41 protein-coding genes, 8 tRNA genes, 1 rRNA gene, 3 pseudogenes and 1 other annotated feature are annotated in these 49,536 nt (G+C 37.0%); of the genes and pseudogenes, 44 read left to right on the forward strand and 9 right to left on the reverse strand.

Annotated elements, in window-relative coordinates; translation table 11 throughout:
• The 9 genes from rrf to QGM71_RS20115 all read left to right on the forward strand — a co-directional run bounded on the left by rrf (position 1) and on the right by QGM71_RS20115 (position 5,978).
• A 5S ribosomal RNA gene (rrf, locus tag QGM71_RS20075) occupies positions 1–116 on the forward strand.
• Positions 117–467: 351 nt separating this feature from the next.
• Positions 468–542, forward strand: a tRNA-Asn gene (locus QGM71_RS20080).
• 17 nt (positions 543–559) lie between these two features.
• A tRNA-Thr gene (locus QGM71_RS20085) sits at positions 560–632 on the forward strand.
• A gap of 911 nt (positions 633–1,543) precedes the next feature.
• Positions 1,544–2,314, forward strand: coding sequence for an N-acetylmuramoyl-L-alanine amidase (locus QGM71_RS20090; protein WP_327609342.1), 771 nt, complete (start codon positions 1,544–1,546; stop codon positions 2,312–2,314).
• 331 nt (positions 2,315–2,645) lie between these two features.
• The gene (locus tag QGM71_RS20095; RefSeq protein ID WP_327609343.1) at positions 2,646–3,128 is read left to right on the forward strand and encodes an RrF2 family transcriptional regulator; all 483 of its coding nucleotides are present in this window, start codon (positions 2,646–2,648) and stop codon (positions 3,126–3,128) included.
• 30 nt (positions 3,129–3,158) lie between these two features.
• Positions 3,159–4,106 (forward strand): LLM class oxidoreductase, encoded by a 948-nt coding sequence (locus QGM71_RS20100; RefSeq protein ID WP_327609344.1) that lies wholly within the window; start codon positions 3,159–3,161, stop codon positions 4,104–4,106.
• 54 nt (positions 4,107–4,160) lie between these two features.
• Complete coding sequence (locus QGM71_RS20105) at positions 4,161–4,385, forward strand: DUF896 domain-containing protein (RefSeq protein WP_327609345.1); 225 nt, start codon at positions 4,161–4,163, stop codon at positions 4,383–4,385.
• A gap of 35 nt (positions 4,386–4,420) precedes the next feature.
• Entirely contained in the window at positions 4,421–5,410 is a 990-nt protein-coding gene (locus QGM71_RS20110; protein ID WP_327609346.1) for an LLM class flavin-dependent oxidoreductase, read from the forward strand.
• A 277-nt stretch (positions 5,411–5,687) separates the two neighbouring features.
• Entirely contained in the window at positions 5,688–5,978 is a 291-nt protein-coding gene (locus tag QGM71_RS20115) for a YolD-like family protein (protein ID WP_327609347.1), read from the forward strand.
• A 133-nt stretch (positions 5,979–6,111) separates the two neighbouring features.
• On the opposite strand, the gene QGM71_RS20120 is transcribed toward QGM71_RS20115, so the two are convergent.
• Entirely contained in the window at positions 6,112–6,834 is a 723-nt protein-coding gene (locus QGM71_RS20120; RefSeq protein WP_327609348.1) for a YwaF family protein, read from the reverse strand.
• Positions 6,835–6,926: 92 nt separating this feature from the next.
• On the reverse strand, positions 6,927–7,703 hold the full coding sequence (gene fabI, locus QGM71_RS20125; RefSeq protein WP_327609349.1) for an enoyl-ACP reductase FabI: 777 nt from the start codon (positions 7,701–7,703) through the stop codon (positions 6,927–6,929).
• Positions 7,704–7,960: 257 nt separating this feature from the next.
• Here fabI and QGM71_RS20130 point away from each other — a divergent pair.
• The 11 genes from QGM71_RS20130 (at position 7,961) to rocF (ending at position 14,621) form a co-directional block, all read left to right on the forward strand.
• A tRNA-Glu gene (locus tag QGM71_RS20130) sits at positions 7,961–8,035 on the forward strand.
• A 4-nt stretch (positions 8,036–8,039) separates the two neighbouring features.
• Positions 8,040–8,115, forward strand: a tRNA-Val gene (locus QGM71_RS20135).
• A gap of 9 nt (positions 8,116–8,124) precedes the next feature.
• Positions 8,125–8,200 (forward strand) — tRNA-Thr (locus QGM71_RS20140).
• A 51-nt stretch (positions 8,201–8,251) separates the two neighbouring features.
• A tRNA-Tyr gene (locus QGM71_RS20145) sits at positions 8,252–8,336 on the forward strand.
• Positions 8,337–8,345: 9 nt separating this feature from the next.
• Positions 8,346–8,420: transfer RNA gene (locus QGM71_RS20150), tRNA-Gln, on the forward strand.
• Between the two features lie 242 nt (positions 8,421–8,662).
• Positions 8,663–8,738, forward strand: a tRNA-Lys gene (locus tag QGM71_RS20155).
• Between the two features lie 377 nt (positions 8,739–9,115).
• On the forward strand, positions 9,116–10,405 hold the full coding sequence (locus QGM71_RS20160) for a hydroxymethylglutaryl-CoA reductase, degradative (RefSeq protein WP_327609350.1): 1,290 nt from the start codon (positions 9,116–9,118) through the stop codon (positions 10,403–10,405).
• Positions 10,402–11,364, forward strand: coding sequence for a mevalonate kinase (gene mvk / locus QGM71_RS20165; protein ID WP_327609351.1), 963 nt, complete (start codon positions 10,402–10,404; stop codon positions 11,362–11,364). The genes QGM71_RS20160 and mvk overlap by 4 nt, the downstream gene beginning before the upstream one ends.
• A 44-nt stretch (positions 11,365–11,408) precedes the next feature.
• Positions 11,409–12,383, forward strand: a complete 975-nt coding sequence (gene mvaD / locus QGM71_RS20170) for a diphosphomevalonate decarboxylase (RefSeq protein ID WP_327609352.1) — start codon at positions 11,409–11,411, stop codon at positions 12,381–12,383.
• 12 nt (positions 12,384–12,395) lie between these two features.
• Positions 12,396–13,493 carry a phosphomevalonate kinase gene (locus QGM71_RS20175; protein WP_327609353.1) on the forward strand — a complete coding sequence of 366 codons (1,098 nt, stop codon included), beginning with the start codon at positions 12,396–12,398 and terminating at the stop codon, positions 13,491–13,493.
• 225 nt (positions 13,494–13,718) lie between these two features.
• On the forward strand, positions 13,719–14,621 hold the full coding sequence (gene rocF / locus QGM71_RS20180; RefSeq protein WP_327609354.1) for an arginase: 903 nt from the start codon (positions 13,719–13,721) through the stop codon (positions 14,619–14,621).
• A 103-nt stretch (positions 14,622–14,724) separates the two neighbouring features.
• Here the strand turns inward: rocF and QGM71_RS20185 are convergent, their stop codons facing one another.
• A complete protein-coding gene (locus QGM71_RS20185; RefSeq protein ID WP_327609355.1) occupies positions 14,725–14,877 on the reverse strand; it encodes an aspartyl-phosphate phosphatase Spo0E family protein in 153 nt (50 codons plus the stop codon).
• 133 nt (positions 14,878–15,010) lie between these two features.
• Between QGM71_RS20185 and sigW the strand changes: the two genes are divergently transcribed.
• The 6 genes from sigW (at position 15,011) to QGM71_RS20215 (ending at position 20,718) form a co-directional block, all read left to right on the forward strand.
• Positions 15,011–15,574, forward strand: a complete 564-nt coding sequence (sigW, locus tag QGM71_RS20190; protein ID WP_327609356.1) for an RNA polymerase sigma factor SigW — start codon at positions 15,011–15,013, stop codon at positions 15,572–15,574.
• A gap of 15 nt (positions 15,575–15,589) precedes the next feature.
• Positions 15,590–16,222, forward strand: a complete 633-nt coding sequence (gene rsiW / locus QGM71_RS20195) for an anti-sigma-W factor RsiW (RefSeq protein WP_407703063.1) — start codon at positions 15,590–15,592, stop codon at positions 16,220–16,222.
• Positions 16,223–16,404: 182 nt separating this feature from the next.
• On the forward strand, positions 16,405–17,226 hold the full coding sequence (gene cdaA, locus QGM71_RS20200) for a diadenylate cyclase CdaA (protein ID WP_327609358.1): 822 nt from the start codon (positions 16,405–16,407) through the stop codon (positions 17,224–17,226).
• Positions 17,219–18,445 carry a CdaR family protein gene (locus QGM71_RS20205; RefSeq protein ID WP_327609359.1) on the forward strand — a complete coding sequence of 409 codons (1,227 nt, stop codon included), beginning with the start codon at positions 17,219–17,221 and terminating at the stop codon, positions 18,443–18,445. Before cdaA ends, QGM71_RS20205 begins: the two co-directional genes overlap by 8 nt.
• A gap of 98 nt (positions 18,446–18,543) precedes the next feature.
• Positions 18,544–19,890, forward strand: coding sequence for a phosphoglucosamine mutase (gene glmM / locus QGM71_RS20210; RefSeq protein WP_327609360.1), 1,347 nt, complete (start codon positions 18,544–18,546; stop codon positions 19,888–19,890).
• 123 nt (positions 19,891–20,013) lie between these two features.
• A complete protein-coding gene (locus QGM71_RS20215; protein ID WP_327609361.1) occupies positions 20,014–20,718 on the forward strand; it encodes a response regulator transcription factor in 705 nt (234 codons plus the stop codon).
• Positions 20,719–21,372: 654 nt separating this feature from the next.
• Here the strand turns inward: QGM71_RS20215 and QGM71_RS20220 are convergent.
• Positions 21,373–22,755 carry a sigma-54 interaction domain-containing protein gene (locus QGM71_RS20220; RefSeq protein WP_327609362.1) on the reverse strand — a complete coding sequence of 461 codons (1,383 nt, stop codon included), beginning with the start codon at positions 22,753–22,755 and terminating at the stop codon, positions 21,373–21,375.
• Between the two features lie 253 nt (positions 22,756–23,008).
• Here QGM71_RS20220 and QGM71_RS20225 point away from each other — a divergent pair, with 253 nt between their 5' ends.
• From QGM71_RS20225 to metG, 8 genes and pseudogenes are all read left to right on the forward strand, one after another.
• Positions 23,009–24,658, forward strand: coding sequence for an amidohydrolase (locus tag QGM71_RS20225; protein ID WP_327609363.1), 1,650 nt, complete (start codon positions 23,009–23,011; stop codon positions 24,656–24,658).
• Positions 24,659–24,799: 141 nt separating this feature from the next.
• A complete protein-coding gene (locus QGM71_RS20230; protein WP_327609364.1) occupies positions 24,800–26,386 on the forward strand; it encodes a zinc-binding metallopeptidase family protein in 1,587 nt (528 codons plus the stop codon).
• A 259-nt stretch (positions 26,387–26,645) separates the two neighbouring features.
• Positions 26,646–28,187 carry a BCCT family transporter gene (locus QGM71_RS20235; protein ID WP_327609365.1) on the forward strand — a complete coding sequence of 514 codons (1,542 nt, stop codon included), beginning with the start codon at positions 26,646–26,648 and terminating at the stop codon, positions 28,185–28,187.
• A 43-nt stretch (positions 28,188–28,230) separates the two neighbouring features.
• Positions 28,231–28,758 carry an ABC transporter ATP-binding protein gene (locus QGM71_RS20240; RefSeq protein ID WP_407703064.1) on the forward strand — a complete coding sequence of 176 codons (528 nt, stop codon included), beginning with the start codon at positions 28,231–28,233 and terminating at the stop codon, positions 28,756–28,758.
• Between the two features lie 319 nt (positions 28,759–29,077).
• Positions 29,078–30,868 (forward strand): S9 family peptidase, encoded by a 1,791-nt coding sequence (locus QGM71_RS20245; RefSeq protein ID WP_327609366.1) that lies wholly within the window; start codon positions 29,078–29,080, stop codon positions 30,866–30,868.
• Positions 30,869–31,047: 179 nt separating this feature from the next.
• Positions 31,048–31,596, forward strand: a complete 549-nt coding sequence (locus QGM71_RS20250; RefSeq protein WP_327609367.1) for a DUF2812 domain-containing protein — start codon at positions 31,048–31,050, stop codon at positions 31,594–31,596.
• 552 nt (positions 31,597–32,148) lie between these two features.
• Positions 32,149–33,951 carry a glutamine--fructose-6-phosphate transaminase (isomerizing) gene (gene glmS / locus QGM71_RS20255; protein ID WP_327609368.1) on the forward strand — a complete coding sequence of 601 codons (1,803 nt, stop codon included), beginning with the start codon at positions 32,149–32,151 and terminating at the stop codon, positions 33,949–33,951.
• A 1,406-nt stretch (positions 33,952–35,357) separates the two neighbouring features.
• Positions 35,358–35,622 (forward strand) — a binding site (T-box leader).
• Between the two features lie 55 nt (positions 35,623–35,677).
• Positions 35,678–37,313, forward strand: a pseudogene (gene metG, locus QGM71_RS20260) (methionine--tRNA ligase).
• Positions 37,314–37,855: 542 nt separating this feature from the next.
• Here the strand turns inward: metG and QGM71_RS20265 are convergent.
• Both QGM71_RS20265 and QGM71_RS20270 read right to left on the reverse strand, forming a co-directional pair.
• A complete protein-coding gene (locus tag QGM71_RS20265) occupies positions 37,856–38,377 on the reverse strand; it encodes a hypothetical protein (protein WP_327609369.1) in 522 nt (173 codons plus the stop codon).
• A 32-nt stretch (positions 38,378–38,409) separates the two neighbouring features.
• Entirely contained in the window at positions 38,410–38,838 is a 429-nt protein-coding gene (locus QGM71_RS20270; RefSeq protein WP_327609370.1) for a hypothetical protein, read from the reverse strand.
• Between the two features lie 431 nt (positions 38,839–39,269).
• On the opposite strand from QGM71_RS20270, the gene QGM71_RS20275 reads away from it, so the two are divergent.
• The 9 genes from QGM71_RS20275 to QGM71_RS20315 all read left to right on the forward strand — a co-directional run bounded on the left by QGM71_RS20275 (position 39,270) and on the right by QGM71_RS20315 (position 47,141).
• A complete protein-coding gene (locus QGM71_RS20275) occupies positions 39,270–39,584 on the forward strand; it encodes an ArsR/SmtB family transcription factor (RefSeq protein ID WP_327609371.1) in 315 nt (104 codons plus the stop codon).
• A 33-nt stretch (positions 39,585–39,617) separates the two neighbouring features.
• On the forward strand, positions 39,618–40,919 hold the full coding sequence (locus tag QGM71_RS20280) for an NAD(P)-binding domain-containing protein (protein WP_327609372.1): 1,302 nt from the start codon (positions 39,618–39,620) through the stop codon (positions 40,917–40,919).
• A gap of 185 nt (positions 40,920–41,104) precedes the next feature.
• Positions 41,105–41,506, forward strand: coding sequence for a hypothetical protein (locus QGM71_RS20285; RefSeq protein WP_327609373.1), 402 nt, complete (start codon positions 41,105–41,107; stop codon positions 41,504–41,506).
• 754 nt (positions 41,507–42,260) lie between these two features.
• The gene (locus tag QGM71_RS20290; RefSeq protein ID WP_327609374.1) at positions 42,261–43,241 is read left to right on the forward strand and encodes a phosphotransferase enzyme family protein; all 981 of its coding nucleotides are present in this window, start codon (positions 42,261–42,263) and stop codon (positions 43,239–43,241) included.
• 44 nt (positions 43,242–43,285) lie between these two features.
• Positions 43,286–43,816, forward strand: coding sequence for a GNAT family N-acetyltransferase (locus QGM71_RS20295; protein ID WP_327609375.1), 531 nt, complete (start codon positions 43,286–43,288; stop codon positions 43,814–43,816).
• 51 nt (positions 43,817–43,867) lie between these two features.
• Positions 43,868–44,329 (forward strand): GNAT family N-acetyltransferase, encoded by a 462-nt coding sequence (locus tag QGM71_RS20300; RefSeq protein WP_327609376.1) that lies wholly within the window; start codon positions 43,868–43,870, stop codon positions 44,327–44,329.
• A 129-nt stretch (positions 44,330–44,458) separates the two neighbouring features.
• Positions 44,459–45,001, forward strand: coding sequence for a DUF1572 family protein (locus QGM71_RS20305; RefSeq protein WP_327609377.1), 543 nt, complete (start codon positions 44,459–44,461; stop codon positions 44,999–45,001).
• 125 nt (positions 45,002–45,126) lie between these two features.
• Positions 45,127–45,957 carry a GNAT family N-acetyltransferase gene (locus QGM71_RS20310; protein ID WP_327609378.1) on the forward strand — a complete coding sequence of 277 codons (831 nt, stop codon included), beginning with the start codon at positions 45,127–45,129 and terminating at the stop codon, positions 45,955–45,957.
• Between the two features lie 308 nt (positions 45,958–46,265).
• Positions 46,266–47,141 (forward strand): aminoglycoside 6-adenylyltransferase, encoded by an 876-nt coding sequence (locus QGM71_RS20315; protein WP_327609379.1) that lies wholly within the window; start codon positions 46,266–46,268, stop codon positions 47,139–47,141.
• Positions 47,142–47,205: 64 nt separating this feature from the next.
• Here the strand turns inward: QGM71_RS20315 and QGM71_RS20320 are convergent, their stop codons facing one another.
• From QGM71_RS20320 to QGM71_RS20330, 3 genes and pseudogenes are all read right to left on the reverse strand, one after another.
• Positions 47,206–47,670 carry a DUF2306 domain-containing protein gene (locus QGM71_RS20320; protein ID WP_327609380.1) on the reverse strand — a complete coding sequence of 155 codons (465 nt, stop codon included), beginning with the start codon at positions 47,668–47,670 and terminating at the stop codon, positions 47,206–47,208.
• Positions 47,671–47,951: 281 nt separating this feature from the next.
• Positions 47,952–48,038: pseudogene (locus tag QGM71_RS20325) on the reverse strand (SDR family oxidoreductase); the annotation flags it as partial.
• A 498-nt stretch (positions 48,039–48,536) separates the two neighbouring features.
• Positions 48,537–49,082, reverse strand: a complete 546-nt coding sequence (locus QGM71_RS20330) for a hypothetical protein (RefSeq protein WP_327609381.1) — start codon at positions 49,080–49,082, stop codon at positions 48,537–48,539.
• Between the two features lie 266 nt (positions 49,083–49,348).
• Between QGM71_RS20330 and QGM71_RS20335 the strand changes: the two are divergent.
• Positions 49,349–49,536, forward strand: a pseudogene (locus QGM71_RS20335) (IS5/IS1182 family transposase); the annotation flags it as partial.

Below are 49,536 nucleotides of genomic sequence, written 5' to 3' on the forward strand. Positions count from 1 at the left end.
TCTGGTAGTTATAGCGAAGAGGTCACACCTGTTCCCATCCCGAACACAGAAGTTAAGCTCTCCAGCGCCGATGGTAGTTGGGACTTTGTCCCTGCAAGAGTAGGACGCCGCCAGGCTCTTTTTTTTATACTTTTATTGTATAAAAAAACATAACTAAACACATATTAATTAATGTTCTTTATTTAACCTACACATTTAGATTATTCTATAAGAAAGTTTCTATAAAGCCTCTTATTTGAATAATAATTCTACTTGAGATACGATAGTATCGATGTGACTAAACTTAAGAACCTGTTTACTGCAATGAAAAAACACATTTAGATTATCCCACAGTAGCTTGACCGTCCTCATCTTTGAAAAACATCGATGCAGGTCATGTGAGGAGTGGGACATCACCGAGTGATCTTGCAACACGACGAACACAACCAAATTAGATTGTACTGCAATGAAAAGCACATTATGATTATTCCACAGTAGCTCAGTGGTAGAGCAATCGGCTGTTAACCGATCGGTCGTAGGTTCGAGTCCTACCTGTGGAGCCATTTTTATGCACATTTATGCTTCCATAGCTCAGCAGGTAGAGTACTTCCATGGTAAGGAAGGGGTCAGCGGTTCGAATCCGCTTGGAAGCTTACCTTTTAAACGTTGATATGAAGCGATTCCTGATGAATTTGGGAGTCGCTTCTTTTGTTGTTTGAGCTATTCTGCCGACATTTTTCCGTCAAAGTCCTGTTTTTCGTTGGTTTTTGGTGGTTCATCCTGTTTTATAATTTACTGTATAATACCTCTGCCGATTTTGCAGTTACAAGTTCGTCCACTGTTTGAGCGCGATGGCTGACTGGAAGTATTAGCAAAAGAGCATTTGGTACACGAGATAAACGCCGAGTAGGGCGTATTTTTTATGTCGGATTTAAGGGTGTCGAGATTGCCAAATTACAAAGGATGTGGAAAACATGAAAGAGTTCATGAATATCATGACAGACGTTAAGTTATCGTTTGACGACAGAAAGACTCCTTAAAATAGCGTAGTAATTAGTAGGATGTTCAAAAATAGAAAATTTCGTTCTTTACACGGTCAAGACAATATTTGAATACGTAGGACTTATGGATTGTTGACTTTAACAAATGTCAACAATTTTTATGATTAAATAACCAGAAAATATTACAAAAAGAAATACCAAAGTCCTTGTTTTTCCTATTTCCAGAAATTGTAGTACTAAATATTCGTTTTAAAACAGGAGTAAAAAATCATTTTTTTGTTATTTTAAAATTTAAATTAATCCAAAAGCATTGTATTATCAACATTTTACTACATATCAGGCCTTTAACCTATGTAATAATCAAGGAAAAATTATTACTATTCTACCAATTGTGAAAATTCAGTTTTAAATCGACCATAATTGACATATTTCCTGCCTGCCTTCTATTACACTTACATTAACAACTCGGATTTTACAAATAGTACCACTGACCACTGAGAACCTAAATTTATAGAAAGGAGACAGAGGAGTTTTTTGTACAAAAAACAAGGAGGAGATTTATTATGGTAAAAGTAGCAATTGGAGCAGGTCATGGTTATTATACACCGGGGAAAAGATCGCCAGCAGATGAAAGGGAATGGTCATTTAATAACAAGGTGGTAGTAGCTGCAATGATGTATTTGAATGGGTACGAAAATGTATCTATTATTCGTCTTGATGATCCAACAGGAAATACAGATGTGCCTTTAAGTGATCGTACTAATAATGCGAATAATGCTAATGCGGATATTTTGGTATCATACCACCATAACGCATATACTGGAGAATGGGGATCTTGGACTGGAACAGAAACGTATCATTATCCTGGTTCTTCTTCAGGGTACTCTTTAGCACAAAAAGTTCACCCTGGAATAGTTGGATCAATGGGACTTCGTGATCGTGGCATTAAGAATGAAAATTTCTACATGCTACGAGAATCAAACATGCCAGCAATTCTTATCGAAGGTGGGTTTATGGATTCTACGATTGATATTCAAAAGATGCGTGATGATACTGTGCTAGATAATACTGGTAAAGCATTAGCAGATGCTATCGCATCACACTTCGGGCTAGAAAAGAAAAGCAGTGGAGATGCATTTATAGAGATCATCACAGACTCCCTATGGACATACAACACACCTGATTGGGATGATAAGGCTGTCATCGTAAGTAGAGGGGAAGTGTTTACCGTAATTCGGGACAAGTTCCCAGTTGGCGGCGGTCATATGTATCAAATCAAGAGTGGCTTGTATATCACTGCGAACACTAATTATGTAAGGTATTATACTAAGTAAAATACTGCCCTGCCTACAACGTATGCAGGGCTTTTTCTATTCATAATGATTAATAAAACCTGTTTTGTTCCCTGTTGTTACTCAATTGAAAAGGGGGGATATACGTTCATATCTAGTCCAATGAAAACACACCATATATAATGAAGTTTACATATAATCCTCATCCAGCATATCTGCTAATTTTGATCTGCTTCTTCGAGCGCAAATAAAAGGTTGAATACTGGTAAGCATTCCATTTGCATTAATAAAATTTAAAGGAGATAATGCCTAAAGTGGATAATGTTTATCGGTTTTAATGAAGATGCTTCTTAATAGTAAAAGAGGTGATAGAATGCAGATGAAAATGGGGGTTGAGCAGGCAGTGTATGCTGTTCTTTTACTCGATATGCTGCCGGATAAGGCTGTTTTACCTGGAGAAGTAATTAGCCAACAATTGGGGACTTCACCAACATATTTTCAAAAACTGCTAAGGAAGTTAGTCAGTGCGGACTTGATTACTTCTGTACCAGGCGTAAAAGGCGGATTTAAACTAAAGAAAAATCCTGAAGAGATTCGGATATACGATATATACCTTGCCATAGAAGGTCAACAGTCACTTTATTCTACAAGCGGTATTCTTGATGACATGCTTGATTTGGATAAAGAAGATAGATGTTGCTTGTTAGCGGATTTAATGGATGAAGCGGAACAGGCTTGGAAATCTGTACTAAAGCGTGAAACAATTGCGTCTTTATCTAATAAGATACATTCAGATCGCTTTCAAGTACAGGTAGAAGGATTACAAACATGGTTAAAGGAAAAAATGGTTATATAAGAAAATAAGATGTATTGAGAGGGAAAATACTTGGAGAATTTTCAGTCACATCATGGCTTTTCTCGAACATTTAAAGAAAATAAATTAACACTTGGATTAATATTTCCTTTGGAAGCTTATTTAGGAAGTTTTCCTACTATGGATTTAGATGCACAAATGAAACTTGCTAAGAAAGTAGAAGAACTGGGGTTTGCTGCCCTATTTGTCAGGGATTCTCCGCTTTATGATCCAAACTTTGGTGATGTTGGAGGACTTTACGATCCTTGGATGTTTCTAACGTACGTAGCAGCCCATACTGATAAAATAGCGCTAGGAACATCAAGTATTGTCACAACGCTAAGACATCCGCTCCATACAGCAAAATCAGCTGCTTCGCTTGACATCATGTCTTTCCAACGTTTTTTATTTGGCGCTGCAACAGGGGACCGTCCTATTGAATTTCCAGCATTTAAAGTGAATCATAATGAAAAGGCTGCATTATTTAGGGAATCGATAAAAGTAATGAAAAAGGTATGGAAAGAATCATTTCCGCAAATTCAGACTGAAAGTGTTGACCTAACTCAGGGTGATATTGTTCCAAAACCTGGTTTGTCTGACATTCCTGTTTTTGGAACAGGCTATTCTGGTCAGTCGATTGAATGGTTAGCACAACATACAGATGGTTGGCTATTTTATGCGCAGGAAGTTAAAGGTCAGCGTGAGCTTATTAAAAAATGGCAAGAGGCAGCTGGCGGATTCAAGCCATTTGCCCAAGCAGTCTCCATCGATTTATCAGAGCGCCCAAACGAAGCGCCAAAACCGATGAGCACGGGATTTAGATCTGGGCATAAGTTTTTGATTGATTATCTTTATGCCTATCAGGGTGCAGGGGTTAATCATATGATGTTTTCACTGAAATATGGGAGGCGACCAGCGGAAGAAGTGATACAGGAATTGGGTGAGTATGTACTGCCACATTTTCCAACAATAACGATGTAAAGATTACGCCTATGAATAATTGGTGAAATAAATAATAAGTAAAGGAGAAAAAAGATGATTCAAGGTTTAGACCGTATTAATGAGTTAGCAAAGAAACAACGTGAAGCGGGTTTAACAAATGCCGAAAAAGTGGAGCAGCAAGTATTGCGTGAAGACTATTTACGTCAAATCCGCGGTCAGGTTCTACACACTTTTTCAGGACTGACAGTGATTGATCCACTTGGGACTGATGTGACACCGGAAAAACTTCGGAAAGAGCAGGAAGCAAATAAAGAGTAAATAATTAATTAAGATATAAGAAAGGGTGTTTATACATGAAATTAAGCGTACTGGATCAAGCGCCTGTTACTAGTGGAAATACCGCTGTAGATGCATTGAAAAAAGCGGAAGAATTGGCTGTATTGGCAGATGAATTAGGCTACCACCGAATGTGGATGGCAGAGCACCACGGAACAAAAGCTTTTGTCAGTTCAGCACCGGAAGTGACGTTAGCTCGGCTGGCAGCTAAAACAAACAATATTCGAATTGGTACGGGTGGCGTGATGATGATGCATTATTCGCCTTTAAAACTAGCCGAAGTTTTCAAAACACTTAGTGCCTTTTCACCTGGCCGGATTGATTTTGGTGTGGGTCGTGCTCCAGGAGGGGATAGAAACGCTATGTATGCTTTATCAGAAGGACGCCAACCAATGTTAAACAATATGTATGAAAAGTTTGGAACAGCATTAAAAATGATCAATGATGAAGTACCGGAAGATAGCTTGTACTCGATGGTTGCAGCTCCAACTCAAATAACTCTGCCAGAAGCTTGGATGCTGGGATCAAGTGGAAACAGTGCAATAAAAACTGCACAATTGGGCGTTGGCTATTCCTTTGCGCAATTTTTCAATGGGGAGATGTCCAAAGAGATATTAGATGCATACAAACATCACTTTCAGCCTTCCGCATTTATGGAGAATCCGGAAATTAATGTCGCCTACATGGTAACAACCGCTGAAACAAAGGAAGAAGCTGAGTTTGAAGCGGGACCACAGGATATTGCCCGTTTGTGGCTGATGAAAGGGAAAATCAGTCAATCGTTAACACCTGAAGAAGCTCAAGATTATCCATTAACTGAATTGGATCGTATGACCATTCAAGAAAATCGTAAGTTGCATATAGTTGGATCAGCAAAGGAAGTCGCAACCCAATTACAAGCTGAACAAGCACAATATGGATTTGATGAAGCAATGATCTGCAGTATCCCTCATTCACAGGGGAAACGTTTGGAGGTTTATCGCTTGTTGGCGCGGGAACTATTTTAAAGTAGAAAACGGAAAGCACTTTGAACGTGCTTTTCTGTTTTTAATTGCCAAAAAAAAGATTTCCAATAAAAAAAGGTGTGAGTACCAAATGGCACCTATTTATTCTGGAAAACGCCTGCCCGCGTTGCAGGTAATACGGAACTTAGAAGCAGATTTATATATAATTTAATTAAAACTAAAACTCTTATTGAAGATGTTTATTTTTTTGTGTTACAATACGAACATAAGTTCCTTTTGATATATAATTATGAAGTTTTACAAATGAGGAGAGAGTAAAATGAGCGTAAATAACACAGGTATAACGCGGGTGAAAGAAAAGGTTAAAGTGCTTAGACATTTGTGGAAAGATAAGGATGTTAGGGATCAGAGCCATCATAAGGTGCCAGATATCAATAGTAGGCTGTTATTAGCGATACATAATGAGTTGACAGTAGAAATAAAACACTATAATGGCCGTGATTTCCTAACCAGTAAAGGGAAGTTAGCAAAAGTAGATCAGAGGGATATTAGGCTGAATAACAATAAAGAAATTAAAATGGATAACATTCTGAGTGTCTATATAGAATAATTCCTCTATATCGAGGGATATAGTTTTTATGGGAAACAGTTAAACTGTGTTTCTTCCTATATACAAATCAGTTAAATTCAAATCCTATAGAATTAATGGGATAAGAATGAAGGTTAGAACTTATTTTGATTGCTTATTTTTCTTTATAGATAAAAAGTTTAAGAACCCCAAACTGCCCTATAAAAACAACCAAACCCAATAAACATAAATTAATATAATACCAAATCCCATCTCCGAGTACGTCAAAAAGTGTATCAGCTGTTGGGGTGTTAGATAGAAATAAGTAATTCGAGTTCAAGGTAGGATTAATTAGAAAGCCTATTATAGCAGCATATATAAGCAAATAACCGTAAGCTTCTAAAGTATATTTAACTGTGATCTTAACAGAGCTGCTCAACAAGAGAAAGATACTCGCAAATGATAGTACAATATGGTGTATAAAAAAGTGCCAGAAACGAAAGTGCGTGTAGTTATAAGTTAATTCAGGAGTAACAATTGCTAATAAAGCAGGTAAGAATCCAATGAAAAAAGAAATAGTGATTATTTTTTTGTTGTAAGTGGCAAGCCCTATAATTACGATTATGCCTGCTATGCTGCAAAGATGCAGGGGTAAGCTTTCTCCTGCACTCCATGACCCATTGACTACGCTCCATGTTTGATAGGATAGTTCTGATAAAGTTAATGTAACTATTATAGACCATCTAAAAACATTTAGTAAAAGATCACTCTCAGCGTACTTTTTATAAGTTATTAGTAATATAACGAGAGCGACTATATAGATTAAGATCATAGCAATGTGACTGAAGCTAAAAGGGATAAAGTGCTCGTTGCTTATCTTACCAAACCACTCTTCCATATATCTTCCCTCCCCAACATTATAAAAAAAGACGCTTTAACACAATTTCGTGTAATATAGCGTCTGTGTCTTTGTATGAAACTGGAAGAATATTAGCCGCCGATAATATGGTAGCCGGAATCAACGTGTAATACTTCCCCCGTTATTCCCCTGGATAACTCACTCATGAAGAATAAAGTTGCATCCCCAACTTGATCCTGATCCACATTTCGACGTAATGGGGCTTTTTCTTCAATTACTCCAGCTTTTTCATTAAACCCTGAAACACCTTTAGCTGATAACGTACGTATAGGGCCTGCTGAAACCGCATTTACTCGGATCCCGTGTTTGCCTACATCTTCTGCTAAATACATCACACTGGCTTCTAAAGAAGCTTTTGCAACACCCATAACATTATAACCAGGAATTACGCGCTCAGATCCCAGATACGTTTGTGTAACGATGCTGCCACCTTCTGTCATTAGTTCTTTGGCAGCTTTCGTAACAGCTACTAGTGAATATGCGCTAATTTCCTGTGCTAATAAAAAGCCATCACGCGAAGTATCTAAAAATTCCCCTTTTAGATCATCCCGGTTTGCGAAAGCAACAGAGTGAACAACCCCGTGAATAACGCCCACATTCTTTTTGATTTCAGAAAACGCATCATTAATACTCTCGTCACTTGCCACATCACACGATACAATTAACTTTGCACTTACTTCATTTTTTTCAAGTAGCTTTGTTAATTTCTGGTATGACCTTTCTTGTCTGTTTGTGAAAATTAAATTAGCTCCTGCATTATGTAATGATTTAGTTATGCCCCAAGCTATACTTCTTTCATTTGCTACTCCCATGATTACTATATTTTTACCTTGTAGTAAATTTGACATGTGTGCACCTCCAAAAAGTCTTTTGTATATTATAACCTAATTGTTTCTTATAAAGAAACTAAAGCATTGAATGTATATTTACTAAAGGAGTGGCAGTGTTTCAATAAGATATGACAGCTTAAAAAAACAAATGTAGCCAGGTTATAAAAAATTAAATAAAAATATTCTTTTTTCCCCTTTACAAAGCTTGCATAACTGGTTATAATAAAATTCGTTGCTTTGCGACAAGAACATTCATTTAAAGTTTATTATTTGATGGCCCGTTGGTCAAGTGGTTAAGACACCGCCCTTTCACGGCGGTATCACGGGTTCGAATCCCGTACGGGTCACCAACATGGAGGATTAGCTCAGCTGGGAGAGCACCTGCCTTACAAGCAGGGGGTCGCAGGTTCGAGCCCTGCATCCTCCACCATTTATTTTTGCCGGCCTAGCTCAACTGGTAGAGCAACTGACTTGTAATCAGTAGGTTGGGGGTTCAAGTCCTCTGGCCGGCACCATTTTAATTAAAATATTTTATTGTATAATAAAATAATTATAGTTAACAATACGGAGGGGTAGCGAAGTGGCTAAACGCGGCGGACTGTAAATCCGCTCCCTCAGGGTTCGGCAGTTCGAATCTGCCCCCCTCCACCATTATATTGTTGGGCTATAGCCAAGCGGTAAGGCATCGGGTTTTGATCCCGTGTATCCCAGGTTCGAATCCTGGTAGCCCAGCCATTTTTTTATTTTAGGGACCTTTTTATAGTCCAAAATTTTGATTAAAAGTAAGACTATTGTAATGAACGTTCTTTCCAAAAAATAAACAACTATAATAGAATGAGCCATTAGCTGGCCGCTAACATCATAGTATAGCTACTATGTGCAGGCCTGCGAGGAGTGCAGCATCACCGAAATAACGTGCAACACGACGAGCACTCAGATGAACATTCTTTCCAAAAAATAAGCAACTATAATAGAATGAGCCATTAGCTCAGCTGGCAGAGCATCTGACTTTTAATCAGAGGGTCGATGGTTCGAATCCATCATGGCTCACCATTTTTACAGAAATGAAAATTACGGTTAATACATCATACATATAATTTTTTCAAATAAACAAGGTCGTTATGATTGTAGACAACCTTGTTTATTTGCATTTTAGGCCGTTTTTTTACATAATAGATACAGTTATTTTTTTATTATAGGCAGATAAGAAGTGAAACCTGCTAAATGAAGTTTCATTTTATGATTATACATAGGGAAAACATGTTATAATTTGATCATAAAGTACATGTTCTAAAAAAGAGGATAGAAGGCTCGAGAACTTTGATATTTTGTGCCGAGCCTTGTGAATAACCTCATAAATTGAAAGACCTAAATAGTTTGATGCACACGAAGCTTATATACTAATTATATATATAAAAGGGTGATACAGTATGGAAACTTCTAGAATTCCTGGTTTTTATAATATGACTGTTGAAGAACGAAGAGATTTAATTAAGAATATGCATACATTTTCAGAAGAACAAACTGCAGATTTGTATTCGCAGGCACCCTTATCACCTGATACAGCTGATAAAATGATTGAAAATGTCATAGGCACATTTCCTCTTCCACTAGGATTAGGGTTGAATTTCTTAATAAATGGGAAAGAATATGTAATACCAATGGCAATTGAAGAACCATCTGTAGTTGCTTCAGCAAGTTATATTGCTAAGATTGTAAGGAAAGCTGGAGGTTTTACTACTGAGGCTACTGAACGAGTAATGATAGGTCAAATACAAGTAGTAGGATGCCCGGATATTCATGCAGCAAAGGATACACTGTTAAAAGAAAAACAATTATTAATAGAAGATGCTAATGCAGCCTATCCCAGCTTAGTAGCCAGAGGTGGCGGGGCAGAGGATCTGGAAGTAAGAATATTAAATGAAGAGACTGACTCGAAATATGGTCAGATGCTTGTATTGCATTTGTATGTTAATACATGTGACGCAATGGGAGCGAATATCATTAATACAATGGTTGAGTCACTGGCTCCGACCGTTGAGGAATTAACTAAGGGGAAAGTTTATTTGCGAATATTATCAAATTATGCAGATAAATGCCTGGCGCGTGCACGATGTGTAATCCCTCCCGAACTATTGATAACTGGTGAATACTCAGGGGAAGAAGTACGTGATGGTGTAATCCATGCTTATGAGTTTGCTGCGTCAGACCCTTATCGGGCAGTTACGCATAACAAAGGGATAATGAATGGAATTGACCCGATTGTCATTGCAACAGGAAACGACTGGAGAGCAGTTGAAGCAGGAGCCCACGCATATGCAGCACGCCACGGGAAATACAGTTCGATGACAACTTGGTCTGTAGATGAAGCGGGTAATCTTGTTGGGGAACTGGAGCTGCCAATGTCTGTAGGTACGGTGGGTGGTTCAATTCAGGTTCATCCAATAGCAAAGATTTCCCACAGTATATTAGGGGTAGAGTCTGCGCGAGAATTGGCGCAGGTTATTGTGACAGTAGGTTTAGCCCAGAATCTTGGCGCATTAAAAGCATTGGTAACTGATGGAATACAAAAAGGCCATATGGCATTACATTCTCGCTCTGTTGCCATTGCAGCAGGGGCTACTGGGGAGATGATTGATATTATTGCTAGGAAATTAGTTGAAGTAAAAGAAATCCGTGTCGGAAAAGCTAAAGAATTGGTGGAAAATTATACAAAATGAGTGCAGAAAAAGCGACAACTACAGAACAAACAGCTATAGGTATAGCTCATAGTAAACTAATACTGATAGGAGAGCATGCAGTTGTACACGGACAACCTGCCATTGCTATTCCTTTCCCATTAGTTGGGGTTGAGTCAGTTATTGAATATGTTCCAGGATCGGTGAAAATTGACAGTACCTTTTATCATGGCCCACTTGAACATGCTCCTGCTGCTTTAGAAGGGATTGTAAGTTGCATTAAAGGAACGTTAGAGCATCTTCAATTACCATGCAGTGATTTATTAATTCGTATTAAATCGTCAATACCACCAGGCAAGGGACTCGGTTCCAGTGCGTCGGTGGCAATCTCTATTATACGATCTCTATTTGCTTATTCTAATGATCATTATTCAGAAGAAGAGCTATTGAAATTGGCGAATATTGCTGAAACGTTTGCCCACGGTGCACCGAGTGGTATTGACACGATGACCATTACTTCTGAATCACCTGTGTGGTATGAAAAAGAGCATCTCATTGATTTTATAAACTTAAGTGATGACTTTCACTTTGTAGTAGCAGACTCTGGAAGAATCGGCGATACTCGATTAGCAGTCGAATCAGTTGCGGGCTTATTAAAGTCTGCACCGAGGAGAATTCAAAAAAAACTTGACCGGATTGGTGAACTAACTTATCTGGCTAAACATGCACTTGAGAAAAAAGGGAAGCATATTCTAGGTCAGATGTTAAACGAAGCTCAAAAGGAATTGGAAGCTCTAGGAGTAAGTGATGCTGGGCTAGATAGATTAATTCATTTTGCTCGTAAGGAAGGTGCACTAGGTGCCAAACTTACAGGTGGTGGTAATGGCGGCTGCATTATTGCATTAGCCCAAAATGAAGTTCACTCCAGGCAGCTCGCGGAAAAGTTAAGAAAATTTGGAGCGCATGCTGTGTGGCCATTTGTCTTAAAAAAACAAGAATAGAATGTAAGTACTGAGATAGAGAGATGTGCAAAGGGGATAAACAATTGAAGTGTACAGCTAAAGCTCATACAAATATTGCCTTGATAAAATATTGGGGAAAACGTAATGAATCAATCATACTACCAACTAACAGCAGCTTATCTCTAACGTTGGACGGATTTTATACAACAACAACCGTAGACTTTCGAGAAGAATTATCAAAAGACGAATTCTTCCTGAACGATCAATTGGTTTCAGGCGAGCAGTATAATCGCGTTACGACTTTTCTTGATCTAATTCGCACTTATGCTGGGAAGAAGCTGTATGCCACTATTCATTCCATAAATGAAGTCCCTACTGCTGCTGGCTTTGCATCATCAGCATCTGGCTTTGCAGCCCTGGCTGCTGCTGGTGCAAATGCAATCGGGCTGCAGCTTACGGATCGAGAACTTTCTATGCTTACACGCCAAGGATCAGGTTCTGCATGCCGCTCTATATATGGTGGATTTGCTGAATGGGAAATGGGTATGAAGGATGATGGGTCTGATTCATTTGCCGTTCCTATTGCACCAGCCGATTATTGGGATGTACGAGTTGCTGCAGTTGTTTTATCTTCCACGATGAAAAAAGTTTCTAGTCGGGAAGGTATGAAACGAACAGTGGAAACATCTCCCTTCTATACAGGCTGGATTGACAGTATTCCAAATGACTTGAAACAAATTAAAGAAGGAATTGCTGCTCGTGATTTTGAAAAAGTTGGTCAGATAGCCGAGGCTAATTGCTTAAAGATGCATGCTACTACACTGGGAGCTAACCCTCCTTTTACATATTGGCATGATACTACTTTAGCTGTTATGCAAACCGTGCAATCATTGCGAGACAACGGTATTCCTGCCTATTTTACAATTGATGCCGGACCTAATGTTAAAGTACTATATTTGCCGGAGAACGAAAACGATATTCAAAAGACACTCCGTGGAATACCTGGTGTAACAGATGTGATACTTAGTCGATCAGGTCAAGGAGTAACCTATCTATAGGGGTTGAACCTTATGCCAAATACAACACTAACTGTAAAAGTACCTGGAAAATTGATGGTAGCTGGAGAATTTGCAGTATTACAACCCCACCATAGCTTAGTGGTTATGGCAGTTAATCGTTTTGTATATGCATCGCTTAAACCGAGTGAAGAGAACCGCATAACTTTACAGGATTTCAAACTGAATAACCTTGTATGGGAATATAAAAATAATAGAGTTCAAATACATTCAGGAGACGAGCGAGTTCGTTTTGTAGAAGAGGCAATGACAATCGCACTTACCTACTTAAAAGAGAACACGATTTCTCCTGATCGTTTTATGTTAACGATAAAAAGCGAACTTGATGATATATCTGGGATTAAATACGGACTGGGCTCGAGTGCGGCAGTAGTAACTTCAGTCATTACCGTTATTTTGAAAAAATATCTTACCCATCCTCCAACTGCTCAGTTAATCTTTAAACTTGCGGCTATTTCACATGTGAACGTACAGGGTAATGGATCGGGGGCTGATGTAGCAGCCTCTTCCCACGGTGGATTTCTCAAGTATTCTTCGTTTCAGGCTGAATGGTTGCTAGAATCATATGAGAATAACACCACATTAACAGAACTACTGGAAAAAGAATGGGTTTATTTCTCTCTTAAGCAGATTAAATTACCTGAGAATATCCATGTATGTATTGGTTGGACCGGTAAACCAGCATCGACTGCAAAACTTGTCAACGAAATACTTAAACTGAAAATAGATAATCCTGTTCAATTCAGTCAATTTCTTGAGGATAGTGAAGAGGCCGTTGGAAGCTTTCTGAGAGGTATGGAAGAAGCTGACACACAAACTCTATTAGGTGGAGTTAAGCAAAATAGAAATGCCCTTCGGACGGTAGGAAATAATGCAAATGTTGAAATTGAGACTCCTCTATTAGGTAGGTTATGTGATTTAGCTGAGCAATATGGAGGAGCCGGCAAGCCTTCGGGTGCAGGGGGAGGCGATTGTGGAATTGCCTTTATGCCTTCGCGGGAAAAGGCTGATGCGCTGATGCTAGCATGGGAACAGGCTGGAATCAAACCCTTGATGATCGGTCCCAATGTAAACGGTCCGATAGAAATTTAAAACGATTTAAAAACAGGTATTGACTACCTGTTTTTTTTGAGAGATAAGAAAGAAATTTCCTCTATAAAATCCTCTGACAGCAAGAACCCATCCCCAAGTCCAGTTCCTTCCTGCCTCTTCTAAATCCGCGCCTCCTTTGTTCAAATTGTATATATATGCAAATTAATGTCGGGTTGAGTCATATACCCTTTTTTGGCTAGAATAAAGAGAAAAGGAGGCGCTTAAATGAAAACTAATATATCAATTATAGGTGTACCAATGGATTTAGGGCAAAGCCGCCGTGGAGTTGATATGGGACCAAGTGCATTACGCTATGCCGGTGCTATTGAGAAACTGGAGGAACTAGATTTTCAAATTATTGATTTGGGTGATATTCCTATCAACCGCCCTGCACAAAGTGATCTGAATGATGGAAGTAATTTAAAAAACCTGAAACAAGTAATTGAAGCCAATCAGCAGCTTGGTGATATGGTGGATCAGGAAGTGAAGAAGGGTAATTTCCCATTAATATTTGGGGGAGATCATAGTATTGCAATAGGAAGTTTAGCTGGCGTCTCCAAGCATTATGAAAACTTAGGAGTGATTTGGTATGATGCTCATGGTGACTTGAACTCGGAGGAAACTTCTCCATCAGGCAATATTCATGGGATGCCATTAGCCGTCAGCTTGGGAATAGGCCATGATAACTTAATCAACATATCGAATTACACACCAAAAGTTAAACCTGAAAATATTGTTATTATTGGTGCTAGATCATTGGATCCAGGGGAAAGAGCAGTAATACGTGATAAAGGAATAAAAGTGTTTACTATGCACGAAATAGATCGAATGGGCATGTCACAGGTGATGGAAGAATCAATTGATTATTTGAAAGAGCGTACGGATGGGGTTCATTTAAGTCTTGATCTGGATGGAATCGATCCATCAGAAGCTCCTGGTGTTGGAACTCCCGTGCTTGGTGGAATCACTTATCGGGAAAGTCACTTGGCAATGGAAATGCTGGAAGAGTCGGGGATCATAACTTCAGCAGAGTTTGTCGAAATAAATCCAATATTAGATGAGAAAAATAAAACTGCGACAGTAGCTGTTGCTTTAATGGGTTCCTTATTTGGAGAAAAACTAAAGTAGCATCAGTTGAAATCGAGAGAAGACATTATATGTAAATAAATGTCTTCTTTTTTGTTGTATTAAGGTTTAAAGAAGGGAGTCAGTTGACCAATTAATTTAGTTTTTATTGAACTTGATTCTGGTATTCATTTATAAGTCTGTCCAGTTTTAAGCTAGAGGAGATGACAGCTTCAGAAGTTAATGCATGTGAATGACTTAATGTAATCATTTCTTTACGACATTCTTCAATTTTTTCTAATAATACAGATTTACCCACAAAAGTGCCCTCCTATCTAGTATACTAGTAAAGAAAATACCCAAATCTTAACAATTATAAACCTTTTTTAAAAATGAAACCTTTAGGTCGTCTTACACGTAATATAAATACCGCATGCAGCGGAGGTACCCGTATGGATCAATTAATTAAAGAGAAAATTATGCAGGTTAAAAAGGGAGATCAAACAGCCTTTGAGGATGTTGTCTCATTTTTTCAAAATAGGATTTATCAACATTGTTACCGAATGCTTGGTAATGCACACGAGGCCGAGGACATAGCTCAGGAAGCCTTTATTCGTGCGTATGTGAATATTCACTCGTTTGATGATCGAAGAAAGTTCTCGACATGGTTATACCGGATTGCAACGAATCTAACTATTGATCGAATACGTAAACGAAAACCGGATTATTATCTTGATGCTGAAGTTAAAGGTACAGAAGGTTTAGACATGTACTCACAATTGGCCGATGACAGCCGTTTGCCAGGCGAAGAAGTTGAAAGCTTGGAACTGCAGCGTTATATTCATAAAGAGATATCTGGGCTTCCACCTAAATATCGCAGTATTATTATTTTGCGGTATTTAGAAGAATTTTCCCTTCAGGAGATCAGCGACATCTTAGATATCCCCCTAGGAACAGTGAAAACTAGAATACATCGAGGAAGGGAAGCTTTACGTAAAAAGCTTCGTCACATGTAAAGGAGTGTGAACCAGTTGAAGTGTAATAAGGAATATGCAGAGCTTATGCACGCCTATTTAGATGGAGATCTATCAAGTCAGCAGGAGACCGTTCTGCGTTCACATTTGGAGAACTGTGAAGCTTGCCAGGAGCATTTTCACGAGTTAAGACGAACAATTACTTTAATTCAGAGTGCGGAGCACATCGCTGCTCCAACAAACTTCACAGCAAATGTCATGCGGAATTTGCCTGAAGAAAAGAAAAGAATTAAATATAAACGCTGGTTTAAAGCACACCCGATTGTAACTGCAGCAGCGATATTTTTCATTTTTATGATAAGCGGTGTATTTTCAGCATGGAATCAAGATAGTGAATTAGTAGTTTCTAAACAGGAGAATTTAATTATAAAGGGAGATACCGTCATTGTCCCGGAAGATGTAACAGTAGAGGGAGATCTGCTTGTTAAAAACGGAAATTTAATTATAAAGGGAACGATAAATGGAAATGTTACTTTAATTAACGGGAAGCTAGTTGACGAGACCATTGAGGGTGAAGGTCTCATGGCCTCTGTTGGTGGAGTTAATGGTGAACTTAAACATGTAGATCAACTATTTGAATGGGTTTGGTATAGGGCAAAGACTTTATTCAAAAGTATTTTTTCCTTTTAATGATAGATACAGATACATCTTGACCTGCCGGATAGTGGTATTGCCACATCCGGTTTTTCCATGAGGAGATGTCTGTTTTGAATTGTTATTTCACGTGTAAAATAGGATAATATGTTATAATAGATAGCATTACTATCAATAGAACGGCAGAGTAAATTTTATGTACAGAGGGAAGTGTGAACATGCTTGATGGGGCATTCGATCCGTTAAACCTGCTAAGAATAGGCGTAGATATAGCTCTCGTCTGGTATGTATTATATAAACTAATTATGCTCATCAGAGGAACCAAGGCAATACAGTTACTAAAGGGAATTGTTGTTGTGCTGGCTGTTTGGCTTTTAAGCATAGCATTTAACTTGCAGACGATACAATGGATTACCAATCAGGCTATTGTATGGGGGTTTCTTGTAATCATCATTCTATTCCAGCCAGAATTAAGAAGAGCGCTGGAACAGCTTGGAAGAGGTAATATTTTCTCCAGAAGCGGAAGATCAGAAGAGGAAATCATTGAACAGAACATTGAAGCTATTATACAATCATGCAACTATATGGCTAAGCGGCGAATTGGTGCTTTGATTTCAATTGAACGTGAGACTGGAATTGGTGATTATGCTGAAACAGGTATACCAGTAAATGGGAATTTAACACATCAGTTATTGACAAATATTTTTACACCAAATACGCCTTTGCATGATGGTGCTGTAATTATAAAAAGGGAAGAAATTGTGGCTGCAGCCTGTTATCTCCCTCTATCGGAAAGTCCATTTATTTCAAAGGAACTAGGAACAAGGCATAGAGCTGCAATGGGTATTAGTGAAGTGACCGATGCTCTGACTATTGTTGTTTCCGAGGAAACTGGAAATATCTCCTGTACAAAAAATGGCGAGCTACATAGAGAATTGGATCAAGAGAGTCTTCGCAGAATATTGACAGAAAATTTAGCAATGACTCCTAAGACCCCTGATAAGAAGTCAAGAAAACGGAGGGGGAGCGATAATGGATAGTTGGTTTGAGCGTAAGTGGTTTGTTCGTCTCATAGCCTTGTCTTTTGCGGTGATTTTATATGTATTTGTAAATGTGGAAATTGACAAATCTCAAACAGACTCGACGTTTTTCCCTGGAAGAGCTGAAGAAATGCAGACACTCGATGATGTACCTGTTAATATACGTATGGACGATGGAGATTACGTTGTCAGTGGCGTTCCTGAATACGTATCTGTTTCGTTGGAAGGTACTCCAAGTGTTCTTACTCCTGTAGTAAGACAAAGGAATTTTGAAGTTTATGTTGACTTGGAAGGGCTTGAAGAGGGGGACCACGTAGTTGAAATTGAACACTCCAATATATCAAAGGAGCTGTCAGTTTATATAGAGCCAAAAACGATAGAAGTGACAATTGAAGAAAGGGCAACAGAGGAATTTGAAGTTAATGTCGATTTCATTAATGAGAATCAGCTGGTAGAAGGATATGAGATTGGTGATTTCCAGGTTAATCCGACGACCGTAACAATTACAAGTTCGAGAAGTGTAATTGAACAGATTGGTATTGTGAAAGTATTTGTAGATTTGAATGGTTTAGATCGTTCAATTAACAATAGGGAAGTTCCTGTCAATGTCTATGATAATCAGGGCAATGAACTAAATGTCAGAGTAGAACCGGAGAATGTCATTGTTTCAGCGGAAATAGATAATCCGAGTAAAACCGTACCGGTTAATGTCTCGACAACTGGAGAATTACCGGATGGCTATTCATTAACTTCCATCTCTGCTAATGTAGATGAGGTCGAAGTGTTTGCAACAAGTAATGTTCTGGGAGATATAGATGGTATTGAAACAGAGGACATCGACTTATCTTCTATTACAGAGTCGGGAACAATTGATGTTAACTTAGCCTTACCGGATGGTTCAAGCGTACCTGGTTCAGAAACAATAGAAGTGACCATTGAAGTGGAACAGACAAGAGTGATCGACGACATTACAATTGATGTGGAAGAACAAGAGGATGGACAAGATATAACATTTACGGAACCTGCCGATTCAGAGATGAGTTTGACTGTGGTAGGGACTGAAGCAAGTGTTAGAGAACTTACAGCTGATGATTTTCGTATATTTATAAATGTGAGTGGTTTAGAAGAAGGGCAGCATAGTATACCAGTCTTCATTGAAGGACCTGATGATATTACAACAACTGTAGAATTTGAAGAAGTTACGATTAATATTTTGTGATTTATACTGGTGTGAGATTTTTACAAGAGAAATTCTTTTTACCAATTTCACTCTCACTTGGTAACCAGGTTTGAATGAGGATATAAAGGAGAGATACCATGGGAAAATACTTTGGAACAGATGGTGTAAGAGGAATAGCAAATAAAGAGCTGACACCAGAATTAGCATTTAAATTAGGCCGCTTTGGCGGGTATATTTTAACGAAAGAAACAGAGAAACCCAAAATACTAATTGGCAGAGATACAAGAATATCAGGACAAATGCTCGAAGGAGCTCTAATAGCAGGTCTGTTGTCAATTGGAGCAGAAGTGATGCGGCTTGGAGTAATTTCTACCCCGGGGGTAGCTTATTTAACTAAAGCAACCAGTTCGCAAGCGGGCGTAATGATTTCAGCTTCACATAATCCTGTGGAGGATAATGGAATTAAGTTCTTTGGACCTGACGGGTTTAAATTAACTGATGCCCAGGAAAATGAGATCGAACGTTTAATGGATAGTGAGGATAAATTGCCGCGCCCTGTTGGTGCTGATATTGGAATCGTAAACGATTATTTTGAAGGTGGCCAAAAGTACCTATCCTTCTTGAAAGATACAGTTGATAATGATTTTGATGGTATACAAATTGCCCTCGATTGTGCACATGGATCAACTTCCAGTCTGGCGACACATCTATTTGCTGATCTGGAAGCAGATATTTATTCAATCGGTTCATCACCGGATGGATTAAATATTAACGATGGTGTAGGTTCTACACATCCTGAAACATTACAGGCTTTCGTTGCAGATAAAGGTGCTGACATTGGACTGGCGTTTGATGGAGATGGGGACCGTTTAATTGCAGTCGATGAAAAAGGAAACATTGTTGATGGGGATCAGATCATGTTTATTTGTGCAAAGTACATGAATGAAAAAGGATATCTTCGTCATAACACTGTTGTCTCCACGGTGATGAGCAACCTGGGCTTTTATAAAGCAGTGGAAGAAAACGGAATGCGCAGTGATAAAACAGCTGTTGGTGACCGTTATGTAATGGAAGAAATGCGTAAAGGCGGCTATAATCTCGGTGGCGAGCAATCAGGACATATCATTTTTCTTGATTATAATACCACTGGGGATGGTATGTTATCTGCAATTCAGCTTGTCAATGTAATGAAAGAAACTGGTAAACCACTATCAGAACTTGCTGCTGAAATGACAGTATTCCCGCAGGTGCTAAAAAATATAAAGGTAATTGACCGTAATGAAGCACTAAGCAACCCGAGAATTAATAGTGAAATCGAAGCAGTTGAGCAAAAACTTGGTGATCTTGGTCGTGTACTTGTTCGACCTTCTGGAACAGAACCTCTTGTTCGAGTTATGGTAGAAGCACCGACGAAAGAAGAGTGTGAGAAATACGCAGATCAAGTAGCTAGGGTTATTGAAGATGTATTAGGAATGAAAGAATAAGTCAGTAAAATAAAACTGCCCTCTATAATATAGGGGCAGTTTTGTTGTTGGGCTTATAAGCCAATCTCACTGATTAGATGATTGGATGGAATTAAATTAATCCTCAAAAAAGGGGGAGTTCACTTGATCACAATATTAATCGTTGATGATGATCCGCATATTCGTGAACTTTTACGTTTCTATATGCAGAAAGAAGGCTATAAAACGCTTGAAGCTGCAGATGGGAAGGAAGCACTGCAACACTTGGACGAAACTGCAGTACATATGACACTTGTTGATATTATGATGCCAAATGTGGATGGTTATGAGCTATGTCAAGAAATTAGGACATATTATGATATTCCAGTTTTAATGATCACGGCCAGGGGTGAAATTTCAGCAGGAACAGATGATTATGTCGTTAAACCATTTGATCCTAAGGAGGTTTTCTTTCGAATAAAAGCTTTGCTAAGAAGGTTTCAAATGATTAACGAAGAGATTATTTATCTAGGTGATACAATGATTAACCGGAAGAGCTATGAAGTTAAATCACAAGGAAAAACAATTATTCTGCCACTAAAGGAGTTTGAATTGTTAGCACAGCTTGCGGATTTCCCGAATCGGTTATTTTCCCGTGAACTGCTGATAGATCTTGTATGGGGTAATGATTATGAAGGAAATAGCCGAACAGTAGATGTCCACATTAAGCGACTTCGGGAACGGTTTTGCAGACCTCCTCGTGGAAAACCACCGTTGCGGGTCTTCAGACATGTGCAGTTCCTGATATCGGTTAATGACGTACCCGCAGGACTACATTTTATGGCAGAGTTTGATACGAATAAAAGTTAAAAGGAAATTGAGGAAAAGCCAAAGGAGAAAAACTCAAAATTTACTCGTTTGCAGATTTCAATTAAACTCACAACCAAAAGAAGAGGATAAAATTGCAGTAATCTTCGGATTTGCTAATATTAATTTCTTATCTTATTAGATGTATAATTAGGATAAACAAGTGAGTTCATCGGAATATCGGCAATCGAGCGGAAATATAAGTAAAAAAATAAATACTTTTACCTTTACCCATAATGTTTTAAAGTGAATATTCCATCAGTGGAGATTTTTCTCATCCCAGGAACAAGGCTTTTCAATAAAAACAGTAAGAGGACTAGGCTATAAATTAGAAATTTCTACTTAAGGATAGACTCTTTTCTAAAAGATTGGTTGCTTTTCAATCTTAAGTAGTACTTGATATGAAAGGCGACGTAAGTGCTATGTTGATTTCCACTCCGGACAGTCGCTTTTCGCGGGCACGAGACTTCATCATTAAAAAAAGTGCTATAATAACAATCAGTGAAAAAAGTATATATAGCATGGCTACTGTGATGGCATTTGGGATTTCCATGCAGAGGCATTGTTTCATTTTTTGGAAGTTCCCTGTTTGGGTGTTTTTTCGCACTATGGACCAGTTTTATCTTTTCCATTGAACCCTCCCCGCGCTTTCCCTTGTCACCTAGTCAAACCGTATTTATTCAACTTCCTTACCACAGTCGGTTGGCTGATACCGAGGTATTTCGCCATTTTTGTTGTACTGCTGCACCGTTTCATCGCGTTTTTTAAAATTTCAACTTCTATATCTGATATTAATTCCGGCAAGGTTTTGTTACCTAATTCGTTTACAGATAACGTAGCTTCTGATAGATTTCCAGGAATTATTTCACCAGGCAAATGCTTTGGCAATATTAAATGATCTTCTACAGTCAATATCAATCTTTCAATTAAACTAGCTAATTCCCGGACATTTCCTGGCCACTCATAACGAAGCAAACAATCAATCGTGGCATGATCCAATTCCTTTTCCTGTTGATGCCTTTTACTAAATGTTTTCGTTAAATCCATAATTAGGGATAGCAAATCCTCTCTTCTTTCCCTAAGTGCTGGGATGGGAATATCGATGACAGAAAGGCGGAAATATAAGTCCTCACGAAACTTTCCTTCTTGTATTCTCTCTTTCAAATTAGCATTTGTCGCAGCAACCAGACGAAAATCCACAGATACTGATTTTGTATCCCCGATACGGAAGAATTCCTTTTTCTGAATTAACGTTAAGAGTTTCGTTTGCAGATTCATTGGCAGCTCACCGATTTCGTCTAAAAATAGGGTCCCATCCTTTGCTTCTTCAACAAGTCCCTTCTTCCCTTTTTGATTTGCTCCTGTAAACGCCCCAGCGCTATAGCCAAATAATTCGGATTCCAGCAAGGCCTCCGGAATACTGCTACAATTTATTGTGACAAGCTTCCCTTTCCTCTTGCTTCTATCATGCAAGTATTCAGCCAACAAGCTTTTCCCGACACCTGACTCCCCTGTTAAGAGAACCGTTGTATCTGTCTGTGCGACCCGATCAATCATACTAATAACATTTTTCATTTTTTCATTCTTGGAAACAATATGCGGATTAGCGGATTGTGTTTTTTGTATTTCTCGTAGTTCATTTTTAATACTTTCCATTTCCCCTTCAATCATTTTTACATAGGTCTTTAATTTTTCTGATTCCGTTACATCTTGGGAATACGTAACAATATATTTGATATTTTCATTTTCATCATAAATAATATTTCCTATGACAAACAGTTTATTCCCTCTTTGCGTTTCCTGAATCAAAGCTTGCCTTTCTCCCGTTTTTAATACCTTCTTTACAACAGACGGATAAAAAATCCGTTCCTTTTCCATCTCAATAACAGAACGTCCAATCATATTACTCTTTTCCATATTTAGCCAATATCCGACGGAGGCATTCGCATATAATACCCTTCCCTTAGAATCCGTCACAATCACATCGGTATATATATTATCAACAATCTCTTCCCAATCCCATGAGGGGTCAAAATTCATAGAAAATTCCTCCTTTCCATTATTTTAGCATAATTCTATTTAATGTTGTATACCTTATACATTTTCGTATAAGAAAAACAAACCGCTCCTTTTGGATTCAAAATAGAAAGGTTATACAAAAATGTATAAGAGGAAATATCACTTTTTACAAAAATCGCATAAAAACAGGATTCCCCTAATTGGCACGATTTTTGCATATGAATTGTAAGAAATTATTAATAATTACCAATAGTCTTTTAAGGAGGAACAAGAAATGAAACAACAATCATTATTATTTTATGGCGGAAGTATTCTAACCATGGGGGAGAAGGGAGATGTCGAGGCAGTTGCTGTCAAAGACGGGAAAATTATTCGAACTGGCAGTATTGATGCATGCCGAACAGCTTTAGGAAGCGATGAAGTCCAAGAAATTAATATGAATGGTAAATGCCTTCTGCCAGGTTTCATCGACCCACATGTACATTTAATGATGCTGGGTATGTGCAACACGTGGATTGATATTAGCTATCCAAAGGTAAAAAGTATCGATGATCTAGTAAATGAACTTTCTATTCATACAGATAAACTTCGCGATGGTGCGATTATTAGGGGATTTGGTTTTGATCAACGAAACCTGAAGGAAAAACGATATCCAACAGCAGACGACCTCGATCGGGTTAGCACCGAATATCCTATACAAATCATGCATGTAAGCGGACACTCCAACATCGTAAACCATTATCTTCTGAACGACTTAGGAATAGATGTGAATACAGAGGATCCAGAGGGAGGAGTTATCGGCAGGGATGAAACCGGCAAGCCGAACGGTCAATTATTTGACAGTGCCAATGAATTTTTCGCTAAAAAGTCTGGTGTTCTAATCGGTAATCACGGACCAAACATTCACATGCCGGATACACCTGAAAATCTTCAGACACTAATAGAAGTTGGACAAAAAGAATGCCTAGCAGCAGGGGTAACAACCATTAATGATCCGCAAGTAACCAAGCAAGAAATGGAATCCTTTAATGGGGCCAATAATGATGGGACATTAAACATGCGTATTGTTATGTCGTTTATTTCATCCTATCTCGATGAATTAATTAAACTCGGATTCTGTTCAGGATTCGGCGACGAACAGTTATCCATCGGTTCAATTAAGTTTTATGCAGACGGTTCCCTGAATTCCGGTACAGCCTACTTATCAACCAATTATGCAGACAGCGCTAGAACGAAAGGATATTTATACCATCAACCAGAGGAATTCAAAGAAATGTTTGTAAAAGCACACCAGCAAGGATTTCAAACACTCACACATGCTCAAGGCGATAGCGCCATTCAGCTGGTCATCGATAGTGTAAAAGCAGCACAGCAAAACTCACCCATTGATGTAAAAGAGATGCGTCACCGTATTGAGCATTGTGGATTGCCGGATCCTGCACAAATCGATGTCATTAAAGAGCTGGGAATTTGGCCGGTTCCACAGCCGCAGCATGTGTACCAGTTTGGTGAAGGAGTTATTCAACAGGTCGGAAAGTTTGGTGAAAATTACTCGCCATACGGATGGTTTAAAGAGAAGAACATTCCAATTGTGCTCTCATCCGATGCTCCAGTGGCACCGCCAAACCCAATTCTAGCCATCTATGCAGCGGTTACTCGATCTACTTTACAAGGAAACATCGTTGGCGAAGAGCATAAAATTACACTTGATGAGGCGTTAAGAGGATACACCATCGAAGCCGCAAAGGCGATACATCGTGAACACATAATTGGTTCAATTGAAGAAGGTAAATTAGCGGACTTTGCAGTATTAGCCCAAAATCCATATGAGGTCTCAACAGAGCAACTAAAAGACATTGATGTTACTGAAACCTGGATCAACGGGGAAAGAGTTTTTACAAAGGAATCAATAATTAACAACTAAACAAGGAAAGTTTGGCAATCGCCAAGCCTTTAGGCGTAGGCGGCTACCGTATGCCCTGACGGACCCGTATGATAAATTATCCTTAAACATACTTTTTATAATTTTTCTAAGCTACAAGAAAACTAAATGAGGTGAATAAATATGGTATCGAACGAAAAACAATCGATTATGAATTGGGTAGAGGAAAATGAAACAACCCTTTCAGACTGGAATCAAACCATTTGGAATTACGGGGAAACGGCTTGGCGGGAATACAAATCTGCCAAGTGGTATGTCAACCAATTGCGCAAGGAAGGATTCACAGTTGAAGAAGGAAGTGCAGGAATGCCGACTGCTTTCTGCGCGACCTGGGAAAACGGCGACGGACCGGTTATTGGCGGATACGCGGAATACGATGCCATTCCTGGTAACTGCCAGGCTGCAGATACCGTGGAACGTCCAAGAGATGGGTTAAGCAAATATGCAGGGGGACATACAGACCCCCACTCTGCGTTAGGAATCGGATCCCTTGGCGGATTTTTAGCAGCTAAGGCTGTCATGGAAAAACATAACATTAAAGGCAAACTCAAATTCTTTGGTGAACCTGCTGAGAAGGTCAGAGGTTCCAAGCCAATTCATGCTGCCAAAGGATATTATGATGATCTTGATGCCGCAATTAGTTTCCATCCATTTTATATGCTACCATTTTGTAATACTACCCGTTGGAATACACATTGTGCAGTCGCTTATTCCGTTATGTATACCTTTACATGTGATGTTCCGGAAACATGGTTATCTGGAGGGGATGATTCTCCAATTCCAGCTTCTCATGCAGCTGTTCGGGCACCAGGTGCTACGGATGCCGTCGTGAACATGTACAGTCTATCAAAAATGTCCAAGGAACATATGCTTTCCCATAACATGGGCTGGAGCGTCAATGAGACGATCCTAAATACGGGACAAGCAACGGCAGATAATATTCCAGGTCAAATGTCACAAATCTATTATTTCATTCGGGTTCCGGATATCAAAATGGCAGAAGATGTTGTAAAGGTATTGGACCAAAATGCAGAAAGCGCAGCAAGAGCAGCGCACTGTAATTGGAAACGAGAATGGGTTACGAAATCCAGAGCAGGCCTTGAAAACCATACGATGGCAACGACGACTTATCAAAATTTAGAAATCGCGGGAGCTCCGAAATTTAATGGGGATGCGATTAAGGTTGCCCAAGAAATCCAAAAAAACCTCGGATTCAAACCGATGGAAAAACCTTATTTGGATGAAGTAGAAACACTTATCCCACCAGAGGATGCGGAGAAAAAAATTCGAGAGACACTGCCACCCTGGCAGCGTCATTTCACCTCCGACGACTATACGGAATATTGCTGGCATGCTCCAACTGTTAGATTATATATTGGAAGACCTGCATTAAAATCACCGAAACAAGGCTATGCTTATCCAGCTTGGGTAATGAATGCGTTAGGCGGAATTCGTGAATGCATTGATCCCATGATAAATAGTGCTTCCAAAACAGTCGGAATGACTATCATCGATTTGTTGACACATCCTGATTTGCTAAAACAGGCAAAGGATGAATTTAAACAAAGGACAGGTGGAGGAATAGGCGGAACGGAATGGCAAGAGCCACTCTGTGACTATCAACCGCCAATCCACTATCGCTGGCCTGAATATGTTACTACGGTACGCGGAAGAGATCATTGGGTTATTCCGGCTGAACATGATGAATAAAGTGAAACTTCAACCGAGTGGGAGGGTTCGACGTACAGGACGCGCTAGTTCCGATATTGCCTCGTGTCCGTTAAGTTTATAGTTGGCCTTTATGCCAACTCAATATAGTACATTGAATCGGGCTTTTAGGAGAAGCCCGCTCCCCACTTACAATTCTTTATTTCACTCGAATTCTTGAATTGGGGGCCCTACTGCCCGTTAAATATGGACAAGCTACTTTAAAAAATATCATACTAGAAGAAAGAAAGGGAGAATTTGGATGCGAAAGAATTTTGTCGTTGTCGGATCACTTATACTTACCGCTATTTTTGTAGCTTTCGGAATATTCTTACCAGATAAAATGGGGGAAGTTTCCTCGTATATTCTTTACACGTTTATCGGAGATTATTTTGGCTGGTTTTATATGCTTGTTGCACTTTTCTTTGTTGTCGCTTGTTTTTATGTTGCCTTTTCGAAATACGGAAAAATTCGCTTAGGGAAAGACTCGGACAAACCGGAATTTAGCACCTTTACGTGGATAGCGATGCTTTACAGCTCTGGACTTGCAATCAGTCTTTTCTTCTGGGGCGTGGCAGAGCCAGTATTAATGTATCTGGAACCACCATACGGTGAAGGAGGAACAAAGGAATCAGCAGAACTCGCAATGCAGTATACCCACTTCCACTGGGGATTTCACAGCTGGGGAACCTATGCAATTATCGGGTTAATCATGGCTTACTTTCAATATCGTAAAAACACACCGCCGCTTATTAACCATACATTGGAGCCGATATTAGGTAAGAAAGCTTTTGGATCGATTGGAAAATTCATTAATATTCTAGCAATCTTTGCCGTAATCAGTGGTATCACAACCTCTCTTGGTCTTGGTGTGAACCAAATAGGAGCAGGGTTTGAATATGAATATGGTATTCCCAATAACACGACCAATAATATCATCTTAATCGTCGTCTTAACCGTAATATTTATCGCTTCAGCAAGTACCGGAATTCAGCGCGGGATTAAATGGTTATCAAATATAAATATCATTATAGCTTTATCCATCATGATAGCAATATTCTTTTTAGGACCAACAAAAAATATTTTAGAAATTATTGTCACATCGACTGGAGACTACATTAATAATTTTATCGGAATGAGCTTCCATTTAGAGCCATTTTTGAATGATTATAGCTGGCAGGCAGGTTGGGATTTTTTCTATTGGGGATGGGCCATTAGCTTTGGTGTATTTGTCGGACTGTTTATTGCTCGAATTTCTAAAGGAAGAACCATTAGAGGATTTATCCTGGGAGCTATGATCATTCCTACAATTGCAACGATGATTTGGTACAGTACAATTGGAGGCAGCGCACTATTTAACATTATCAATTTTGAAAACGCAGAACTGGCAACTCAAATTTTGGAAAATATGAATACGGCTCTGTTCTATTTCTTAGAACTATTCCCCACCAGTGAAATTCTGATTTTTATGACATTTATCTCTTTAATCATCTTTTTCGTTACATCAGCCGATTCCACAGTATATGTCCTTGGTATGTATAGTGAGGAATCTACGGAACCATCGAATAAGAGTAAAATTATGTGGGGATTCGTTATTGCGGGTGTAGCCATCGCATTACTATTAACGGGAGGTTTAACACCGTTGCAAACGGTATCAGCAGTCGCGGGATTACCATTCTCGATTGTCATGATACTCATGTGTATTTCCTTCTTTAAATCTTTAAGAAAAGAAGCAGTTGTGCTTTCAGCCGAAAAAGAAGTCGCTTCAACTGAAAACAATAAGGAAAAAGAAAGAAAAATCTAAGGAGGTCAAGAACCAAAATGCAAGCATCCGTGGTAAAAGTACATTGCTTTCCATAGCAGGTGCATTGCTATCACCTACTACTGGAACTGTGATGATTGATGGGGATAATACCGCTGATCTTTCCACACGAAAAATAACAGAGTTGAGACTTAAGAAAATAGGATTCGTATTTCAAGCAGCCAATCTGATTCCCTATTTAAAGGTAAGTGATCAACTGCAAGTAATCAATGTTATCGCAAAAAACAAAACGAAGTCGCAACAGGAAAAAGGAAAGGAATTATTACAGCATTTCGGCTTGGTGCATCGCATAAATAATTACCCAAACGAACTATCTGGCGGGGAACGTCAACGTGTAGCGATTGCTCGTGCCCTTATCAATGATCCGAAAATCATCTTTGCCGATGAGCCAACTGCAAGTCTGGATTCAAAACGTGGCCGAGAGGTAGTAGAAATGCTTGCTGAAGAAATTAAAACACGGGGTAAATCAGGGATTATGGTAACACATGATGAGCGTGTGCTTGATCTATGTGACCGGGTGGTTACGATCCGGGACGGTAAATTGGAAGAGTAGTAGTTAGAAATTAAATATAAAAACAGAGACACATAGCGATTTTATGATTGCTATGTGTTTTTTTGGATAAAGTTCAAGTGATCCATTTGTTACGCATCGTTCTCAGCAACTTTAATAATTTCATCCTTAAGATGGAGGTTAAAACCACCTATGGGCTATTTCTCAAATATAATTTACTTGATAATATAGAAATACAATACGAATAACGCATACTCTCTATAAGAACTTGCAAAAATAGTTTATACTTATACTGTTAATTATTTACTATTCAAACATCTCAGAACATACAAATGGAAATAAAAATTTTAGGAGGTAACTAATGATTCAGTTTCCAAAACCAACGGTAGAACAATTTTTTCGTACGTATGCGATTTCAAATTTTACAGTAAGCAGCGATGAACAACGTCTGATCTTCAGTACTAACTTAAATGGCAAGATGAACCTGTGGGCAATGGATTTGCCTGATACCTTTCCATATTTATTTGCACATTATGACGAATCCATCAGCTTTATTAAAATCGATCCAGAAAATCGCTATGTATTAGCAGGTTATGATAAAGATGGTGATGAGAACCACCAAATTTATGCGATTCCAAATGAGGGTGGACTTCCACAACCATTAATTACAGGTGACGAGTTAGAGAAATATTTCTTTTCTCATTTAAGTGAAGATGGGAAGCGGATTTATTATATGACATCAGAAGAGAACCCATCATTTCTTAATGCTCGTGTCAGAAACCTCGAGGATAATTCGGATACGCTTTTAAATGTAGGTGAAGCATCGCCAACACAATTATCTGCAGTATCAGATGATGAAGAAGCTTTTGTTTATTTGCGTTCATATGCCAATACCTATGTTACTGGTTTTGTGAAGGTTGGAGAAGAAACACATAGCCTAACCCCAGACCCTGATAAGGTTCACGTTGTATTTGATCCAGTCTTTATTGATGAAAAAACAATTTATTTCGTTACAGATTATGAAAGTGAATATAGCTATGTAGCGAAATTCGATCTGGATACAAAAGAGTTCTCTTCTGTTGTCACAGTCGAAAAGGAAAGTGTTGATACATTAAAGTGGGATAAGGAAAATAAGGCATTTTATCTAGTCACCGAAAAAGGTGTTGCAGATGTATTGTATCGCTATCATTTAAAAACACATAAGCTTGAGCAGCTGAAAACGCCGATTGATGTAATTGGAAAAGTTCAGGTAACTAAATCTGGGAGTCTTTATTTGTTAGGAACAAGCGCTACCGTTCCTTCTAACATTTTTAAATCGACTGATGGAAACGAGTGGAAGCAGCTGACAAATAATGGTGTGCTCGGTGTCAGTACGGGGGATATGGTGGAACCAGAGGTTGTTTCCTATAAATCATTTGATGGAATGGAAATAGAGGCGCTTTTATGTAAACCAAAACCTGAGAATGATAATGGACATACGATCTTCTGGCCTCATGGAGGACCACAGGCATCCGAGCGTAAAACGTTCCGTGCAATGTTCCAAAGCTTTCTAAATCGCGGATATACTATTTTTGCACCAAACTTTCGCGGTAGCACGGGTTATGGCTCATCCTTTGTGAAACTAGTTGAACAGGACTGGGGAGAAGGACCGCGTCTGGATTGTTTAGCTGCAATTGAATGGTTATTCAATAATAATATTACTGAACGCGAGAAATTATTTTTAGTTGGTGGCAGTTATGGTGGCTATATGGCACTACTATTGCACGGTCGTCATCCAGAGTACTTCAAAGCAGTAGTTGATATTTTCGGGCCATCTGATTTATTCACATTCGTTAACTCTGTACCGCCTCATTGGAAGCCAATCATGGATCGCTGGTTAGGCGACCCAGAACGTGATAAAGAGCGTTTTATAAAGGACTCCCCAGTAACCTATTTAGACGGAATGACAAAGCCAATGCTTGTTATCCAAGGTGCAAAGGATCCACGTGTGGTTAAAGAAGAATCAGATCAGATTGTTGCGAAACTTGAAGAAAAAGGTCGCGATGTCGAATATCTTGTTCTTGAAGATGAGGGACACGGGTTCTCGAAGAAAGAGAATGAAATTAAAGTGTACAATCTGATGCTTGAATTTTTGGAGAAGCATCAAGGGTAACTAGGCGAAGCCACTAATGAAAGCACAGGGATAATAAACTCCCTGTGCTTTCATTTGCATTAGATGAACTAACACTAATATTTGTAATAAATGAAAATACTAAGAGTAAAATAATAAAAGGCAAGCATTCTTAAAAAATGAGGTGACTTCAATAATGATCGTTGAAGGAGGAGTTTTTTATGGTGATGAAAGTCTTCAGACCGTTTTGGAGTTATGATTTAAAGAAAACGGAGGAATGGCTTCGTTCAATGGCAATAAGCGGATATCACCTTACAGATATAAATACGAAAACACGACAGTTTGTTTTTGAAGAGAGAAGCGCCCCTCAAGAGATTCACTATCGTATTGAATATAGGAAGGCCAAAACTAACAATCTACCCGGCCCCTTGCAAAATGAAGGTTGGCATAGCGTGTATAATCATGGTAGATGGCATGTGATCTGCAATGAAAAAACCGCTGATAAATTAAAATGCTATCCAATTCGCGATGGCATTATTAAACGAAATCGATTTATTATGTTTTTATTCGGTGGAATGTTTTTATATATAACTCTTACATCTTTTATCTTTATCATTTTAAGTGGTTTGACGGTGTTTTATTTTGGTAATTCATTAACAATTCAAGCGAATCCTTTTTGGATAACCGCATTTACCATTGGAATAACCCTATGGGCATTAGCCCCTTATTCAACTATAAAACTCTACAAAACGAATAAGAAATTTTGGTAATATCAGACGCGCAAAGCCTGCAGGGAATTCTAATCCTCGCAGGCTTGTATTTATATGAAGGACTTTCTCGAATACTTTTCGGCCTAACTACTTCATCACGTACAATTTTCTGTATGCATTCATATACTAAATAACACCACCCACATAAAAAAAGATTGACCAAACAAAATAATTTCGGTTAAAATAAGAAGGTCTCTTTTTAACATGTTTTACTTTTTTGTAAATGAGGTAAACAATGAGGGTGGCAGAGCATTCAAAAATGGAAAGGAGCATAGATAGAGGATTAGTAATAGGTAATAAAAAGCGCCAGGGCTATTTTTAGACCGATGAAAAAAATAGTTGACGAGGTGGAGGTTATCGATATTTCGGCGGGTGCCTCCCGACTGTACATCTCAGTCGATAAGCTTTGTTCTTAAAACAATAAGGTAACTTGTTGGCCAAAGGAATGAAGTAAGATGTCTTATAACAACCACGGGAAAGGGGCAGTTAAGCGCCCCTGTAATACCATATGGTCGTTTGTCTGCCCCTTTATATACAAGGAGGACGCAGGATATGTGCGGAATAGTAGGATTTATCGGACAAAACGATTCAAAGGAAGTTTTACTGAATGGACTGGAAAAGTTAGAATATCGCGGCTATGACTCAGCCGGAATAGCAATGTTAAACGAAAATGGAATGAACCATTTTAAAGTAAAAGGACGGATTGCGGCATTAAGAGAAAGAGTAGATAATACTGTTTATGCAACGATGGGAATCGGTCATACCCGCTGGGCAACACATGGTGTGCCAAGTGAAGAGAACGCACACCCGCATCAAAGCGCGTCTGGCAGATTCACCCTTGTTCATAATGGGGTTATTGAAAATTATCAAGACTTAAGAAAAGAATATCTTAGTGAAGTGAGTTTTGTTAGTGAAACAGACACAGAAGTAATTGTCCATCTAATAGAAAAGCTTTTTGAAAAATATCAGGATACAGCGGAGGCATTTCGCCAAGCGATGGGTCTTTTAAAAGGTTCCTATGCAATTGGAATGATTGATAAGGAAGACCAGGAGACCCTATATGTGTCCAAGAACAAAAGCCCATTATTAATAGGTTTAGGTGATGGATTTAATGTGGTAGCAAGTGACGCAATGGCTACATTAAAAGTTACAGATCAATATCTCGAAATTTATGATCAGGAAATTGTACTCGTTAACCGCAGCTTTGTTGAAGTGCAAAAGCTTAACGGTGTAGTAGTAAATCGTAAACCCTACACCGCTCAAATTGATGCCGGTGATATTGAAAAAGGAACCTATCCACACTTTATGCTAAAGGAAATTGATGAACAACCATTTGTCATCCGTAAAATCATTAACGAATACCAAACAAATGATAATGAACTTAAATTAGATGCTGCTATCCGCCGGGCTATGAAAGCTAGCGACCGTATTTATATTATTGCTGCAGGAACTAGCTATCATGCAGGTTTGGTGGGAAAAGAATTTATCGAAAAGCTGGCTGCTATTCCAGTTGAAGTCCATATTGCAAGTGAATTTTCATATAATATGCCACTTCTATCAGATAACCCATTATTTGTGTTTATTTCACAAAGTGGAGAAACCGCTGATAGCCGTGCCGTTTTAGTTAAAATTAAGGAAATGGGACACCCAGCACTTACGATTACAAATGTGCCAGGATCCACCCTTTCTCGTGAAGCAGATTACACGTTAAATTTATACGCAGGACCCGAAATAGCTGTAGCATCAACAAAAGCATATACAGCTCAAATTGCGGTACTCGCTATCTTAGCTGTAGATACAGCACAGGCAAAAGGTATTGAATTAGACTTCGATCCTATGCAGGAACTAGCTATTGTTGCCAATGCTATGGAAATTCTAACCGATCAAAAAGAGACAATTGAAGAGTTAACAAGAGAGTATCTTGCAACAACACGCAATGCATTCTTTATTGGCCGAAGCACAGACTATCATGTTTGTATGGAAGGATCATTGAAATTAAAGGAAATTTCCTATATCCAGGCAGAAGGCTTTGCTGGTGGAGAATTAAAGCATGGAACGATAGCATTAATTGAAGAAGATACACCAGTTATTGCACTGGCAACACAAGCGAATGTAAACTACTCTATCCGAAGTAACGTACAAGAGGTAGTCTCCCGAGGTGCAAACGCAATGATCATTAGCATGAAGGGGTTGGAACAAGACGACGATGCACTTGTCTTACCACATGTTCATGAATTATTAACACCACTTGTAAGTGTCGTACCACTGCAGCTATTAGCATATTATGCAGCTTTACACCGCGAATGTGATGTTGATAAACCGAGAAATTTGGCTAAAAGTGTGACAGTGGAATAAGTGTAGTTAGTGAGTTTAAAAGTTTTGTATCCCTGATACTTTCTTCTTCCCTGATGGAACTAAGTTAGTTTCCAAATCGGAAGAGGATGGGGAAAAACAACAGGAGAAACGCTATGTACTCGGATGGTTTTTCAATCATCAATCAATAGGGTTGTTTTACTCAAAAATGAGTAAAAGTTCGGGCTGGATTCTAAGCGATTCAGTCTGTTTCTTTTGGCTCAATATTCCTTCAATCTCTTACCAATAATGACTTCAGGCGGTGTCCTATCCCTTTCCAGTTACCTTCCTAACTGTATCAATCCGAAGGATTTCCAGTCGTCTTTTTCCAATATCATTTCACCATATTTTCCAGTCTTTTTGAGTATTACGGACAGAATGAGCCAGCAAGTGCGGGAAAGAGATCCACTACTAGTAAAATACAAATACCAAACAGTAGGGACCGTACTACTTTTCCTGAGGTAGTGTAAATCCGGCAGTCCGCCACCATTGACTTAACTTTTGTCCTTGTTGTGGAAATATCGCAGGTATGGCATAAATAATGCCTAAAAGGCACACCTGCTCAAACATGATAACACGGACAAGTCGATTCTAAGCATTCGCTGGCGGGGCCCCGACCCCCTTCCAGCGTCTGCAAAGAATCGGGCGTTACAGTCAATGGCAAGCAGCTCCGCTGTGGCTCTGGCTCTATTCCATAAATGAGTAGTTTTATTAGTGGCTCTCTGCTCCGCAAATGGTGGCTCTTTTCTACGCAACGAATGGCTCAAAACTCCGCACAAGTGGCTCTATTCATCCGCAATAATCAGTCTTTTCTCTTGATTCTTCTCTCCATTCAGGGAAGAACTTATTTTACAATGGCAGAATATTAGATACAGTCCAGAACGGAAAAAAGAGGGGAAAAATGGGAGGTTGAGGGAAGAACTTAGTTTCATTGCCTTGAGGCGTAAAAGAGGGGGTGGAGTCAATAACCGCAAGGGGTTGAGGGGGATTTGGGGAAATTCCAACTAAGTTACAGATATATAGTTGTGTTGATTTGAAATAAAGTTACGATGTTTATAAAAAAGATGCGAAGCTTTACCCCTTTGGAACGTTTATTTAAAGGGGGTTTTTACAGTGAAAAGGAAAAGAACATCTGAATTGAAAGATGGATAAGGAACTGTTGAGTAATTATAGAGTTATTCCGTTAAAGGGCCATTTAATGGAATAAGGCGTTTGAATAATATTGGATATTTATGTAAAATGATTAGTGTGAGACAGTTAAGAAATGTACTTAAACAGTTTAGTGGAACAAGGATGAGTTTAAAAATTGCTCTTTATGAGCATATTATCAACGTATCTTGATATTCGAATTTGAATATTGTTTTAATATAAATTAAGTGTAATAATAAGGTAAATAAGGTGGATGAATAATAAAGGCAATGATGAGAAGAGTAAATCAATTTTATTCTTTTACAGAGAGCTTCGGGAGCTGAAAAGAAGCATAGAATATTTGATTGAATATGGTCTCTGAGCTGCACAGCCGAACTCTTTAATTATGAGTAAGGTTGTGACGAGATTTGGCACTCGTTATAAATGTCAGAGTATAAGAACTTTATTGTTCCGTACTTATTGAGGCTAATCATGTGAGTGATTAGTAAATTAAGGTGGTAACACGAGTATAACCTCGTCCTTAGGCAAGCGTTTTTGTCTTAGGGCGAGGTTTTTTATTTAGTTAAAAGGAGGAAAAAGTATGAATGTACTAATTGGAGGGGCTTGGCCATATGCTAATGGCTCATTGCATTTAGGTCACATAGCTAGTTTATTATCAGGAGATGTTTTAGCTCGGTATTATAGAACGAAAGGGGAAAACGTCCTATATGTTCAGGAAGTGATTGTAACGGAACTCCAATTACTATTAGGGCAAAGCAAGAAGGGGTAACTCCAAAAGAAATTGCTGATAAATATCACAAAGAGTTTAGTGAGTGCTTTGAAAAACTTGGTTTTACTTATGATTGCTATACACGTACTGATACAATACATCATCATAAAATTGTACAAAATATATTCCTGAAGTTATTCAACAATGAAAAGATTTATAAAAAAGAAATTGAACAGGGTATTGTAATACTTGTGAACAATTTTTACCTGACCGATTTGTAGAGGGGCTTTGTCCTAATTGTGGTAAAGATGCACGAGGTGATCAATGTGACCATTGTTCAAAAATCTTAGAACCATTAGACCTTCTTGAAAAGAAATGTAAGATATGCGGTGATTCTCCAACTACAAAGAATACAGAACACTTCTATTTTAAATTAAGTACATTTCAAGAAAAACTGGAAAAATATGTTAATAACGCAAAGGAGAAGGGATTGTGGCGTGAAAATGCGGTTCAATTAACAGAGAGGTATTTAAATGAAGGGTTGCATGACCGAGCAGTTTCAAGAGACTTATCAATTGGTGTTCCAGTACCAGTAAATGGCTATGAGGATAAGAAAATTTATGTATGGATAGAAGCTGTTTCAGGTTACTTTTCTGCTAGTAAGAAATGGGCCGAAGAAAATAACGAGGATGATTCTAGCTTTTGGAGCAAAGATACAAAGTCATATTATATTCATGGAAAGGATAATATTCCATTTCATTCTATAATCTGGCCTTCAATCTTAATGGGGATAGAGGAACCTTGCTTGCCTACTCATATAGTTTCAAATGAATATTTAACTGTTGAAAAGAAAAAACTCTCGACAAGTAAAAATTGGGCAGTATGGGTCCCTGATATGATTGAGAAATATCATCCAGATTCAATTCGGTATTTCTTAACTGTAAATGCACCTGAAAATAGAGACTCTGACTTTTCATGGAGAGAGTTTATTTATAGTCACAATAGTGAATTGTTAGGGGCTTACGGAAACTTTGTGAATAGAACATTAAAATTTATAGAGAAGTCTTTTGATGAAGCCATACCAGATGGAAAAATTGACAGACAAATAAAGAATGATATTCAAGACCTTTACACAAAAATAGGTTCACTTATTGAAGAAACACATTTCAAACGAGCTTTAGAGGTGCTATTCGAATTTATTAGAAGTGCCAATAAATATTTTGATTCACAACAACCATGGATTCAAATAAAAAAGTCTCATACGGACTGTAAGGATACATTGACAACTTGTATATATATCATTGCAAATTTAGCTCAATTACTAAGTCCTTTCCTTCCATTTTCTAGTGTTATTGTAAAAGAGATGTTAGGAATATCAGAGTTTCAGTGGAATCCTATTGAAAAATATGCAGCTTCTATAAAGAGTGTTAAACCTTTATTTGAAAGGATTGATGTTGAAACTATAAACATTGAAATTGAAAAGTTAAATAAACAATCTACTTTATAAGAATTTTTGAATCCCTTTTCTTGTTAAACTAAATAGATATAGAAGAAGCTCAAAGTGTTATTCCGTTATAGGGCGCTTTAATGGAATAAGGATCATAGAAATGATCAATCTTTTTTCAAGACACGCTTTTTCTATTTGCTATTTTATCAAGGTTTATAGAGTTAATTTAATCAAACTTTATTTCAATGCTACAAGTTGTTGTCTCCCCGTAACTCTCCCTTTCAAAAATGTAACTCTTCTTACAAGATGTAAGTAAGTTTTACAAAGAAGGGGAAGCGGAGGCAGGTATGTATCGGGCTTTATGTAAAATACTCCAATCGGAATCGGGAGCGTCTTTAAAATATTCTTAGATGCTTCTCTTTTCATAAACTCTAACTCATCTTTAGCTTTTTCCTTGGTAAGCCCGAATTATAATTTGGACATTTATACCATAGAGAGTATACTCGTGCCTAGCGCACATAAAAGAATGACCCTCAACTATTGGATTGAGGGTCATTTACAACAAGCTTATAAAATTTTCACAAATTCAACTTCCACTCTACTCATTTTACGATTATTTCTTCTAATAATCCCATTTGCTTAACTACTTCAATATCATCAATGAAGTTTTGCAAACTAACTTTAAACTCATTACTTTCTAAATCTTTCGAGTAACCTAGACATAAGTTTAATATGCTGTTTAATTTTTCTCCCGAACCAGCAATAAAATATGTTGTAAGTATTTGGCCGTTTTCACTTGCAAGCACCACAATTGTCGCCGTCTCTAGTACATATTCTATATCTTCATCTGAAATAGTTCTATTCTTCTTTTTAGTGCTATTAAATTCATAGCTATTAATCGAACGAATTCTTCCCTCAAGTAATTCAAGTATTGCCTTTTTATAGATTACGTAAACTCCCTTAATTAGCTCCATTTCCGGAGCATATGGATCATCTAAAATAAATTTTATACGTTTATCTTCTTTAGAGATTTCTGTTCCTTCTAAATAATGTTTTAATATATAATCAACACCTTTAATTCTTTTAGGCGGAAATGATTTCTCAAAATAATGATTTTTCCCCATAATATACATCCTTTATAAATTAAAATAATAAATTACCAGAGTTTACCCCCACCATAGAATGAATGGGTACCATATTCATAAGGGTGATAATGTGCAAATGTACGCTTTCCTTTACCCGCTGAATGTGCTGAATCATATCTATATCTTCCAGTTGGGGAAGCACCTTTTGCAATACTAAGTGCGTTTGATGATCCAATACTCCAGGTATCCAAGCCACTTTTCAACCTAGAAATAGCCTTTGTTTTAGATCTACCTGGTCCAACCCATATTCCCAGAGAATTTGAAGTTCTAATTGCTTCATAATGCACATGCCTTTTGTTTTTTGCATTGTCATTCGCTACCTTACCAGCTACCCATAATGCACCTGACTTTAATGAAAGAAGTCCTTTAGCAGCAAAATATATAAGTGTAGTAGCTCCAACACTTATAGCTAAAAGTTGAAGCATACTTGCAGTAGCCACTACTCCTAAAGCTGGGACCCAAAACGCAGATGTTGTGAATTCCTCATCATTAAAAACATTAGTGTTGGTTGATCTGGGTAAAGGTGTATCCTGGATATCAATCATGATGTTTAAGAGAATATAAGATTGTAGGAGAATAAGAACTTAATATAATGTTTGCGTGTTTTTGTTGGTTCGTCTTTTATATTGTGTGTTGGATTGAATTATATGGCTTTACTAGATAAGATATATGTCAAGATAGATAAACATGATCAAACTTTAACTATATTTTACCTCTTATTCAACTAAAGCGCCCGCTAACGGGAGATCGAAAAATTAAAAAGATCTTCATAAATAAATCAAAAAAAATTGATTTATGTCTTGTTAATCAAAAATATTTGATGTATAATACGCTATATCAAATATTTTTGATTAAGGAATGGAGAATATTTATGTTTCCTGTAACAGTGGATTTACAAAGTACGTTTAAACATTATAAAAAAACATTTAAAGCATTATCTGATGAAAAGAGGCTCCACATACTTAATTTATTGGCAAATACACCTGAAGATTCAATTTGTGTTTGTGATTTAATGGAGAAAATTAATTTACCACAATCTAAACTCTCCTACCATTTAAAAATACTTTTACAAGCAAACCTTATTATTCAAAATAAAAAAGGAACTTGGAGCTATTACTCCTTAAACCATAAAGAAATAAATAATGTACTATCGGAAGAACTTTGTTGCTTATTTCGTAAAAACTAAATTAATTTTATTAATAGAGAGGGAGATATTTATATGTCAGAGTTACCAATTGTTGTTATCGGTGCAGGACCTATAGGACTTGCAGCTGCTGCCCATTTAAGTGAGTATAATCAACAATTTCTTGTGTTAGAAAAAGGACCTAAGGTAGCAAGCAACATTCTTGAATGGGGACACGTACAGCTATTTTCACTATGGGAATTTAACATAAATGAAGCTGCCAAAAAGTTATTACAAAAAACGGACTGGGTTGAACCTAAAGCTGATAAATTACCAACTGGTAAGGAACTGGTGGATGAATATTTGGAACCCCTATCAAATCATCCACAATTTAAGGAAAGAATCCTTTATAATGCTGAAGTAAGGAATATCACCAAAAAGAACACGGATAAAATGAAGTCAAATTACCGTGAGCAACAACCATTCATTCTTTATGTAAACCTTAACGGAAACATGAAAAAAATAGCAGCAAAAGCTGTCATTGATGCCACAGGAACTTGGAATCACCCTAACCCTCCATTTGCAGATGGAGTATGGAATAATGAAGCACTAAAAACTAAATTGCATACACATATCCCAAATTTACTTGAAAAGCAAGAAACATTTAAAAACAAGCATGTAGCAGTAATCGGAAGTGGTCATTCTGCCTTAAATACATTAATTGACCTTACTGAATTAAAAAAGAAATTTCCAAACACAGAGATTTCATGGATTATTCGTAAACAACACGTAGAAGAAACTTTTGGAGGAGAAGTAAACGATGAATTACAAGCAAGAGGTGAACTTGGTAGACAGGCACACCAGATCGTTGATAATGGTCATGTGAAAGTTCTTACTGGATTCTATGCTGAAGAAATAACGGAGCAAAATGGGCATTTTGAAATAAGAGCTACGGACGGGAAAGTTTTAGGGGAAGTAGAAGAAATTGTAGTAAATACAGGAGCCAGGCCTGACTTTTCTTTCTCAAACGAAATAAGATTAGATATAGACCCAGCAGTGGAGAGCACACGCGAACTTGCTCCACTTATTGATCCTAACCTTCATAGCTGTGGAACGGTTCGTCCACATGGGGAGAAGGAGTTGCGTCAACCTGAGCAAGGATTCTATATAGCTGGGGTAAAAAGTTACGGCCGTGCTCCGACATTTTTAATGGCAACAGGATATGAACAAGTTCGTTCAATTGTTGCATACCTTTCAGGGGATGAGGAAGAAGCTAGAAAAGTAAAATTGAAATTACCTGAAACGGGAGTTTGTAAAGTTGACTCCACTCCAATACCATTGAAAATAAACAGTTTAAATACAACAAGTAGCTGTTGCGCTACGAGTTGTAACGAATAAATTTAAAAAGGGGATAATGTTGATGATTATTAAATCGTGGTGGTGACTTACACAAAGAGTATTTCGTTTCCTATATGAATTTAATTATGAATGCCATGGAATGCCCCGTCGAAAAAGCAAAGACGTTACGTTTCAGCGATTATTTAGAAATAATGTAAGGACCTTGGGAGCAACAAATAACAGGTATGTTACTCCCGATAGATTGCTTACTAAAGACAAGAGAAAAGAATGGATTAGGTTGGTTAAAAGAAACAAAGAGAAATCCATTATTGAATTATACTTATTTAAATCGTAATGATAATGCTTGGTTTGCATCTCAGTTAAATTTTCTGCCATCAAATATAAATACTGGCAATACAAATTTGTTGAGAAAAAGAGACAAACAAATACTTATATACATGAAAGGGATTGTTTATGAAGGAATTATTCAGAGAAAGATAACTAAGATTTACTATTGGCTGTCCTATGCAGTTGATAAATTAGAGTTGCGTAATGAATTACCTTATTTAGAGAAAACAAAAAAATATATTGAGAAGCATCAAGAATTCTTAGAAAAAATCCAAGAAAAGAACAGGGTTGTGATTTAAGACAAATCAGGGCACGCTGAGTTGTCGATGGAGCCAAAGGCATAGAGAAAAATCGTGCACTATTGAGTTGTGTGTGTATCTTATTTTTCATGACGTAAGAATCATTGTTTCAAGATTATTTAGGGCACGACTGAGTTGTTCTGTCACAGTTTTTGTCTCCCTGATACTCTCCCTTTCAAAGATGTAACAACTCTTACAAAATGTAACAGAGTTTTACAAAGAAGGGGAAGCGGAGGCAGGTATGTATCAGTCTTTATGTCAACACTCTAATCAGAATCGGGAGCGTACGGTTGGTACGCCATCTCGGTTTTTTTTGTTTGGAGAAAAGACTGAGAAAGCAAGCGTTACAAGGTGTGAGTAGATGTAAGGATAAAGGTTAGTGTGGAGAAAAAGTGTGAAGGAAAGCGTGGGTTTAACTCTACTCTGTAAAACCGAGTTCGATTTTTCAATATTTCATCGCATGATTTCTGCCTGATTTATGTAAGAAATGGCGGTTTTCTTTGTAAAACTTAGTTAAATTGAAAGGCGAGGATTTAGGGGTGGAAAGGGCGTGAGGTCAAGTGGGAGAAAGTGTTGTGGGGATGGGGGAGGTTTTGTAAGACTAAGTTTCAAAGGCATATAGTAGAAGTTAAGGATTAAGGAAATCAATTTTTACAACTACTTTTGGTAATGTTCACTATATATGAAGGATTTATATTAACTAAATAATTCGAAACTTATTACCCTAATAACTCGTAAGTTAATGTAAAAGGTGGTGATTAATATAGATGACATTCTCTTATCAAAAGGTGCAAGAAAATTTGGTGCTAATGTATCGGACTTGAAATTAATTGGGGGATTTTCAAACAATGTCTTTGAATGTAGAGGCGATAGCGGGAACTATATCTTAAAATATTATTTAAGCACTAATTATGAAAAAGGATCGATTGAATCAGAGTTAGATTGGATTTTATATTTATTCAAATCAGGAGTAAATGTTACCGTTCCTTTTCCTTCTCTTAGTGGAAGTCTGTTAGAAGTTGTACAATTAAACAATAAAGAGGAGTGTTGGATAGTCGCATTTGAAAAGGCGAGAGGTAATTTTATAAACGTTTCCAATAAAGGGGAATGGAATTCCGATACATTCTATAGATGGGGTAAAACCTTGGGGGAAATACACTCCTTATCAAAACTATATAAACCAATTAATAAAAAAGATTGGAACAGCGGATTACTCTTTTCTGAAGCAAATAATGTTAGTGAAGAAATAAGGCGTAAATGGGATATGTATATTAATAAACTTGAAAAGTTACCTAAAGATAAAAACAGCTACGGCATGATCCACAATGACTTACATCATAAAAACTTTTATATAAACAATAAAGAGATTATTTTATTCGACTTTGGTGATTGTGAATATAACTGGTTTGTATATGATATTGCGATTGTATTGTACCATGCTCTACAAACAATTAATGAAAATGATTTTCAAGCAAGAAGGGACTTTGCACTTCAATTTACTCACTCATTTTTAAAGGGCTACAAGACAGAAAATCATGTTGATTCCAGTTGGCTAATGAAAATTCCATTCTTTTTAAATTATAGGCAAATATACTCTTATATGTACTTTTCTAAATATCTAACCGAGGAGCAAAAAAGTAAAGGTAGGATAAAAGAAGCACTTAATAGTATGAAAATAAAAATTGAAAACGATATTCCATATTTAGATATACAGTTCATTTTTTTTGAAGGTTAGAAAGTATGGGGTATTTCATACATTCAATAAGGGAGGAAATATATTTGTTTGTTTCTGAAAGGGTTAAATTAAGAAAGATGACAAATGAGGATGTGGAGCTATATCATTCCTGGAGAAATGATGTAGATGTAATGATTTCAACGAATCCTTCTTTAGATTTATACTCTATACAAGATACTAAAGAATTTGTTGAAAGAGTTATATTAGGCTCCAACTCTTCCAAAAGTTACATAATTCATGATAATGATAGTGAAAAAGCAATTGGAATTACATCATTAATTAATATTGACCAGAAGAATAGAAACGCAGAATGTATTATAGATATTGGCAAAAAAGATTATTGGGGAAGGGGTTACGGTAAAGAAGCCTTAAAATTACTACTTGATTACGCCTTCTTAGAGATGAATTTACATCGTGTTTCATTAAGAGTATTTTCATTCAATGAACGAGCTATCAGTCTATATAGTAGAATTGGTTTTAAGAATGAAGGAGTTAGTAGGCAATCTTTATTTCGTAATGGTAGTTGGCATGACATAGTCCATATGGGAATACTCCAACATGAATATACTTTATAAAAATGTTATGGAATCAGTTATTTGTTAGGAAATCCGTATGGAGGAGTTAATATGAATATAAGACTTGCTGAAGCAAAAGATATCAAGCAATTAATAAAAATGAGATGGGATTTTACAATTGAGTATGATGATAGTAAAAAAGACGAATCATTCGTAGAATTTGAAAAGGAATTCCAATCTTTTTTAGAGAATGCACTTAAAAGTCGTCAATGGTTTATTTGGGTTGTAGAAGAAAATAGAAAAATAGTATCACATATTTACATAGAATTAATACAAAAAGTCCCACGCCCTGGCAGAATTACCTATCCGTTCGCTTATATGACAAATGTATATACAGTTCCAGAATATAGGAATAAGGGTATTGGAAGTAAACTCCTAGGTTCAATAAATAATTGGATTAAAGAAAACAATTATGAATTTGTTATTGTATGGCCAAGTGATGAATCTATTAATTACTATAAGGGAAATGGTTACGTTCATTGTGCTGAGCCAATGGAGTATTTCCCTTCTTAAATGTATAACGGGTGATTTTTCTAAAAAGAGGATCTCTTAAATATTATTTTAGTAGGCAGTTTAATAAGACAGTAATTAAAGTAAAATATGTAAACTTGTTTTTTAGATATTATTCTTTGGGGGTAGAAAATGAGTAATATTGAAAAGGAATACCTTACTGTTGTAAATTGGCAATTTAAACATTTTAAAGAACGTGCAGAAAAAGGTATATCGCAATTAACAGAAGAAGAATTACATTGGAAACCAAATGAAGAGTCCAATAACATTGCAATATTAATCAAGCATTTAAGTGGAAATATGCACTCACGATGGGTGGGCTTTTTGACAACTGATGGAGAAAAAACTTATAGAGATAGAGATTCTGAATTTGTTGATGATACCGAATCAAAGGAATGGCTTATGCAATTTTGGGAAGAGGGATGGGAATTACTTTTTCAAACAATACAAGCCCTTAAACCAGAAGATCTACATAAAACTGTTACTTTAAGACAAGAACCGTTAAGTGTCATTCAAGCAATTCAAACTGAAATTGCCCATATCAGCTACCATTTAGGTCAAATTCTATATATAGGAAAACAAATCAAGGATAAAGAATGGGATATTCTTAGCATACCTAAAAATGGTCTTAGCAAAAAAACAATAAAGAGTAATCTGTTATATAAAGGGAGATGAAAGAATCAGTTATATATTTATGGATAGAGGATATTCATAAAGTAATACTGCAGGTAGGTTTAATATAGATAATTTTTTAGGTATTACTGTATTACAGTAGAGAGGTGAAGGGAAGGGTATATTCTATGATTTCTGAACTAAATAAGAATGATTTTTATAGGTGTAAAAATTTACTAAATCAGCAAGGACAATTAGAAGTTATGGCTGTAATTGAAGGAGTTAATCCTGGTCGTATATTTGTTGATAGTATCGCTTCTCCTAATTCTGGACTTGTATGGTTGGGTAATAATGATGGATTTATATTTATTGGAAATGAAGAAAATGAGGTATTTAATAATCAAATAAATAGTTTTATTGATACTGTTATCATACCAGATGCAAAGAAAGTTGGATTAAATTGGTTTGAAGGAATTGGTAATCACCCAAAATGGAATAAGGTTATAGAAAAAAAGTTTGAACATCGTAAATTAGGAAGCTGGAAGCAAAAAGTTTATAAGCTACAAAAAGGCGACTATAAAGCTAAGAACGAACCTGCCATTGAACAGGATTATGCTGTTGTGAAGATCAGTAAAACTCTCTATGAAAACAATAAAGGCTCTATTAATAACATAGAATTTTTTCATTCCAAGATTTTAGAGTTCTGGTCTTCACCTGATAGGTTCTTTAACAAGGGGACAGGTTATTGTATTGTTTACAACAATAATATTATTAGTGTTTGTTTTTCGGGTTTTGTCGTTGGAAATGTACATTGTATAGATATTGAAACTTTAGAGGCTTATAGAGGAAAGAAATTAGCTCAAAAGATAGCTCACATTTTTGTAAAAGACTGTTTGGATAATGGTATGGTTCCATATTGGGATTGTATGGAATCCAACAAGCCTTCTATTGCAGTTGCAGAAAACATAGGGTTTACCAATATATTTAATTATGTTGGATATGATTTTCAATTTGACTAATACTGTTCTTCAACTATCGAGGGCAATTCTTCAAGAAAGGGATTGCTATAAAGTCAGCAGACGTGAAAACCTAAAAAGCAAACCGTATATTATTGTAATATAGAAGGAACATTATGCAAATTGAATAATTCGAGGCGGATTTTGGTTTCACAGTACAAGCTCCTAATCAACGAGATGATGATTTGCCAACTGTATTAGATGGTCATGCAAATAAAGTAATAATAGATAAAATTTTAGAAGATAATTGAAGAATAAGTGTTTGCTTAACTGATTTATGAAGTACATGAAGGTAAGGAGGAAACAAATTAATGCGGAATGAAAAAGAAATGATGGATTTAATATTAAACACTGCTAAAAATGACGAGCGAATACGTGCTGTTGTAATGAATGGTTCACGTACCGATCCCAATGCTAAAAAAGACATTTTTCAGGATTATGACATTGTATATATTGTTAAAGATATTGATTCATTTACGTCAGATCATAGTTGGGTGGATACTTTTGGCAAAAGATTAATGATGCAGATGCCAGAGGATAAAATATTGCCTCCACCTCAAAATGATGGCCGATTTATTTATCTTATGCAGTTCATAGATGGGAACCGAATTGATCTAACACTTATTCCTTTTGAGAAAATGGATAAATTACTCAGTCTGGATAGTCTGAGCATATTACTTTTAGACAAAGATAATGTAATAGGATATCTTCCGCTTTCAAACGATAGAGACTATCATATTAAAAAGCCTTCTGAAAAGGAATTCCTTGATAGCTGTAATGAGTTTTGGTGGATTTGTATGAATGTTAGTAAGGGGCTTTGGCGTAAAGAGTTAACATATGCCATGTTTATGTATGAACAAATTAATCGTAACGTACTAAATCGAATGATTGAATGGCATATTGGCATAAAAACAGACTTTTTAAGAAGTGCGGGAAAACTCGGTAAGAATTTTGAAGACTTTCTCGATAAAGATGAGTGGAATGACTATGTTAAAACTTATACAAACGCAGACTATGAAAATATATGTGAATCGCTTTTTAATATGTGTAATTTGTTTCGTAAAATAGCAATGAACATAGCCGATCATTTTGGATTTGAATATCCATACGCTGAAGACAATGGTGTTACTACTTATCTCAAACGTGTAAAAGAATTTCCACTAATTGCTCAGGATATGAATTGGTAAATTATAGTTCTTGATTCTTAATTTGTGAAACTGGATGGCATGATGAACCAAATGGCATTCTCTTTCATTTTGTATGGGTGCTATAACGTTTACCTACCATAAAAATAATGGGGGTACCAATGATTGTAGGCATAAACCATAATAAGAGAGAAGGAATTTGATTTATTAATGGAATGGCTGCACCATTAACGACCAAAACAGCAGTAATAATGCCAATATAAGAACCCGCCATTCCACCTATATGCATCGACAACCAACCTCTCCAACTTATCTTTCTTGCTAGGTATCCAAAAAGTGCTAAACCATAAGAAAAAATGGCTATATAGAAAAGGTAAGCACTTTCTGACCAATTAATTATCGCCATTCCAACGGAGGTTAGGAAAACCAAAAAATAACCAATATGATACCATTCTCCAATCCTCGTATGGTAGCCTTTTTCCTTCTTTACAGAAAAATTGATTGCTCCTGCCAATAAGCAAAAACTACCCGCAATAATATGTATGATAAGCAGAAAAGTATGGGTGTTCATTCAATCACTTCCTTTTATATATTATTCAATTAAATGGCTCGATTGTTGAAAGAAAATAAGACCGAACTCTTTAGCTAAACACTCCGATAGTTAAATAACTCCTTCTTCATAATACCATAATATTCAAAAAACATTCTTTAAAAAAAGGGACCATCGTTTAAGTGACCGCCTTTGTTGAACTTTTGCACCAGTTTAATTTAAGTACATTATTCACAAATTCATATCTATGTTGATATTTAACACAACAAAAAGGCTCCAGGGCAAGAACCTTTTTGTATAGTTTATCTTTTAAATCCACCTTCTGAATGAATAATCTGATCTGTAATCCAATCTGCTTCATCACTCACTAAAAATTTAATGGTTTTTGCAAAAACAAAAATATAAGCAAAAAAGAATTGGAGAAATTGAACTAGAATAGGGGGAATAAATCAGTTGCGAAACTGCTTATTCCAAACATGGCATAAAGGCACATTGCTTGCAAATAAGTGTGTGTTCTTGCAGAGGACTAAGTTCATAATTAATACAGACAGACTCGCCATTGCTGACCTATCTAAAATTTAAAAGCTGCTGCATTTCAGCGGCAGCACTCACTTAATAAACAGCAGTGAATAAAAACAAATACAATACACTAAATACAAAAAGCGTGATAGCAATACATAAAGCAGTAATGGATATCCTTTTAGAGTTCTTATGCTGATTTTTTTTAGAAAAATGTAAAGAACCTATAGAAGATAACATTCCTATAACGCCTAATAATATTCCTGAAGGCATATAGATAACAACAAAAATTGAAGCTATTAATGTTATCCCTAAAGAAACAAAAGCAAATATAAGGCTTGGTTCATGATTTTTTTCAATAGCTATAATTACCACCCCCTAGCATATGAATAGCTTCCTCCTCTTCTTATATCATATTGAATCCAAGGATAAGAATGTTGAACATCCCATCCTCCAGTACCTAACACAAAATGACCTTGGCGTTTTGTATAATAGTTCTTATTACTATTATAATAATATCCAGTATTTGCGTTTAGTCCATCATACCTCCAACCCATAGCATAAATAGATGGAGTAGAACTTCTTACCACTCTTGTTATCTTATTACTATCCCATTCCCAATAAACCTGATACGTAAATCTAAATAAATGTACATTCGCACGACTGTATGCATCTTGTTGCCATGTAACTCTCTTCCAACTTACACTACTAAGTGATGCCCCTTCATTGTCAAGAGGTTTACTATCAGAATATGATTCAGATGGCCCAGCTGATTCTACCTCAACAATACTGGTTTTGTAATGATCAACTTTTAAATCTTCCAATTGTTCTTGTGTTAACTCTTCTGCAGAAATGAAGCCAGGGATGAAAAGAAACAATAATACAGTAAAAAACGCTAAATAAACTTTTTTCAAAATTGAATCCTCCCTTTTCATATTTTTTAGTACTTAACTTAATACTTATTCTCCAAATTTACAATAATTCCCTTCTCTTTAAAAAAAATACTTTTAAAAGAAATATATAAATAAAGAAAAACACGTTAAAAACAAGAAATGAGGCCGGGACAAAACCCTAGTAAACTAAAAAATAAGCATGTCACCTTCATCAAATAGGTAACACGCTTATTTTATTATGTAATTTCACTTTTTCAGTAAACAAAAAGGACACCATCTGTGATGAAGAAGCAATTTTCATCGACGGCACGAAGATAGAAGCGAATGCCAATAAATTCACGTTTGTTTGGCGTAAATCAATAGAAAAATACAGTGCAAATCTAGTTGAAAAATCAAAGCAAATGTATATTGAATTACTGGAGAAAAAAATTATTCCTGAAATCGAGCGGGAGAGTGCAGAGGAACTATTCATTGA

It is taken from the genome of Virgibacillus tibetensis (assembly GCF_036026595.1).
Classification (GTDB): domain Bacteria; phylum Bacillota; class Bacilli; order Bacillales; family Amphibacillaceae; genus Virgibacillus_P; species Virgibacillus_P tibetensis.

Coding starts and splice junctions, on each gene's coding strand:
- QGM71_RS20090 (WP_327609342.1), top strand. CDS start 1,544: ATGGTAAAAGTAGCAATTGGAGCAGGTCATGGTTATTATACACCGGGG.
- QGM71_RS20095 (WP_327609343.1), top strand. CDS start 2,646: ATGCAGATGAAAATGGGGGTTGAGCAGGCAGTGTATGCTGTTCTTTTA.
- QGM71_RS20105 (WP_327609345.1), top strand. CDS start 4,161: ATGATTCAAGGTTTAGACCGTATTAATGAGTTAGCAAAGAAACAACGT.
- QGM71_RS20110 (WP_327609346.1), top strand. CDS start 4,421: ATGAAATTAAGCGTACTGGATCAAGCGCCTGTTACTAGTGGAAATACC.
- QGM71_RS20115 (WP_327609347.1), top strand. CDS start 5,688: ATGAGCGTAAATAACACAGGTATAACGCGGGTGAAAGAAAAGGTTAAA.
- QGM71_RS20120 (WP_327609348.1), bottom strand. CDS start 6,834: ATGGAAGAGTGGTTTGGTAAGATAAGCAACGAGCACTTTATCCCTTTT.
- fabI (WP_327609349.1), bottom strand. CDS start 7,703: ATGTCAAATTTACTACAAGGTAAAAATATAGTAATCATGGGAGTAGCA.
- QGM71_RS20160 (WP_327609350.1), top strand. CDS start 9,116: ATGGAAACTTCTAGAATTCCTGGTTTTTATAATATGACTGTTGAAGAA.
- mvk (WP_327609351.1), top strand. CDS start 10,402: ATGAGTGCAGAAAAAGCGACAACTACAGAACAAACAGCTATAGGTATA.
- QGM71_RS20175 (WP_327609353.1), top strand. CDS start 12,396: ATGCCAAATACAACACTAACTGTAAAAGTACCTGGAAAATTGATGGTA.
- rocF (WP_327609354.1), top strand. CDS start 13,719: ATGAAAACTAATATATCAATTATAGGTGTACCAATGGATTTAGGGCAA.
- sigW (WP_327609356.1), top strand. CDS start 15,011: ATGGATCAATTAATTAAAGAGAAAATTATGCAGGTTAAAAAGGGAGAT.
- cdaA (WP_327609358.1), top strand. CDS start 16,405: ATGCTTGATGGGGCATTCGATCCGTTAAACCTGCTAAGAATAGGCGTA.
- QGM71_RS20205 (WP_327609359.1), top strand. CDS start 17,219: ATGGATAGTTGGTTTGAGCGTAAGTGGTTTGTTCGTCTCATAGCCTTG.
- glmM (WP_327609360.1), top strand. CDS start 18,544: ATGGGAAAATACTTTGGAACAGATGGTGTAAGAGGAATAGCAAATAAA.
- QGM71_RS20220 (WP_327609362.1), bottom strand. CDS start 22,755: ATGAATTTTGACCCCTCATGGGATTGGGAAGAGATTGTTGATAATATA.
- QGM71_RS20225 (WP_327609363.1), top strand. CDS start 23,009: ATGAAACAACAATCATTATTATTTTATGGCGGAAGTATTCTAACCATG.
- QGM71_RS20230 (WP_327609364.1), top strand. CDS start 24,800: ATGGTATCGAACGAAAAACAATCGATTATGAATTGGGTAGAGGAAAAT.
- QGM71_RS20235 (WP_327609365.1), top strand. CDS start 26,646: ATGCGAAAGAATTTTGTCGTTGTCGGATCACTTATACTTACCGCTATT.
- QGM71_RS20245 (WP_327609366.1), top strand. CDS start 29,078: ATGATTCAGTTTCCAAAACCAACGGTAGAACAATTTTTTCGTACGTAT.
- QGM71_RS20250 (WP_327609367.1), top strand. CDS start 31,048: ATGGTGATGAAAGTCTTCAGACCGTTTTGGAGTTATGATTTAAAGAAA.
- glmS (WP_327609368.1), top strand. CDS start 32,149: ATGTGCGGAATAGTAGGATTTATCGGACAAAACGATTCAAAGGAAGTT.
- QGM71_RS20265 (WP_327609369.1), bottom strand. CDS start 38,377: ATGGGGAAAAATCATTATTTTGAGAAATCATTTCCGCCTAAAAGAATT.
- QGM71_RS20275 (WP_327609371.1), top strand. CDS start 39,270: ATGTTTCCTGTAACAGTGGATTTACAAAGTACGTTTAAACATTATAAA.
- QGM71_RS20280 (WP_327609372.1), top strand. CDS start 39,618: ATGTCAGAGTTACCAATTGTTGTTATCGGTGCAGGACCTATAGGACTT.
- QGM71_RS20285 (WP_327609373.1), top strand. CDS start 41,105: ATGTTACTCCCGATAGATTGCTTACTAAAGACAAGAGAAAAGAATGGA.
- QGM71_RS20300 (WP_327609376.1), top strand. CDS start 43,868: ATGAATATAAGACTTGCTGAAGCAAAAGATATCAAGCAATTAATAAAA.
- QGM71_RS20305 (WP_327609377.1), top strand. CDS start 44,459: ATGAGTAATATTGAAAAGGAATACCTTACTGTTGTAAATTGGCAATTT.
- QGM71_RS20310 (WP_327609378.1), top strand. CDS start 45,127: ATGATTTCTGAACTAAATAAGAATGATTTTTATAGGTGTAAAAATTTA.
- QGM71_RS20315 (WP_327609379.1), top strand. CDS start 46,266: ATGCGGAATGAAAAAGAAATGATGGATTTAATATTAAACACTGCTAAA.
- QGM71_RS20320 (WP_327609380.1), bottom strand. CDS start 47,670: ATGAACACCCATACTTTTCTGCTTATCATACATATTATTGCGGGTAGT.